Genomic DNA, 57,671 nt, shown 5'->3' on the forward strand with positions numbered 1-57,671 from the left:
AGGCGCAACGCAAGGGCTGGATATTTTATTACTTTGAAGTCCCTTAACAAACTACCATCTTTATGGACTAACAGTTATTTTTATTCCACTGCAGGTCAAGTTAGTGCTGAAGTTATTGATAAATATATTAAAGATCCACATCATGGCTAATATTTACGGCAATTAAAATTGCCCGTGTCCACGTTCCTCCCCTGATTAAAATTCAGTGGCTTGCCTACGGCAGCTCTGCGTTTACCCGTGTCCCGACATTTTCTTGTGAAAATTGAAAAGAAACTTTGCAATTATTTATTTCGGTTGGAAAATAGTTATATAGTAGAAAATTTTAGGGGTCAGGCTGTGAGTATTGAAATTCTGCCAGAACAAACTCAAACAGATTTAGCTTCTACGTTTGATAAAGATAGCTTTGACCAGAATGTAATGTCAACCTATGGGCGCTTTCCCATAGCTTTAGAACGAGGTCATGGCTCTCAAGTTTGGGATACCGAAGGAAAAGAATATCTTGATTTTGTTGCTGGAATTGCGACCTGTACTTTGGGACATGCTCACCCATTTTTAATTGCTGCAGTCACAAAGCATATTCAAAAACTCCATCACGTCTCCAATTTATACTACATCCCAGAACAGGGAGAATTGGCACGCTGGTTAGTTGAAAATTCCTGTGCTGACCGAGCGTTTTTTTGTAATTCTGGGGCTGAAGCAAACGAAGCCGCAATAAAATTGGCTAGAAAGTACGCTCATACAGTATTGGAAATTGAAAAACCCATCATTCTTACTGCTAATGCAAGTTTTCACGGACGTACTTTAGCCACAATTACAGCTACAGGACAACCTAAATATCATAAAAACTTTAATCCCTTAGTACCTGGATTCCACTACGTACCTTATAACGATATTGAGGCTTTGGAAGCAGCAATTGGCGAACTTGATGAGGGAGATTATCGAGTTGGTGCAATTATGTTAGAACCATTACAGGGTGAGGGGGGAGTTAATCCAGGAGATCGAGCTTATTTCCAGAGGGTAAGACAAATTTGTGATGAAATTGGAATTCTGCTGATTTTTGATGAAGTTCAAGTAGGTATGGGACGTACCGGTAAACTTTGGGGTTATGAAAACTTGGGTGTGGAACCAGATGTATTTACCAGCGCTAAAGGTTTAGGTGGAGGGATTCCCATCGGTGCAATGATGAGTAAGAAGTTCTGTGATGTATTTCAACCCGGAGAACATGCTAGTACCTTTGGTGGTAACCCATTTGCTTGTGGGGTTGCTATGGCGGTTTGTCAAACAATTGAACGAGAAAATCTGTTATCAAATGTTACTGCGAGGGGAGAGCAATTACGCAGTGGTTTACAAGCGATCGCAGCCAAACATCCCCAACAAATTATCGATGTACGAGGTTGGGGGTTAATTACTGGAATGGAACTATCTCCAGATATTAGCTTGAGTGCTATTGATGTTGTAAAAGCTGCAATGGAAGAAGGTTTATTATTGGTACCAGCAGGAAGCAAAGTAGTTAGATTTGTACCACCTTTGATTATTACAGAGGCAGATGTAGATCGGGCATTGCAAATATTATCTCAAGTAATGGCATCGGTAATATAGGATTGCTGATAAGTATTGTGCTTGAGTTAGATTAAATAACAAAAATTAATGTTATGCGTAAATGCGTAGAGATGAAATACATTACGTCTCTACGTTATTTTTTACATGCGATCGAGCATTACCAATTACCATTAGACAATTAACAAAATAAATAGTCAATCTAATTGATTCACTTTAAATAGAAATTTTCCTCTTTTAGGAAATAGGTAACAGGAGAATATCGCATCATACAGAGTTGAATTTTCCCATATTTGCGATTCTTATAATTTTTACTTCTCCTGTCTACTACCTCATTAAATTATAAATACTTTCTAAGTATTATCTTTCTTCGTGGTCTACAGTTGTGTGACCGAATAGTAATTTAGTATCTGTAATTTTTCCAATTACATGATTTTTTCTAGTATAAGAAAATATAGCTGTATGACGTTGGCGATCGCCAATAGTTTTAGTCACGCGATGCAAAGATGATTTACCATAGAATATTTGTAAGTCACCTGGTTGTAAATTCACTTTTTTGGTTCCCTGATAAGTTTCACGCAATACTTTACTAACCAACGGAAAATTCTCATCATTAGGTGTTCTAATATTATGTGCGTACTCAAAAATTCCTCCATCTAAAGCCGGTTGTATCATTAAAACTATACTGAAATCATTTTCATCGTAATGCCACGGATGCTGACAACCTGAAGGTAAAATATTGAGTACCATTCCTGCTAATGGATCATCATATTCATAAATTACTTTTGTGTTCAAACAAGCAGCAATAAATTGTTGAAAAATCTTTGCATGGTACAAATTTAAAAATAAAGAATCTGGTGTAAATTTATTCTGAGGAACAAAAGCATTTGTTCGTTCCATGAAAAACCTTACTGGGTGGTCTAATGGTAAAGAAGGGTCGTCATCTGTCTTAAATGCATTGGTGTGCCGTTTTGCATAATAAGCAGCAGGAGCTAAGCTTTTTGATTCTTCTTGAGCATTAAATAACCCTTGAGTTGTCAAAAAGTTACTTAGGATACAACATCCTTTTTCTTGTAACTGCTGGCGACAATTATTGATTAAATCTATAGATTTTTTCTCGGATAAATTTGTAATGGGGTAGTCGGAAAAATTAATGATTTCTTCAATCTTAAGTGGAGGGAACGTGACTTTATTGCTAATCATTAAAGCTCTACTATTTCGACATTTTACTGGATTGCCCACAATGACTATTTGATAGTCCATAAAGCAACGATAATCATAGCAGACACAAATCATAAAATCACCGGATAGTGAAAGATTTTTTAGTAGTAGAAATTATGGAAAAAATATTGCTAATGTTTGAAGGTACTGTTTAACCGTTGATAATGTACGAATTCCAAGATTCCCTTCCCAAACTTCCTTTACCTGTACTAGATGCAACATGTAAACTCTATCTTGAGATAGTTGCGCCGCTTTTAAGTGAGCAAGAATTAGAGCAAACTCGCAAAGCTGTGGAAGAATTTCAACAGGGAAGCGGTCAAAAATTACAAAAACAACTAGAAATCATTGCCGATTCTACCGATACTAGTTACGTTCACGATTACCGAGAAGAAAGTTTTGCGGAATATCGTGGACCTCTGATGATTAACAAGAATTTTGGTAGTGTACTTACACCGGTTTCCAAACCAGAATTACCCCAAGCTCGTTTAGCTGCAACTTGGATTGTTGATACTCTAAAATTTTATTTAAAAATTAAACACCGCGAATTGGAAGTAGATAGGGATTCTCCACGCAGCGGTAATCAGCCAATGTGCATGATTCAGTATGATAATTTGTTTGGTTGGGATCGAATTCCTGGTGTAAAGCGCGATCGCATGCTTCACAGTCCGGAACGGGAAAATGTGGTGGTGATGCGTCACAATGCATTTTATTCCATACAACCTTTGGAAGGAGATAAAATCAAAAGCGTTGGGGAAATTGAAGCTCAACTTAACTGGATTCTCGAAAATACTAAACCTGGAGAACCTGCGATCGGTGGAATGACAGCAATGAACAGGACACCTTGGGCTGTTGTTCGTCAAGGTATTGCAGCTTCTGCAGAAAAAAATACCCAATCTTTGGGATTACTGGATAGTGCTTTATTTGTAATCTGCTTGGACGATACTGCACCAACAGATTGGGAAACTGCTTCGCAAAATATGTTGCATGGGGATGGATGCAATCGTTGGTTTGATAAACCTTTACAGTTAATTTTTACAGGAAATGGTTATTCTGGACTCAATGTTGAGCATGTAGGTATTGATGGTTTCGTTATTCTGCGTTATCTATATGAAGTAAATAAGGAGCGTAAAGAAAGTAAGGGAGAAGCTAGTAATCATAATGACGCTTCTAATTCATTTGAAACACCCACAAAATTACAGTGGGAATTGACTCCAGAACTTCTTGGAGAAATTGACCAAACTACAACAGAGATCAAAGATTTCATTGCTCAACATGAAACCAAAGTATTGGATTTCCAGGATTTTGGGCGTAACTTTATCAAGAATAATCGTCTCAGTCCAGATGGTGTGGTGCAATTAGCCATGCAAATTGCTTATTTTCGTCTGCACAGTAAAATTGCTTGTGTCTATGAATCCGTACATACTCGAAGATTCCATTATGGACGCACCGAAGCAATGCGTTCCGTTACCCCCGAATCTATGGAATTGATCCGTACTTTTATTGAGGGTGATTCTGGAGAAGCAAAATATGCAGCCCTCAAAAATGCTGTAAGCGCCCATGTCTCTCGTCAGAAAGATTGTCAGCAGGGATACGGTGTAGATCGTCATTTCGCCGCACTTTTACGATTAGCACGCGCTCAGGGAATAACACCAAAATTATTCCAAGATAAAGCTTACACGGTATTGGTTGAATCGGTAATTTGTACCAGTAGTTTAGCTGCAGGTATGGGTATAGATTTATTTTGTTTTGGTCAGGTAGTAGATAATGGTTACGGTTTGGGTTACATTATTAAGCCGGAAAGCATTACTGTAAATGTTGTCAGCAAATATCAGCAGACAGGAGAATATATTGAATTATTAAGACAGACTTTCTGCGATCTGAAAGAATTAATGCTTGAGTTTGCAGGATAAATTAAACTCAAAACTAAACTTAAACCTAAATTTGGTTTTCAACATCTATTTTCTCGTCACTTCGTTTATCATCAAAACCATGTAGAGATGTAGCAATGCTACGTCTCTACAAAGGATATAGCACTACGTGATTAGGCTAGGAAATTGATGAATGCTCCAGCCTATGAATAGTAAACTTTTAATTTTGGCTCGCCAAAGGCGCGACCTGTTTTGACTTTGTGATAATCTTCTCTGTTGCCTCTGAACCAGGATATAATATCCAGTCGCTATATGTCTGCTACTACAGTTAAAATCTCAAGCCTACACCACCTTGAACGGAAACAGCAGCACCACTACTGTTGCGATAAGCATCAAAAGCAATAATCGCATTACCAAAAATCACGGTATTGCTATTGGGTACCATGTAATCAACTCCAGGTTGTACAGCAAAACTAACTTTATTCCCAACAGGTGAGGGTGTATCACCACCAGCTAAAGCTAATCCTGCTCCGATATAAGCATCAGTTTGCCAATCTAAAGGAAAATCATAAGAAACTGTTGGGACAATAGCAGTATTCTTACCAATCAAAGCTTGAGCGCGAAAAGAAACTGGCGCTTTTAACAGCTTATAACGACCCGCAATAACTCCCCCAACTTGACCACCATCGGAAAGTCCTACAGTTGGACCAACACCTACATAACTCCCATAAGCAACTTGAGCTTGTGCTGGTCTTCCAAACAATACCCAATTTATTAGAGAGCCAGTTATTACAGCTGATGCTATACACAAAAGATGTTTCATATGAATACCCCATACACCTGTATAAATTGTAAGTTTAAGTGTTGAAATTTGGGGGAATTATAAGTTACAAATTCTTATTTTTGGTGAAGTACAAGGAACAAAGAATTTTTTGTTTTCTCATTCAATTGTTAATTTTGACTTTTTTATTTTGACTTGTCTTACTGCGATTGATCCAGATACCTCGCACCCCTGCTGATTTAGCTCCCTCATAGTCATGATTAACATCATCACCAATATGCCATGCAGCTTGGGGAGAACAGTTATGTTTGGATAAAGCGATCGCAAAAATTTCAGGATCGGGTTTTGCAAAACCAACCTGACTACAAATAGTAACCGAACCAAAAAATTCTCGAAGTTCGAGGGCTTGTAAAACTGAATAAATCCGAGAATCGAAATTAGATAATACCCCCAATTCGATTCCCATACGTCGCCAGTTAATCAAAGCCGGAATCACATCGGGATAAACAAACCAAGCTTCTGCTGTTCCAAAGTGGATATAAAGCTCGCTAAAAAATTCACCAAAATCAGGAAATTGTTCGATTACTCCTGCTTTTGTAAAGGTTTGGGTCGCAATGTCCTTCCACCATTCAAATTCTAGTTGGGGAATATCTTTTTCATCTGCGTTTGGGAATATAGGTGACGTTGCGGATTTAAAACTATCAGTAAAAGCTTTGTCCAATACTTCCGGAGAAACTTCCACTTCAAAATCTTGCGCAATTTCGGAGTAAATTTCTCCCACACCACCTTTAACGCCAAATAGTGTCCCAACTGCGTCTACAAAAATTACTTTCGGTCGTTTCATGCTACGTTCCATATTAATAATCTGCAAATTAAAATAAACCCTAACTGCATCCAGAACTGCAGTTTACCTTTAAGTAAAAGTCAGGCTTTCAAATTGAATGTAGTTTAGATAGCTCATAAAAATTACTACAAAGTAACATTTATGTCTGCGTGGTATATTGCAAATATTCTTATATCCACCATATTGGGACATAAATGCAAGCAATTTTCGCAAAATTCAAAAAAAATTGTTGAATTATCGAGTACAGAAATTCATCACATCACCAGTATTCAGTTTTATTACAACATAATTAAATCTTCAGTTATTGAATCTTCCAAGTTTAATCTTCAAAATTTAACTTTTAAATATTTAAGTCTCGAAATCTAAATTATAAATTATAGATTCAGATTTTAAAATTTAAATCCTAAAATCTGAATTACAACATATTGCTTCCGACATCCAACTTCCAAGATATAAATCTCAGAATTAGAGCGGACTTTGTGTCAAAACTATATTCAAAATCTTGCTTGTATTAGTAGGGTATATCGAAATCCTAAAAACACAAGCTATGTATTTTCAGGAGGATATATATACTCCACTTACTTTCAAGAACCTACAGGTGGTAATTATCGGACGAATAAATCTCAAACCTAAATAAACTCTGTTTTCATTTGCTAATATTTTTTCTAATTCTATTTAGCCTACTATCAAAAATGAATTAAACCAAAGACATAAAATTATGGTCAGACTAAAAAATAAATTACTAAAAATTAACAAGCCAAAAATCAGTCCAATAATACTGCAATAATCCGATAAAAATCCAAAATCAATTACTAAAGTAAATTACTAAAGTATATTAAATTTGAATACTGTATTGATTATTGCTGTATATTTTTCCAGAACACATATTCGCACAAGATATTTATTAAAGAGTGATTCAACCGATAAAATTTTCCATCCGGACAAAAATCAAGAATAACCAAAAAATATAGCGTGATGCGTAAGTCAAAAGTCAAAACTAAACTTTTCAGAACTTACGCAATGCGCTGCACCCCTGCGGGTGAAATCTTATGGTGTTAGTCTTTATGGGAATTTATAGAAAGCTCCTCAAACCAGATATTTTCTTCACCAAGATATTTTACCTGGGAAATATGTCAGCATGACCAAATGCAATTTTTTATACAAAGCAATTTATGATTTAAAAGCTTTACAGACTCATCGTTTTTATGATGATTTTTTACAGCAAATCATGTCACTTTAATTCTGTATACTCTCGATAATTGGAGCGACCAACCAATTAAAGCCCACTTTTAGTTGATGTTCTAAAGTCGGTAAACGGTACAAATAAAGTAAGCGCCGAGCAACATATCCTAAAGTTCCTTCAAGCTTGATCCCCAAACCACTTAGTGTCGCATTATCTACACCTAAGGACATAAGTTCGCCCAACTGTTTGTAACGGAAAGGAAGTAAAGGACGATTAGTCAGAGATCCCCAGATGTTCCAAGCAACGAAATCTGATTGCTGAAAAGCAGCTTGAGCTGTTGCTGGTATTTGCTGACCATCAGCGTCCAGACAATCTGCAAGATCACCCAAAGCAAATATTTCTGGATGGTCGTGAACTTGCAAAGTTGGAAGTGTAGTAATTTGACCGCGCTGATTTTTTTTCAAAGGAAGATCTTGAACTATGGGTATAACCTTAGTACCAACAGTCCAAAGTACTAAATCTACAGGAATCGTATCTATTTGACCTTTGTATTCCAAAGAAATATTATCTTGAGCGATAGACTCAACTTTAGTTTCTAAGTCGATAAATATACCACGACTATCCAAAGCTTTTTTGGCTGCTTCCCGGTTAAACTCAGTAGAAGTTTGTAAAATTTGGTCATTCATTTCAATTAACCGAAATCTTCCCCGTTTTCCAAGTCTATCGGCTAATTTACAAGCTAACTCTACACCACTATAACCACCGCCAACAATTGCTACTCGAATTTTGTCTGCATCAGATTCCTCTAATATGCGCAGGCGTTCTTCTAAGCGGTAAGTATCGGCAATACTACGGAATGGATACGCATAAGATGTTGCTCCAGGAACGATATCTAAAGGTGTTTCTCCCCCCAAAGCTAAAACTAGGCGGTCGTAAGATATTTCTGGGCCATTTTGTAAATGTACTCGCTTTTGTTCCACATCAATCCCTGACACCTCGCTTTGATAAAAGCGTATGCCAGTACTTTGCAAAAGTTCTTCAAAGGGAGGAGCTATTTCCCAAGTTTGTAACTCTCCAGTCAAAAGTTCATAAAGAAGTGGTAAGAACAGGAAGCGATCGCTTTTATCCACCAACACAATTTCTGGCTTTTGCCCATCATCCCAAGTAAATTTACTCAGCCTTAAGGCAGTATAAAGACCACCAAAGCCACCACCAAGAATACAAATTTTAGCAGGTTGTTCGCTCATTAATCTAATTTATTTTTCCCATAGCATTGGTAAGTTACTTTAAGTCTAATGATTTGTGACTATTTTTTGCCATTACCCAGGTTTTAAACCCAGGAATATTAGCTTGACTTTTAGTACTTATTTAATGTTTTGGATTTATCTACGATGTAAAAGTAACAAAAATATAGAGAATTATATTATACCTGCAACCGTAAAATCTTAACTGGATTTTGCAACCAAAAACAGAACTCTTACTTCAGCGATAAATTCTACTTAAACTCAGTATTTTGCTTAATTTTCTACGAAAATGTCTTCTAAAATATGAAATTTAAAGAAATTTGATTATAAAAATTGATATCGTGTTGGGAATAATAAATAGTATTAACAATACATAAAATTATATATGCTTAACAGTTCGGAAAATACTGAGTTAAATGGTATCTTTAGTAGAATAAAATTTCGTAAAAAATCGAATAAATCCCAGTCATCACAAAATAGTTTTCATAAGTTCTTAAACCACCTGAATGTCAGTCAAAAAATTGGCTTTGGATACGGTGTAGCGATCGGTATAGCCATATGCGGTACTATGTCAGGGATTGTCACCTCCAATTATTACAAAAGTAAAGCCCGTCAAAAAGAACAGCATGCTCACGAACAAGTAGAAATAGTTCGGAGATTGCAAGCTTCAATTTTGCAGTCACGAACCCATCAACAACAGTTTATTCCATTGGTAAATCAGCCAAAAGACTTAAAAGATGAATATTCCCATTTTCTTGAGCATGCAGCAACGGTGAGAAAAACTTGGTCTGAGATCAAATCTTTTGTCTCTCATACCAATACAAAAGGTGAAGACCATGGAGTACATGCTGATGGAATCCCTAAGTTGCTCCAAACTTATCGAGGTATCCCAGAAGCTTACTTCCAAGAAATACAACATATCCTACAAAAGATAGATTCGTCGTCTAATTTAGATTCACCAGAAAAAATCGCAAATGCTCAAAAGCTATTATTAGATTTTACTAATAGTCCTTTAGCATTAAAGTTTGACGGAATTTCAGATGATTTAACCGAGTTGGTAAAAATTTCCGACCATCACTATTTTGAAGCAGAGGAGTTCATAAAAAATACTGAGCGAATTCAGTTTTGGGTAGCGTTTGTTAGCATCTCTTTATCGACAACATTGGCAATCTTATTTGCATACTACATCAGTATAAGTATTTCTCGACCTCTGAAAGATTTAACTCATATAGCTAAAGAAGTTACACAAAAATCAAATTTTGAATTACAAGCTTCTACAACCACCACAGATGAAGTTGGTGTTTTAGCTACTTCCTTCAACCAAATGATTTTTAAGGTTAAAGAACTCTTAGCAGAACAAATCAACACCAATCAAAAATTAGAATCCTACAACGATAATTTGGAAGAAAAAGTAGAGAAGCGAACTCAGGAATTAATTGAGAAAAACTTCATTTTGGAAAAAACTCTCAAGGAACTCAAAAAAACTCAAGGTCAACTGATTCAAAATGAGAAAATGTCCAGTTTGGGACAATTAGTTGCAGGCATTGCCCATGAAATTAATAACCCTGTAAACTTTATTCACGGTAATCTCTCACATGCTGACGAATATATTCAAGATCTCCTGGGATTAGTAGAAATTTACCAAGAAGAATATCCTGAACCTACAACTAAAGTTCAAGAAGAAATAGAGTCAATAGATTTAGATTTTCTCAATGAAGATCTCCCCAAACTTTTAGCTTCAATGAAGGTTGGTTCTCTACGTATTCGTGAAATAATTAAATCCCTACGTAACTTCTCTCGTCTTGACGAATCCGAATATAAGCAAGCAGATATCCATGAGGGTATTGACAGTACCCTAATGATTCTTCAAAATCGTTTGAAGGTAAAAGCAGAATCCTCTGGAATTGAGATTGTCAAAAACTATGGGGAATTACCCTTAGTTGAATGTTATCCCGGTCAACTCAATCAAGTATTTATGAACTTAATCAGTAATGCAATTGATGCTTTAGATGAATACAAGCAGCAGAGTAAGCAGGAAAAAAATACGGGTTTATCAACCGAAGATGTTCGAGCAACAAAAAGTCAGATTCGGATTTCTACTCAGACTTTAGACTCTAAATCCGTAGCTATTTGCATAGCAGATAATGGACCTGGAATACCAGGAAACACTATCTCCAGATTATTTGATCCTTTCTTTACGACCAAAGAAGTAGGAAAAGGAACCGGGTTAGGATTAGCAATTAGCCATCAAATAATTGTAGAAAAGCATAATGGCAAATTAGAGTGTCTATCTCGACTTGGTGAAGGAACTGAATTTATAATTAAAATCCCAATTACACAAATCACAACATCATAGAAATCAATGATTTGTTTGATCACATAATTTCAGGGTTTCTACCACTTTGACAATAAATAGGGATCCAATTTATTTAATTCATAGCTTATTTAATTTATTTTATGCGATCGATTAGACGCACCTGCGGTGTTTATTGACGCCGCATAGCCGTTTGTTGGCGCGCTGAACGCCGGAAGAAGTGCGTCCAAATGGGCTTATCGCGATTGTGTTTTATTGCTATATCTATATCAAGAAATACATTTAATATCATGTCCGCTTAATTACTTATGAAAAAATATGTTTGTTTGTAGTAGCGCTTTAGCGCCATAGCAAAGATATTGGCGCTCAAGCGCTACTACGAACCTTATCGCAAGTGTTTTACTGGACATGATATAACTTGGTTGGTAGTTTATTTATTTGTACATTTTCTTTTTTGTTGTTCCATAGTTTTGTATATTTTTTTTGGAATATCAAATATCGCATTAGTGTAAAGTCGCTCAAACTCTCGAACATAATGAGCAGCAACTTGCGGGTTATCTACAATTAAAACAGTTTCATCATTTTTATGATTAGCTGCTTCCGACCAATTGTGAGAACCTGTAATAACTAATTTTTTGTCTATGACTGCAAACTTATGATGCAGTAGATCGCCTTTTGGTAATAAAGGGACTCCAACTGTATTAATTGGATTTTCCCAGGGATTATTGTCTGGTTCATATTTACATTTTCTTTTAATTGCAATACCCAACATATCTAAGGCTTCGCTGTAGGAACGATAAGCAAAATCTTTTTCAATTAAAGCTCTAATTTTTATGTTATTTTTACTTCGCCATTTCAAAGTATTTGCCAGTTGTTGAGCAGAAAATACAAATAATGCCATGTCGATGGATTCTCTAGCAGACTTTAGGCTTAGATCGATTAAACCATTACTAGTCTCAATCCAATCATTGGTGCGAGAAATCGGTGAGAATTTAACCGTAATTTTATTGTTACCTAAGATAATTTTTCTAGCTTTTCTTAAAGGTTTTTGAATCCCAAATTTACTATCATTTTTTCCTCCTACACCATCGCCCCACATAATATTAAATTCTTCGGTGAATAAAGTTGCTAATTTAGGGCTATCTATTTTCAACAAATTATTAACGTTACCTAAACTATTAGGATTGCTATAGTCACCGTGGATTCCACTTAAAGTTAAATTACTAGAGGTTAAAATCACAAATCTATTATCTATAATCGCAAATTTATGATGCATTAAACCACTACCCTTAGAACCATCTTCAGTATCATCAATGATAGGAATATTTGCTTTTTTTAAAATTAATAAAGCGTCTCTTTGAGCAATTTCATCCTGACTAAGTTTGCCATCGTTGTTAATATCTGCAAAATTTTTAAAATCTTGATAGCGTTGGCGCTCTCTTTGTGGTAGTGACGTAATTTCTGTAGATGTAAAACTACTCCAAGGACGACTATATTTATTTTCGAGAATAATTCTTATTTTTACCCCTACCCTGTACCTATCAACTAATGCTTGAGCAACTTTTGGCAAACGTAATTCTTGGACTGCAACATCTATACTACTTTTCGCTTCGGCGATAGCATTTATAATTTGTTTTTCTAAATTATCTCCAAGTCGGGTTTTCATGCGATATTGTTCTCGATACTTAGAAGCAGTCGAATGATTAAAGTAAACTTGAACAAATTTATCTTGAGGTAGTTGTTGTTGCAGTTTCTTGGGAGAATAGATTTGTTGACAGCCAGTGAGAAGAAAGAATAATAAAAAGATTTGGGAATAATATTTGTGGTTATAAAACAGACGCACAGTATTCTGCTAAAAATTAGTTAGTAGTGAACTACTCTTATAGTTCCCAATTTAGAGACTTTACTGAGTACCCACTCACAAATAAACTCAGCTATGTCGATTAAGACTCCAGGCTAATACCCTGATGGGTTATCAAAATATAAACTTTCCAGCTAAATTGAAAAAATATTTCTCATACTAAGAAAAACGTCCTTTTATCCACTAATAATCATGAACTATAAAAAAAAATGTCAGAATTTGCTCGATTAACTATGTAAGCTAAAAATAGAGACAGCCTGTTGCCAGCATATGTTTTCACTCATACTTTTATGCAAGTTTATTTAGACTACAGCGCCACCACCCCTACCCGTCCAGAAGCTATAACCACAATGCAAGCAGTAATGACCAATCAATGGGGAAACCCATCTAGCTTGCATGAGTGGGGACAACGTGCAGCAACGGTGATAGAACAAGCAAGAATGCAGGTTGCTGCTTTAATTAATGCACCCGCTGAATCGATAATCTTCACAAGTGGAGGTACCGAAGCTGATAACCTCGCCATTATGGGCGTTGCTCGTTGGTATACCGAACCCCAGCATATAATTATTTCCAGTGTCGAGCATTCTGCGGTTTCCGAACCAGTAAAATTACTTGAAGAATGGGGTTGGGAAGTAACGCGTTTGGCGGTTGATGCTAAAGGTAGAGTTAATCCCCTTGATTTGAAAGCAGCTTTGCAGGATAACACTGTTCTGATTTCGGTAATCTACGGACAAAGTGAAATTGGAACAGTACAACCAATTGAAGAATTAGGCAAAATTGCTCGCAGTGCAAATATTTTATTTCATACTGATGCCGTACAAGCTGCAGGACGTTTACCTATTGACGTCCAAAAAACATCAGTAGACTTACTGAGTATTTCCAGTCATAAAATTTATGGACCACAGGGAGCAGGTGCATTGTACGTGCGTCCGGGGGTAGAGTTAATTCCCTTGGTTTTGGGGGGCGGTCAAGAAGCGCGTTTGCGTTCTGGAACCCAAGCAACTCCTATAATTGCTGGATTTGGAACTGCTGCGGAATTAGCAGCCCAAGAATTATCGCTGGAAACGCCAAGGCTGATTGAGTTGAGAAATAGGTTGTTTGCCCAACTTGCTGATATCCCTGGGTTAATACCTACCGGCGATCTAATTCAACGCTTACCCCATCACGTTAGCTTTTGTTTAGAACAAACTGATGGAGGAAGAATTAGCGGAAAAACTCTGGTTAGACAAATGAATTTAGCTGGAATTGGTATTAGTGCTGGTGCTGCTTGTAGTAGTGGTAAACTCAACCCGAGTTCTATTTTGTTAGCAATGGGTTTTGACGAACAAGTAGCATTAGGTGCGATTCGCATGACGTTGGGACGTTACACTACCGAAGCCGATGTAGATTGGGTCGCAATGGTATTTCAGCAGGTTTTAGAGCGACTACAACCAGAGTTATCTTTAGCCAAGAGTTAAATAGGAAAGTTATTGATTAATTAATTTAAGTATCACAATCGTGTGTTTTACCAATAACACGCGATTTTATTTTGTAATAATAAAAAAAATAGTAAATCATTATTTTGCTGAAAACTGAAAAAGAAAAAAAGCAGGAGATAAAAAATAAATATTATATTTTGTTTGGGGGAATCTATCGAATACATTCCCCTATTTTTTAATCCCAACCACGCACAATTTTATGAACCCGAGCTAAATACCACATATAATCATCAATTCGGTAAGATTCAGCCTTATTAATATAAGACCGAGCATCTTCTGGGCGATCGCCAGCTTCAAAATATAATCCTACATATAGGTGACTATAAAATTTGGAACGCTTGTCGAAAGGATTTCCTATTTTTAATACATCTTCTATGGAGCAATTCCCCCCATAAAGTTGGTAAACTTTACGCATGACTAAACGGGGATCGTTTTTTACAGAGAGTAAAGATTTACGCGCTTCATCTGACCCTTGAAGACGAGCTATGCAAAGATAACGCCAAACAGTTTCTTCTACATCTTGGGAATTAACAGTTAAGTCTATTTCAAACTGAGAAGCACCTTCAGCAAATCTTTGGGCGTAGTAATAGGATAATCCTCGCTGCCATAAATAGGGAGTTATACTCGGTTTTAATTTTTCTGCGGTGTCAAAATCAGTAATAGATTCGCTAATTTGAGCCAGTTTAAATTTGACCATCCCCCTCTGTACGTAAGCTCCAGGGTTGTCGGGGTGAGTTGAAACCAGGTTATTGTAGTGTTCTAATTCCTTGTGGAGTGAATTATTGAGTGAGTTATTTAAATTCATCTGAAAAAGTTGTTCCTACGGAGGTATTTAAAAGTATTTATAAATATTAAATACTTATTTCGTCGTAACTCACCTTACTTGAGAATTGATTTTTTAAAGACCTAATATCCTGCTAATCTACTTTTAGATGATGGGTAAATACAGTGGGTAAATTAAGTAATGTTGAAGGTATTTGCTGACAGGGGTGGTACATTTACAGATATTGTTGCTGTTACTGACGACCAAGGGATAGTAAATCGACTGGTAGCACCTCAAAGTAGTTTACCCCAACGTTTTTTAATCGTTCCTCTTACTGAAGGAAAGTGGGTGATTGTTTATAAATTACTTTCAGAAAATCCCGAGCAATATCAAGATGCAGTAATTCAAGGTATCCTCGATATTATCGGAGTTACAAATGATGAACCCATACCCCCTACAGCAATAGAAGTTGTAAAAATGGGAACTACAGTTGCGACCAATGCACTATTAGAAAGAAAAGGCGACCGGGTTGCACTTTTAATTACCAAAGGTTTCAAAGATGCTTTGCGAATTGGTTACCAAAACCGCCCTGATATCTTTGCTCGTCAGATAATTTTACCTACCATGCTTTACGAGCAGGTAATAGAGGTCGAACAAAGGTATGATGCTCGAGGTAATGAATTAATTCCACTGAATATCACAGCAGTGACCAAAGATTTACAAGCTGTTTACCGGACAGGTATTCGTAGTTGTGCCATAGTTTTTATGCATAGCGATCGCTATCCTCACCACGAACAACAGGTCGCTCAAATCGCCCAAGAAATTGGATTTACGCAGATATCTATATCCCATCAAGTGAGTCCTTTGATGAAATTGGTTAGCCGTGGGGATACAACCGTTGTGGATGCATATTTAACTCCAATACTGAGTCGCTATATTAACCAAGTTGCCAGTCAGTTACCCAGAGTCAAACTCATGTTTATGAAATCTGACGGGGGTTTGATTGCAGCGGAAAAATTCCAAGGGAAAGATAGTATTTTAAGTGGTCCTGCTGGGGGTATTGTCGGTGCTGTACAAACTGGTAAAAGAGCGGGTTTTGAAAAAATAATTACCTTTGACATGGGTGGAACCAGTACGGATGTCGCCCACTTCAAAGGAGAATACGAACGTCAACTAGAATCAGAAATCGCCGGAGCGCGGATGCGAGTTCCCGTCTTAGCAATTAATACCATTGCTGCTGGTGGGGGTTCCATTCTTTTTTTTGATGGTTCTAGTTATCGCGTAGGACCAGAATCAGCAGGTGCAAATCCTGGACCTGCTTCTTACAGACGTGGGGGACCATTAGCTGTAACCGACGCCAATGTGATGTTAGGCAAAATTCACCCCCAATATTTCCCGGCTGTTTTTGGAATAGATGGGAATTTACCTTTAGATAAAAATATCGTCGCTGAAAAATTTGCACAACTAGCCCAAGATATCGCAACAGTGACCGGAAATACTTCTACACCAGAACAAGTAGCAGCTGGGTTTATTGCGATCGCAGTGGAGAATATGGCAAATGCAATTAAAAAAATCAGTCTGCAAAGGGGTTACGATGTTACCCAATATGTGCTTTGCTGTTTCGGTGGTGCTGGAGCACAGGTAGCTTGTTTAATTGCTGATACTTTGGGGATGAAACAAATATTTTTGCATCCTTATGCTGGGGTTCTTTCAGCTTATGGAATGGGTTTAGCAGATATGAGAGCAATCAGGGAAAGAGGTGTGGAAAAGATTTTAAATGGAGAATTAATTTCCCAACTGCAGCAATTAATGAGAATTTTGGAAGAAGCAGGAAAAAGCGAACTGAGTGGGGAAGTCAGCGCAGAGATGCATCGACAGGAAGTATTAAAAAAGGTGAATTTAAAATATGAGGGGACGAGTTCAACTTTGAGCATTGATTTTATTCCCGATGTAGAAATGATGCGCGCTGACTTCGAGCAAGAACATAAATTGAGATATGGTTTTGTGCAATCGGAGAAAGCATTAATAGTAGAATCAGGATCAGTGGAAGTTATTCAAAAAATGGATACTCCCACAGAAGCTGTAATTACTCGCATTCGCGGATTAGATGAAACTCCTGATGCTGTTGAAATAGTAAAAATTTTTGCTGCAGAGCAATGGTATGATACCCCTGTTTATCGACGGGAAGATTTGCAACCAGGAGATATCATTAATGGTTCTGCAATTATTGTGGAGAAAATTAGCACAATTGTAGTTGAGCCTAAATGGACAGCAAAATTAACTCAATACAATCATTTAATTTTAGAGCGCAGCACAGAACTTTAAAGTTAGCACACTAAAACGAACCAAAATAAACCTATGACGGAACGCCAAATTATATCCAGTGGAACAACCTGGGAACCAATTGTCGGATATTCCCGTGCGCTTCGGGTTGGTAATATCATTCATATTTCGGGGACAACGGCTATAGATAATGATGGAAATATTGTCGGTGTGGGTGACTCATATCTCCAAACAGTACAGATTATTCATAATATTGAGTCAGCGTTGAAAAGACTGGATAGTTCTTTAGCAGATGTTGTCCGCACTCGAATTTATGTAGTTAATATTGATGACTGGGAGCAAATCGGTCGCGCACATGGAGAATTTTTTCAATATATTAGACCTGCTTGCAGTATGGTTGAAGTTAGTCGCTTGATTTTACCCGAAGTTTTGGTGGAAATTGAAGCGGAAGCAATAGTTGGTTTCCAATGGATGGGTTAACTGGTGGGGTGATGATGGGAAAAACGCATGTCTATCTATTTTAAGTACTTGGGCAAAATTAATTAGACATTTTTTTGAGGTAGGAAACAGGGAACGGGGAACGGAGAACAGGTAATATAACTCGATAGTAAATATATAAATAATTTTGCTTACCTACTTATTGCTTAAGTAAGTAGAAAAAATAATCGCTTTTTGCCACAATCAAGATGAATCATGAATCTATATTGAATCTCGAAGTCAGTAAACCTGTTAGACGTTACGACTTTGATTCACTCAAAGTAATAGGAACATTTGCAGTGTTTATTTTCCACTGTCTGCGATTTTTCGATCTTGGAGTTTGGCACGTTAAAAATAATGAGCTTAATGCGATCGCAAGCATTTCTGCCATAATTTTACTGCAATGGATAATGCCTTTGTTTTTTGTCTTGTCCGGAGCTATATGGGGGGATTTAGGGGGCTAGACATAAATTTTTTAAATTCATCCCTCATTTATGCAACGCCTTTTATTTATGTATTACTGCGAATTAAAATGTAATAAATGTATCGAATAACTTGATACTTTAACAATAAATTAGTTACCATGGTTAATAAAGAATCAACAAAATGTAAAGTAAACTTTTGACTGTTACTGGATTCTGATAACTTATTGAAACAGAGTAACTTTGCAATTCTTTAAAGAATTGTTTATTTGCTGATGGCGTTGGGAACGCAGTCACAATTCATTTTCATTTTTCAAAAATTATGGCGCTCATAGTTCAAAAGTACGGTGGCACTTCCGTTGGCTCTGTGGAACGTATTCAGGTTGTAGCACAGCGCGTTCGCGAAAGAGTTAAGACTGGAAACTCTTTGATTGTCGTAGTTTCGGCAATGGGTAAAACCACTGATGGACTGGTAAAATTAGCGCGAGAAATTACCGAAAATCCCAGCCATCGGGAAATGGATATGTTGCTTTCAACTGGAGAGCAAGTATCTATTGCTTTGGTAACTATGGCGTTGCAAGAGTTAGGGCAGCCAGCAATTTCATTGACTGGTGCTCAAGTTGGAATTATGACGGAAGCTGCGCATACGCGTGCCCGGATCTTGAATATTGCTACAGAACGAATCGAACAACATATAAATGAAGGTAAAGTTGTAGTTGTTGCAGGTTTTCAGGGAATTTCTAACAGTGAAAATTTGGAAATCACAACTTTGGGACGAGGTGGTTCTGACACATCCGCAGTAGCATTAGCAGCCGCACTACAAGCAAATCGATGTGAGATTTATACTGATGTTCCGGGAATTTTAACTACCGATCCTCGTTTGGTACCCCAAGCCCAACTAATGGATGAAATTACCTGTAACGAAATGTTAGAACTTGCCAGTTTGGGGGCAAAGGTGTTACATCCAAGGGCTGTAGAAATTGCTCGTAATTACGGCGTTCCTTTAGTGGTCAGGTCGAGTTGGACAAACGATCCCGGTACTTATATCTCTGCACCAAAGCAGGAAGATCGTTCTCTAGTTAATCTAGAAATTGCCCGTCCAGTTGATACTGTAGAATTCGATACCAATCAAGCTAAGGTTTCCCTACTACGAGTACCTGATAAGCCAGGAGTTGCAGCCCGTTTATTTGGAGAAATCGCTCGTCAGGATGTTGATGTCGATTTAATTATTCAATCAATTCATGAAGGTAATTCAAATGATATTGCCTTCACTGTGATGACGCCAATCCTTAAGAAAGCAGAAGCCGTTGCAGAAGCGATCGCACCTGTATTGCGTTCGACCCAACCCGATAGTCAGGGAACTGACGAAAACTCGGGAATGGGAGAAGCAGAGGTGATGGTAAAACAAAACATTGCTAAAGTCAGCATTGTTGGGGCTGGGATGATTGGACGTCCGGGAGTCGCAGCAAAAATGTTTGCAACCCTTGCAGAAGCTGGGGTAAATGTTCAGATGATATCTACCTCTGAGATTAAGGTTAGTTGCGTTGTAGATGAAGAAGACTGTGACAAGGCTGTTAGTGCACTTTGCAATACCTTTGAAATATCCACTTCTCCACGTTCCCAGAGTATTCCCACAACTCCAAATTCCTATCCTCCCGTACGAGGTGTAGCTTTAGATGCAAAACAAGCGCAGTTGGCGATTCGTCACGTACCGGATCGTCCGGGAATGGCTAAAAAGATTTTTGGCTTGTTAGCAGAAAATAATATCAGCGTAGATATGATTATTCAGTCCCAACGCTGTCATGTGATTGATGGTGTTCCCAAACGCGACGTAGCTTTTACGGTTTGTCGTACGGATGCTGAAGCTGCACTAAACATGCTCAAAGATGTTGCAGATGAGTATGGTTGGGGTGAAGTAGTTTTAGACCGAGCGATCGCTAAAGTCAGCGTTGTGGGTGCGGGAATGTTGGGACAACCGGGTATTGCTGCAAAGATGTTTGAATCATTAGCGCGGAACAATATTAATATTCAAATGATTTCAACTTCAGAGATCAAGATTAGTTGTGTAGTTGCAGAAGATGAAGGTGTGCAAGCTTTACAGGTTATCCATGAAGCCTTTGGGCTTTCTGGTAGTGAAGAGTTTGTGGTTCCTGCATAAGTAGTAGATATTTTCCTTGCGAACTTTTTTAATACCTAAATATTGTAGAGACGTAGCATTACTACGTCTCTACAGTCATTTGGAAGTGGTTAAATTTTTGGTGCGATCATATTTCCAATTTATTTTATAGCGTCGCAATAAATGAGTTCTCAGATGATGGGTTTGGATTGCAACATTAGCTATTAATCGATTAAATTGCGATATCCCCACAGGGGATGCGCGAAGCGATCGCGTAAATATTCAATAACTTTCCTAGCTGCAGCAGTACATTTTTTGAGATCTTTATAATTCAACCACGCAATCTCTTCAATTTCAGAACTAGGAACAATCTCACCAACATAGTCAGCTTGAGAACATTTCATCCTCACTTGCATAGGTTCTGAATAACCATGAGCTAATTCTTGGACAACTGTAACTTCAGCCAAAGTTTGTCGAATTAGAGCTACATTCAATTCTTCTTGAATTTCTCGAAATAATCCATCCCAGTCAGACTCACCATCTTCTCGTTTTCCTCCTGGCATATAAAAGACATCTTTACCGCGCGTTTTCGTACATAAAACCTGTCTATCTTTGATACAGATCCAGACCAGGGCATAAATCATAATAATAAAAATCTTATCTTGACATTTATCGTTTTATTTAGCATGTATGAGTATGTGAGCTGAAATAATAAGAGTAACAACAAATACATTTATTACAAACAACGGTATACAAACCATGTTTATTTTGATTTGATTGATTTGAATCCACTCCAATTAAATAGAGGACTACGCAGGCGATTCTGTTCGAGAACTGTAACTTTATAGGATGGAAACTATGTCACAAGAATTTAACAAAATGGAAGTTTTGTCAGTAGAAAGCGCACAAGTAGAAATGCTAGTTGGTAATGCGATCGCATACTGTCATCGTCCAACAAATGAAATTTTTGTTGATTTAGATCATTTTGTAGAAATGATGGGAGTTGGTTTCTCACCAACATTTGAGAAAGTCAAAGTTTATTTGGTTAAACCTGAAAATGGAGAATTTAAAGGTCAAACCAGAAGAGTAATAAAAGCACAAGAAGTTACGCGAATACTGAAAATTGCCGAAAAGCAAGGGGATGATGTCGCAAAAAAATTTCGTAATAATCTGCTTTCACAAGGAATGAAAAGAATTGGAATTGAGGATGCAATTTTAATTGATGGGTATCTCATCCCCAGGGATAAAAATGGGAATTTAATGTCAGAGTTCGCGATTGAAATTCCTCCAGAAGTACTTGAAAATTTTGATTTCAACAATTGAAGGTGTTGATTAGATACATTTCTACTAGCGATAAATTAGAAAATTTGAGCATAACTGAGTTCTGCAACACCAACAATGTTATTGCTCAGATCTCATTTAATTCACACAGCTTCTGTGATTAATGTGAAGGTTTACTACTATTCGCTATGGGATTGTTATTTTACAACAACTTATCTTATCCGTAGCTTAAAAAATGTTACTGAAATAGTATATAAAATAACAGCAAAATATAAAGATCAAAAACTTAAAGATATTCCTCTTTTGAGGGCTTTAGTAGGTGCGAGAACTATAACCATTCTTACTCTCTGAGCAGCTAAAGTACATCTTTTTATATCTGCATAATTCAAGTAAAGAATCTCAAATATTTTGAGTTTTGCAAAATCTACCAATCATCTCCAGCACCAGCACCACCACTATCACCACCGCCAAAGTCACTACTGTCTGAGCTACTACTGTAATCGCTACTGCTGGAACTACTGTAATCGCTACTACTAGAACTACTGTAACTGCTACTGCTGGAACTACTGTAACTGCTACCGCTGTAATTATTACTATAATTTCGTAATTTTTTTAACATAAAAGAATTAAGATTTGTTTTGATGATTCCCCTCCATTCAAGAAGCATTATTATGATTATTATGAATATGCTTATAGGCAAAAGCACAGGTAATAATGACAATAAAAAGGCAATTATCATTAATAAAAACATAGGCAATAATACTAAAAAAATCACAAAGTCTGGATGTTCTGTTTCCGAACTAACAGCAGTTTGTGTTTGTGTAGCCTTTGTCTCCAACTCTTTAATCAATGACTTTGTACCAGCTAGTATTCCCGCTTCAAATTTCCCTTTTTTAAACTTTGGTGTTACCTGTTTGCGAATAATACTACCAACCAAAGCATCTGGCAAAATTTCTTCTACTCCATAACCAGTCTCAATTTCTGTGCGGCGATCGCCTTTTGAAACTAAAAATAAAATCCCGTTATCTTTACCTTTTTTACCAATACCCCAAGTGTTAAATAACTCGGTCGTAAATGCTTTGGGTGTGGAGGAAGGTTTAGTTGTTGGTACTGTGACAACTGTAATTTCTGTACCGTTTTCTTGTTCTAAGTTAGAAATCATTTGATTGATTTGGGCTTCTGCTTCTGGGGAGAGCATATCAACCATATCTGTTACCCAACCACTATTTTTTTGGCGAGGGTTTGGAACTTCCTGTACTGTTAGAGCATGGGTGGGGATATTGCTAAGTATTAAAGAAATAGACAGACTGGACGCAAATATAATTATTTGAGAATGGCGAGAAAGTTGTTTTTTCATTCTTTTTTATATATTTTCAATTGATTTATTTATTTCGGTATATCTGTTATTCAATTTTTACTATTGTTTGTTTGAAAAAAAGACTTTGGTTGAAAGCCTAGAATTTTAGCTGCTAAAACATTTGGAAAACTGTTTAATGATTGGTTATATGCACTAACTGCTTCGTTGTAACGCTTTCTCTCAGTCGTAATACGATTTTCTGTACCAGCAATTTCATATTGAAGATTAATAAATATTTCGCTAGATTGCAGTTTGGAATTTGCTGTTGTACCAGCAATAAATTGCTCAATCGCTTTTAACATTGATGAATTGGCTGCGATTTTTTCTTTCGTAGAACTTGCTTGGAGGTATGTCTGTCTGGCTTCAACAAGGGAACGAATTATACCCTCTTCGTGTTTAGTGTAGGTTTTAGCAATATTCGTTAAATTAGGAATCAAGTCAGCACGACGCTGCATTTGATTTTCTACTTGTGCCCATTTAGCATCAACTCTAGTTGCAGTATTACTGAGAAAGTTATATGTATTACCCAACCAGGCTATAAATACAGCAGCAGTAATTGATAGCATCACCAATCGCTGTTTATTTTTTTGTTTTTGCTGTATTTGTTTTTGTTGTTCTTGTTTTTGTTTTACTTGTATATCTTTTACGGCTTGCTTGATTACTTCAGAAGGAATTTTGACTTCTGTTCCGGCTTGAATAAGTTCCTCTAAGGAATAGCTTTGAGATTTTTCATGTACAAGCTGTGATGCTCTCTCAAATACTTCTTTAGCTATATCCTCGGAAATTTTATTATCCTCATTCATCTTAGATTTGACCGTAACCTCAGCCTCTAATTTAACTTCAGCTTCAGAAAATCAACAAAGCATATATACGTAAATAAAATATGAATCAAAGAAAAAAATGGTATGATTATGCAATTTAAAAAAGAATATGCAATCCAAAAAAGAACCCTCTAACCTATATCTCCTTGCTTTAAAAAGTGGTGCGTAAAATTTGATGATTTATTTCAAGTCAAAGGGCAAAAAAACATCGATACTGATGTAAGGAGTTCGCAATCGCTAATTGAGTAAATGACTGATATTGCAATCATTGGTGCAGGAATAGCCGGTTTAGTATGCGCTCAACAATTAACTCAAGCCGGATATTCTGTTGTAGTGGTAGAAAAATCTCGTGGTTTGGGGGGAAGAGTTGCAACTCGTCGTCTACATGATACCCGTGCAGACCACGGAGCTTGTTACCTCAAACCCAAAGGAGAATTACTCCAAGGTTTTGTGAAATTACTATCTCAACATAATGTTGTTGAAGTTTGGACTGATACTTATTACGAACTTTCAGTCAATTCCCATTTACCAATCAAAAAATCCGGCTCTCCTTGTTACACTGCACCTACAGGAATGAGCGCGATCGCAAAATTTCTGGCACAAGATTTAGATATTTTGCTCAATCAACGGGTCACTAAAATCGATCTAACACCTGAAAATATATGGCGTCTTAGTTGCGTTTCCAGTAATACTTCATCATCTAATAATGATTCTGAGAATAAGGAAATAACTGCAAAAGCTTTAGTTATTGCAATTCCTGCACCTCAAGCCACAATGCTTTTGGAACCTTTAGAAAACAGCATAATTAAGTCTGCTTTCCTCAATCAACTACGTTCGGTTGATTTTCACCCTTGTATAAGTGTGATGGTTGGTTATTCTTCAGTGTTTGATACTAAAATACCGGAGTGGAAAGCTCTTAACTTTAGCGAAAATAATATCCTGGCTTGGATCGGCTTTGATAGTAGCAAACGTCATCAATCTCATCAACCTGTATTTGTAGTTCAAAGTAGCTCTGAATTTGCTCAAATCCACCTAGAAACAGAGGAATTACAAGCAGTTGGGGAAGAAATGTTGCAAAGTGCAAGCGAATCGTTAATGCTGGAAACACTCAAAACCCCGGAATGGATGCAAGTACATCGTTGGCGTTATGCTTTTCCACGTCATCCTTTATCAGAAAAGTGTCTATCAGCACAAACTATTTTACCTTTGGTCTGTTGTGGTGATTGGTGTGGTGGTAATTTAATTGGAGGTGCTATGGATTCGGGATTAGCAGCTGCAAAGGATATTAATACTCGACTAGAACAAAAAGTACTTTTGGATAGTTTTTTGGAAAATCCTAAATTTTGGTAATTGGTAGTGAGTAATGAGTAATGAGTAATGAATAACTGATAACTTTAGCCTGCAAGGGCGTGCGTGGCGTTAGCCATAAACTGGTAACTAGTAACAAATGTTGCACACTTGTATTGGCTCGATCTGCACTGGGATATATATTTATAAAAAATCCAATATTTATTTGTGAAACATCTGTTTTGCAAAATACACCTTAATAAACCAGATAAAACTTTGAATAACCCGACCGAAATTGCCAATCAATTTAAACACCAAGGTAAAGTTATCGATGTCCGAGAGTTTGGACATGGTAACATCAACGGTACTTACCTTGTCACTTTGGATTCTTTAGAAGATAAGCATTTGATTTTGCAACGGGTTAATACCAATGTGTTTCGTCAACCACAATTGGTAATGCAGAACATGAGTATTTTTAGTAATCATGTTCGCCAACGTTTGCAAAGTGATTCAAAGAACCTCAATCGTCGTTGGGAAGTACCGCAGGTATTTTTAACAAAGGATAATCGAGATTACTTCATTGATACTGATGGATCGTTTTGGCGAGCAATTAGTTTTATAGAAGCAGGTACAACCTTTGACATCATCAAAGACGATCAACACGCTTACGAAGTTGGTTATGCTTTGGGAATGTTTCACAATCTTATTAATGACTTACCCACTGAAAAATTAGCCGATACTCTTCCAGGTTTTCATGTTACTCCCAGTTATCTGCAACAGTATCATCTTGTCGTAAACCAAAACCCTGCACCAAAATCCCCTGAAGTTGAATATTGTTTGGAATTTGTGCGGGATCGCCAAAGTTGGGCGCATGTCTTAGAAAATGCTTTAGAACAAGGACATCTGTTTTTGCGTCCGATTCACGGCGATCCTAAGGTTAATAATGTCATGATAGATACTACAACAGGGCAAGCGATCAGTGTCATTGATCTCGATACCGTCAAACCCGGACTAGTTCATTATGATATTGGTGACTGTCTCCGCTCTGGATGCAATCCCTTGGGAGAAGAAACGACAGAGTGGCAATCAGTAGTATTTGATACTGTTATTTGTAAATCGATTTTGCAGGGATACCTTTCAGTTGCGAAGGTTTTTCTCACCAAAAAAGATTACGAATACATATACGATGGAATTCGCCTCATTGCATTCGAGTTAGGACTACGATTTTTCACAGATTATTTAGTAGGTAATGTTTACTTCAAAGTCAAATATCCAGAACATAACCTTGCTAGAGCCTTAGTGCAGTTTAAGTTAACTGAGAGTATTGAATCTCAGGAAGCAGATATTCGTGCAATTATCGGAGAAATGGGATGATTAAAAATCAAGAAGAAATAAAAGAACAAAATTTTTCTTTACGAGCATTCCCAAACAGTTTAACCCCAGATTTACAAATTACAGGTAGTGTAGCCCGCAGTAATAATATACTGACTATTAGTTTCGTGCTCCAAGGGGACTTAAACAATATCCACATTCCCAAAGCTGCAGATATCCCCAACCGTAAAAACGAACTCTGGGAAGAAACATGTTTTGAATTTTTCTTGGGAGTTAATGGTTCTCCCCGTTACTGGGAATTTAATCTTTCTCCATCAGGACACTGGAATGTCTACAAATTTGACAACTACCGTCAAGGGATGCAGGAAGAAACCGCGATACAATTACTTCCTTTTGATATCCAACATCAACCTAATTCTTTGCAATTAATGCTGGAATTATATTTAGGTCAAATCATTACAGCAGAACAAGATTTAGATCTTGCGATTACAACGGTTATCAAAGACAAAGATGGAAAAATAACTTATTGGGCTTTGAAGCATTGTGGGGAGCAAGCAGATTTTCATTTACGAGACAGTTTTGTGATTGGACGATAGCCCAATAAAATATTTATTTATTACCAAGATTGAGCAAGTAAGTTTGTAGTTCTCCTTGGTCGTTACCATTAACGTTAACAGTCAAAATATCAATAGAACCATTAAAACTCACTTTGAAACTATCGCTATTACTTCCCAAAACAACATCTTTGACTGTGCGATCGCTAGTATTAATAATTTCATCCCGATCTAAGACAAAGTCAACTATAAAATCGCGATCAAAGTCACCGGAAAGTACAAATTTATCCTTCCCCGTACCACCTATTAGGATATCGTCACCATTTTGACCATCGAGGATATCGTTACCAGCACCACCATCGAGAATATCGTCATCATTTTCGGTGGGATGACCCTGAGTTTCACCAAGAAGTAAGTCATTACCACCTTGGCCGCGAATTATATCATTACCAGTACCACCTTCGATGGTGTCATCACCTTTTTTACCTCGTAGATTATCCCCATCCGCACCACCAAAAATCTGATCTGCATTTTGAGAACCGATAATTAGATCGGAACCATTACCACCATCAATATATGCAATATTTTTGAGTTCAATTTTAGAGAAATTCCATCTATCATTGCTACCGTCAGAACCATCCCGCAATACAGCAGTACCACCAGGAAAATCAGAACCACCGTTCCCACCAGTACCATCAATGGCGATAATGGATGGAAACTTATTGGAATTAAATTTTTGGGGTAATTCAATATCTCCTGCTCCATCAGGGACTATGGTTACCCGCTCTGGTAGTCCAGGAACATTATCAAAATCCCCTGGGTTACCGTCGGAAACACCGAACGTAATATTACTTTGAATTAAAACTGTACCTTCGATAGTACCGTCACTTTTCCACAATTCACTTCTATTATTGAGACGATCCACAGTGAAGACTAAATGACCGTTATCTTCCATCAGATTAGAGAGATTTGTACCCGTTCTCGGATCGTATCCGAAAATACTGAAAGTTCCTTCTGCTGTACCATCAGTTTTATACAGATTGATACTTATATTGCCCGATGCTAGTTTGAAAAAGATATCACCACCGACAATAATAATTTCAGTCGGTGGAAAACTCATGCTGCCGAAATCTTCTAATAGAAATGTACCAGCTTCTGTACCGTCAGTTCTCCATAGTTTTGTATTGTTCCCGTTAGGATCAAAGGTAGTAAAAATCTGGCGACCGTCAATCTCACCCAGTAAATTAGGGTTAGGGAAATCACCCCCAGCAATAATATCTTCAAATAGTAATGGATTCATCTACTGATTCCTCACTTGAAATCTTGTGAAATGTGCAATTAATCTTTGACCTTATTGCTTATCTGGTTTTTCCCAGAAATCGGGATTTGGGTTGTTAAGTATCAGCCTAAGTCCCGACATAAAATAGTTTTGGACTTATCTACTCACCCTGTTTGACATTGTGATGATCGCTTCAAGTTGTCACCAATGGGTTCAGCCTGGGAACCAAGATTTGGAAGCTCCGCCTTGACGAGTATAATTAAGATGCAGAGCCTACACTACACCGCACAAAAGGTAAAAGGTCTTGCAAAATCACCTCTTGGTGATGTTCCTGGGAGTAATGTCCGACATCATTAAGTTTGATAATTTCCCCATCGGGTAGGGAATCAGCAAACTTTTCTCCCATTTCCAGACTTAACCAGGGGTCATTTTTTCCCCATTGCAATAAAACTGGATTTTGCCATTCTTTAAAACCAGACTCAATTTCTGCTGTGACTTTTGGTAATTGTAAGTTACGAATAGTTGCCAGTAAACTACGACCTGAAGCTGAAGCAGTTAAGAATGGTTTGCGGTAAATCCCCAAATGTTCCTCAGCAATCACATAGCGACTACCTCCTTCCAAGGTTCGGTCTACTAGCAACGGATCCTGGGTCATCATTTCCCCTGCTAAAGGTAAACCCATCTGTTGAATTTTCCAAGGAACTTTAGCTGCGGTGGAAACTGGAGTATTAAGAATTGAGATATTAGCGATTTTTTCCGGATGACGCAGGGCATATTGTAATCCTACAGAACCTAAAAAACCCTGGACGACTAGAGAAAAACGTTCTAATTCTAAGGCTTGGATAAATTCTTCAAAAGCTTTAATAAAAGCATCTGGGGTATATGCAAAATCTCGTTTTTCTGGTTTCGCAGAAAAACCACATCCAATCCAATCCGGTGCGATCGCTCTTGTTCCTTGTTTTGCGAGTTCTGGTAAGATATAACGCCAGCTATAGCTTTGAGAAACTAAACCATGAAGTAAAACAACTGGAAGTAAATCGCTTCTACCAACCGGTTCGGCTTGACGATAAAACCATTCTAGTGAGTTGACGGTAATTTTATGTTCTTTTGTTGACACTGTTTTTTAAAGGTTTTTAATTAGTTTAAATTTAGTTTCAATTCAAAGAAGTTAATTAAAAGGAATTAATCAAAAATAATTAATCAAAAAAATGAATTAAAAACTTGCTGTAGAGAGGTCATATGTCATACTAGATGATTCTGAATAACCGTCATTGCGACCAAAGGTAAGCAATCGCAAACTTTTGGGATTACTATCTCCTAAACGGAGACGCAATACCTAGAGCTGCGCTACCTGCGGATCCCGTACGTTGCGCTAGCTCGCTAAGCTTACACTACGTTCCACATGCGCTTTGCGCACGTTGTGCCAACGCAATGACATAATTATGAATGATTTGACGGACTTCATATAATATACTACTTCTCTACACGCACATATCTATAATCATCTCACGAATTGGCTTAGCAATTGGCTTGTAGATACAAGCTTGTAGATATAATTTACTGACGTTGTGTCCACCAAGCAAAAGCTCCACCAGTTCCAAACATAAGTAAACTGTATATTGCTGCGGGAATCGCCATCGTAGGATTATTTAAAAATGTTGCTCCACTGGCGATCGCGATCGCTAAGGTACCATGTTGAATTCCCACCTCAAAGGTAATCGCCCTTGCACTGAATTTATCCAGCTTTGTAATAGTTGCGACTGCATAACCTAGAATCATTGTTGATACGTTCAAAGCTAATGTTACCCAACCAACTTGTAGGAAAAAGGTCAAAACATTAGCTCGTTCCTTCGCTAGCAAACCAAGAACCTATCCCACTATTCTAAAAATGCTTATTTGTTTGAGTAAAATTTGCCTGAAAAGCTTGATTTTTCGTTTTTAGTTCTTAAACTTAAGCTTTTTCGCAAAAATCATATTAGTGGGATAGGTTCTCCTAAATCCCCCGCTGTATTGGGGGACTTTTGCCCCTTTTTAAGGGGGTTGGGGTATCTCAATAGTGAATGCTGATAATAAACTATACTTGTAAAACATCTTCTAAGGGAAGTAGACACTAGGATTATTACTATATCGGACTAAGAATCATCTCGCGAATTACGCCCGCTGTTGCAGGTGCAAGTAAAATACCATTACGATAATGCCCAGTAGCTAAAATCACATTATCAAAACCCGGTAAACGCTCAATAATTGGTGCGGGACGACCTTCCGGACGGGGACGCGAACCCGACCAAGTTTTAATGATCGCAGCTTTGGTTAACTCGGGACAAAATGTAATAGCTTGTTGTAAAATATCCTCAAGTAATTGTTTGTTGGGGGCTATTTCCTTTGCAGACTTAACAAATTCTACAGTTGCACCCACCCAGTATTCGGTAATTTCTGACAAAACACCCGCCCCAACAGGGACAATATGCACATCATTTCCTGTAATTGTTGGTTGGAATTGAGGATTTCCCAAACAGTGACCCAAACGCAATTGTAAAGCTTGTCCCAATACCGGGCGAATATCAACTGTTTGATTTAATTGCGTTGTAATTCCTGTGGAACCAAGTCCAGCGGAAATAATAAACCAATCAGCAGTAATTTTACCGTTTGTAGTTGCTATTTCTTTTTGTAAACCCGAAGCTGATGGAGATAACTCTCCGGAAACAGTAACGTCAAATTTAAAATCTGCACCCCTTATTCGAGCAGCATCAATTAAAGCTAAAGTTAACGCAGTGGGGTCAATTTGTAGATCTTGGGGAGAATAAATTGCACCCATAACCCGATCTAAATTAACTTGAGGACAATATTTTTGTAATGTAGTGGTATCCCAAATTTCTAATTTCCAACCTTGAGATTGACGAATCTCTTGCAGTTTTTGCCATCTTTGCAAATTATTATCTTTTGCTTTATCTTCTTTTAACTCCTCATCTTCCAAGCAAATACTGACAATTCCTTGACGGTTACAGGGAATTTTACGTTGGATAATTTCCTCTAGTTCTGGAATTAAACTTCCATAGCGCTGAACGCTTTGTTGTCGTAACCGCCAAGCTCTACTCTTAACTTTGTGACTAATAATCCCCATTAAAACACCCAAAGCCACACCAGTAGAGCCTTGAACTGGTGGTTGTTTGTCCACAACCGTAATTTTCAATCCTTTCACTTGGCTAAGTTCGTAGGCGATCGCCGCACCAATTACACCACAACCAACAATCACAACATGACTCATGATTTTAATTTCTAATTTTGAACTTCAAAAGCAAGATAAGAGTGAATTACCCGAACTCAGGTTAGTTACTAGGATTGACAAACCCAAGGATGAATCATTGATTATTGGGTTCAGTATACAAGTAGAAGGAATTTGATATTGATTAAGAATACAGCGAACATTCTCTAAATAGAAGGAAAATTTTTAAATGGATGCTCCGAATAGGAAGAACAATTTATCTATTCACTTCCTTATATTATCCATAGCTTTAATCTATTAACTCACTAATTCTTATATTTTATAATTACTATAAGCATTAAAAATAAGCATTAATTAATACCAATCTATAAATGTATAATACTCCTAAAGCCTTGATATAGCATTATTTAGACAACTAATATTACTGAATTAAATTAAATAAGTTTACTTTTTTACCTCATCAATATAAAACCACTACCGTCTACAAATATTAGCGAAGATGTTTATGTGCCAATTATTTATTCACAAGAATCAAGCATTTTTTTTTAAGTTTTTGTAATTTATATCAACCTGATTTAAAGTTAACTGTAATTTTTTCGTAATTAGTAACAAAATATTTCTTTAGATATATAAATATTTAAAAGTTCATGCTTTTATAATGAAATTTATGCTTTTAAAAATAATTTTGTTTTTTTAGCTGTCTTTTCTCTGTAGTTCACTCAAATCTTTATTAGAGATATTGCGGTATAAATTCCCCATACCCAAATTCATTATTTCTTCAACATCAAGGTAAATCCCAATGGGGATATTGCTTTCATGGAAAGAGTTTTCCATGGAAGGCTAATAACAACATCTCTTTTTAGTATGTTTCGAAATTAACAAAACTTATTTATGACTTCCAATTCCCGTCAATTTCTTGCTCAATCTTTTACTCAGTCCCCCACAAACATTAGCAAAGCCGATACACCGACCCAATCTTTCAGTAAAGTTTTGAAGTCGTACTATCAAAGTTCACCTATAGACATATTCAACAACGGACACAATATTGATGGTGAATTTGAAACACAACAGAATTACGTCATATACCAAGGTGAAAGATATAACCTCAAAGGTTTTCATTTTCATACAAACAGCGAACATACATTTAACGGACAAAATACAGCTGGTGAAATACACCTAGTACACGAGAGCGAGAGCGGTAAGAAATTGGTTGTGGGAATCCTTTTGGAAGAAGTGTCTCCTGATAGTCAGTCAATCGATCCTCAACTAAGCTCATTCTTAGGAAAACTTGATGGAAGTACACTAAAAAATCCCAATACCATTATTGATGGGGGAAATTTTGACCCTTCAAAGTTGATATCAGGAGATTCTCAAGTCTATAACTATGGAGGTTCTTTAACAACAGAACCTTTTACTGACGCAACCTGGGTTGTAGCCAAAGACACTCTCAAGGTAAGCGTAAAAGAACTCAAGAATTTTAGTAACTTACAAAGCGAACTCTACGGATTCCCGAATGGATTGAATAACCGCAATATTCAAAATGAATTATACCTAGGTAAGAATGGAGATGATTTCCTCCAAGGTGACCGCAATGGTCCTAATAGTTTTAGCAATGATTTAATATATGTTCGAGATGGGGAAGATACAGTTAACGGTGGTCAAGGTAATGACAAAATTTTTGGCGAACAAGGAAAAGATTATCTCTTTGGCGGGCAAGGTAATGATATTCTCATAGGTGATGGTCGCTTAGGGGATTTAAGTTCCCAATCCTCAGACGAAGATTATCTTATTGGTGGTGGAGGAGAAGATAGTTTTTACATCTCTGGAGATGACTTTGTTGTCGGAGGTGGTCCGAATCGCTACAGCGGTAATTTTATAGATTTCCTTGGAAATGAATCATTTGGTTTTGATGATGGTGGAAATCCACAATATAATTTATTTGACGGACAGCAAGATACTTTTATCTTCATCAATGATGGAAATAGTTCCACCGTTACCATAACAGGGTTCGAGGCAGGAATAGATAGAATCGACTTAAGGGAATATAATCTCGGTTCCGTAGATAGTTATCAGTCTTTCCAAGACATACAAAAAAAAGATGGTGGTCTTTGGTGGGAATATAAAACCTCCAATGTGAATGGTGCTGAGGTCGTTTTAAGGATAGATGCAGATCCAAATACAGTCAATGCAGCTTTGATTTAAAACTTTGATTGAAAGTTTCGATCTCAAAAACTTGTTGATTTGGATAAATTATTGAGTTTAATAATAATATTTCCCACGACTATAAGCCGTGGGATTTTTGAGATAATCATTGTTCTTTGGGGTCGTCCTTAACCATAAGTAGTGAAGAACGACAATTTATGACTCTTAACTCCTGACAACTAGCAAGCAAAGTTTTGGGAAATTAAGGTTCCGAACAATTAAGATTCCAAACAATTAAGATTCCAAACAATTAAAATTCAGAATAATTAAGATTCTGAGACGGGTTCTGGTTGAGTTTCGGGAAGCAGTTTTAAGAATCTGTCGATATCTGCGTAAACAGCCGAATAGCTATTTAAAGCTTCAAAGCGATCATTAGATTCAGCAGCTTTATCAATTTTTACCAAATAACCCAGCATATCCTTAGAAATTTTACGAGCTTCCTTTTGTTCTGGAGGAAGCAAATTAGAAGCAGTATAATTGATAGCCAGTCTGGCTTCTGTCATTGGACCGTGGATAAAATTACCGACCCTTCTCCAATCTTGTTTTTCAATTAAATCTTCCAATTCTGAACCGCGATCGCGAACTGCAATAACCTCAGTAGAATATTCTTGGATTTTTTGCAGTTGACTGGGTGTATATGTTGGTGGCGCTTTTGCGACTGTAGGACCACCACAGCCAAACAAAAATGTTGCCACAAATACTAAAATCAAAGAAAAAATACTACGTTGACGCCCCATAAGTAGATTCTATTGGTTGGATGAATAACATTCATATTCGATTTTCCGCGTAAATGAGCATTCTTGTCCAGAAGTCAGCACAAATGAGTAAGGAGTAAGGAGTAAGAAGTAAGAAGTAGGAAATAATGAATCTCTAGTACCCATACTCAATACCCAGTTCCAAATCCCCAATCCCCAATTCCTAATCCCAAATATCCAATCCCCAACTTAATACATGTCAAAAAAGTATGATTTTGAATTGCGATCGACTGATAGACCTTGATAATCTGAAACAAATTACCACCAACTGAGCCTTCTGGCAATTTTAACTTAGTCTTTTAACTGAGTAACACCTAAGTAGCCCACGCAACTAAGGAGGAGCATTGTCCGTGAATGCAGCACTGATGGCAACAAACCTTGAAATTGCTAGTAAAATTGCAACAGTAGTAAATTTATTCAAATTCGAATTTCCCGATGCAAAATCGGATTTGAAACCCTGGACAAATGACCCAGAAACCATGGAATTAGTAGATCCAGACTCAATTGATATTGGTTTTCATTTCCCTGGTGTTAGTAAATCTTGGCAAAGTCGCAGTCTTTTAATCCAAATCAGATTTTACCAAGATCCAATTAATCACGTACAGCGTGCGATCGGTGTGGAAATTGCTGGTTTCAGTCACAAGGGCGAACAATGGCGACTCTCAACTGTTGATAATTGGAATTGTGTTGGTATATCTCAGCCATCTTCAGAAAAAAGTGAAAAACTAAAAAAGTTTTGCAGACAGATTTTAGAAGTTTTTAATAGTTGAAAATAAGAAGTAAGAAGTAAGGAGTAAGGAGTAAGGAGTAAGGAGTAAGGAGTAAGGAGTAAGGAGTAAGGAGTAAGGAGTAAGGAGTAAGGAGTAAGTCATATTCAGTTAACTGTTGAGTTACAACTGACTAAGTAAACTGAATTTTTACTAATGAATAATAATATTAGCATTCAAGAACGAACTGAATTATTTGCGATTAGAGTAGTTAAAGCTTATGCTGAATTAAATAAAAAATATTTCAATGATGAGAGTAAAATATTATCTAAACAATTTCTTAGAGCCGGAACAAGTATAGGTGCGAATTGTGCTGAAGCTAAATTTGCTCAATCAAATAAAGATTTTATCTCCAAGTACTCTATCGCTCTGAAAGAAGCCTCAGAATGTAAATTTTGGATTAAAATACTGGTCAATTCAGAAGCAGTACCCGAACAAAAATTTGCACCTATGCTTTTAGAATTAAATACAATTATAGGCATTTTAGTCTCAAGCATAAATAAATTAAAACAAAAACAACAACTTAAAGAACAATAAGTATATTTACTTCTTACTCCTTACTTCTTACTTCTTACTCCTTACTTCTTACTCCTTACTCCTTACTCCTTACTCCTTACTCCTTACTTCTTACTCCTTACTCCTTACTCCTTACTCCTTACTCCTTACTTCTTACTCCTTACTCCTTACTACTTTCTCTAGTCCCTCAATAAAACATTAAGAACCATTACCTTTAAGTGCCTGATAATTCCCATGCATGTAGATTAATTCTAAACTCCTAGAATGACCTACACCAAGTCATCGATCCATGAAAGTTCTCCATGGTACCTGGATTCCAAATGCCGAGTCCGGTTTTGTTCAATCGGGTTCCTTCTGTCTGTGGGTAGAAGTCCCTCTAGGTAAGGGACAAAGAAGCAAAGAGAAAATTCACCCCGGACATCTCAGAAGTGATGATTTAGTTACTTTCTTGACCCAAGAATTGGGCTTGAAAGAGAATGCTGTACAACTAAAAGAGCGCATATCTCCCAAATACTTTGCTCTTCCCACAGCAAATGATAAACCTCTCCCTTCACCGGAGCTAACTAAATATTTGGAAGTGGAAATTCCGGACGAATATGAGGATTTTCAATATTGGAAAGTAGATTGTTATCCAACGGTAGTTTCTAGCAAAACAGATTATTCCCGCGTTCCAACTGCTGTGAATGCGATTAAATTTCTTAACGATATTCACTTTTTAGCACTATACAATTTGGGTGAATTTCAACTGGGTTCGGATTTATTGTTTTGGTATCACTACACCCAAGCTTTTAAACCGATAATTTTCAAAGACCAGTATATTCCAGCACTCAAATATCGGCAGTTAGAAACTAAAAAGACTAAGACAAAAGGCACACAAAAGTCTAAAAATAGCAAGAATAATTACAAAAATGTGAGTTTTGAAATCTACCCTACGTGGGAAATTATTTCCGAACAATACGAAGCAAATATACAAAAGTATATTGAATATATGCCAGCAATTTGTGTGGCTGGTTCGTCTATACTCTCCAATCCAATCGAATTTTTTGAGCCAGAAACCTTATTGCGTCACTTTTCCGAATATTTAATATGCAATTTGGTGACTCACACCCAATCAACAGCAGCATTTGATAAAAAGATTGCAGATTCTGTAGTTCATAATTGTTTTCATTCCCGCAAACATACCCCTCTGAAAACAAATGCTGCTTTGGAGGAATATAAACAATGGTTGGAATGGAAAAATAAAATTACCCGTACCCAAACTGATTCTTCCTTTCACCTATGTTTTCAACTGGATTCCGCCGCTCCTGATAATATAGATAATTGGCAAATGCATTTTCTAGTAGCCAGTAAACAAGATCCTTCGCTAAAAATGGCATTAGCTGACTACTGGACAATGGGTAACAAAACTAGAACAGGGGTACATAAGGATTTTGGTAAGGACTTTGAAACCAATTTATTGCTAAATTTAGGTTATGCAGCCCGGATGTATCCCAACTTGTGGAAAGGTTTAGAAACCGATCGCCCCACGGGATTAAAACTAACTTTAGATCAAGCCTTTGATTTCCTCAAGGAAAGTGCTTGGGTATTAGAAGATTCTGGTTTCAAGGTAATTGTACCCGCATGGTATACCCCCGCTGGTCGCCGTCGCGCCAAAATTCGCCTCAAGGCTTCTTCCCGTAAGGATTCTGCGACTAAAAGTAAAACTAAAAGTTATTTCGATTTAGATTCCCTGGTGCAGTATCAGTATGAATTAGCAATTGGAGAACAAGTTGTCACCCCCCAGGAATGGGAACAATTGGTAAATGCAAAGTCTCCCCTAGTAAATTTTCGCGGTCAATGGATGGAACTCGATCGCGATAAAATGCAACAATTACTAGAATTTTGGCAATCTCACGGTGACGAACAACCACAGATGACATTGCTGGAATTCTTACAAAAGAGTGCAGAAGTTGGGGATGAGTGGGAAATCGAACATGATGAAGCTTTGTCAGCTATGATGGCAAAGTTGCAAGATAAAAGTCAATTAGAACCAATTACAGAATTAGTAAATCTGCAAGGAACTTTACGGGAATATCAAAAGCGAGGTGTATCTTGGCTCGATTACTTGGAAAGATTGGGATTAAATGGCTGTTTGGCTGATGATATGGGTTTGGGAAAGTCGGTACAGGTGATTGCGCGACTAATACAGGAACGAGAGAAAAATAATCAGAAAAAACCTTTATTACCGACCCTTTTAATTGCACCTACTTCCGTTGTGGGAAACTGGCAAAAAGAAATAGCTAAATTTGCACCCCACCTGAAAACGATGGTACATCACGGTGGTAATCGCCTACAAGCAACCCCAGAATTTAAAGCTGCTTGTCAGGAATTTGATGTAGTAATTAGTTCTTTTACCCTAGCCCGTAAGGATGAAAAGCTATTTAATAATTTTGAATGGCAACGTATAGTTTTAGATGAAGCGCAAAATATTAAAAATCCCAAAGCTGCACAAACCAAGGCGATTCTTAAACTCAAAGCAAAACACAAATTGGCTTTAACTGGAACTCCTGTAGAAAACCGCTTGTTGGATTTATGGTCAATTTTTAACTTTCTCAATCCCGGTTATTTGGGTAAACAAACCCAATTTCGTAAATCCTTTGAAGTACCCATCCAAAAAAATAACGACAAAATCAAATCAACTACCCTGAAAAAGTTAGTTGAACCCCTGATTCTCCGACGGGTAAAAACTGATAAATCTATTATTAGCGATTTACCCGATAAAGTTGAGCAAAAACTATATACAAATCTGACCAAGGAGCAAGCATCTTTATATGAGGTTGTGGTCAAAGATGTGGAGAAAAAACTCCAAGAAGCAGAAGGAATTGAGCGTAAAGGCTTGATGCTTTCCACCCTAATGAAATTAAAACAGATTTGTAATCATCCCGCCCAATTTCTCCAAGATAATAGCGAATTTTCCCCCGAGCGGTCGCACAAACTCAGTCGTCTTGCAGAAATGGTAGAAGAAGCCGTTTTAGAAGGAGAAAGTTTACTAATATTCAGCCAATTTACCGAAGTATGTCAAAGTGTTGAGAAATATCTCAAATATAATTTACATTGCAATACCTACTATTTACATGGTGGAACTAACCGCAAACGTCGGGAAAATATGATTGCGGAATTTCAAGATCCAGAAACAGAAGCATCAGTTTTTATCCTTTCCCTGAAAGCCGGTGGTGTTGGTATTACCCTCACAAAAGCTAACCATGTTTTCCATTTTGACCGTTGGTGGAATCCCGCAGTAGAAAATCAGGCTACAGACAGAGCTTTTCGGATTGGTCAAAAAAAGAATGTATTTGTGCATAAATTTGTTTCGATTGGAACTTTGGAAGAAAGAATTGACCAAATGATTGAGGATAAGAAAAAGCTTTCTTCTGCTGTGGTTGGTAGTGATGAATCTTGGTTAACAGAGCTAGACAATGATGCGTTTAAACAACTAATCGCATTGAATAAAAGTGCAGTATTGGAGTAGGAATTACAATATTGGAGTGAAAAACATGGCAAAATTTAGTCGAACTTGGTGGGGCGATCGCTTTATCCAAGCATTAGAAGAATTTACCGATGAAAATAGATTAAAAAGGGGACGTTCCTACGCTCGTGGTGGTAAAGTTTTAAATTTTGAAATCGACAAAAACGAAATAGTTGCTCAAGTCCAAGGTTCAATAAATCCTTATTTTGGCGTTTATACAGTTCCACTTTACTGTACTGAAATAAAACTTACACCAATTCCAAAAACCAAATGGAAAGAAGTAATTAGCAAACTATCATCTAAAGCTAGCGTTGTTTCTCGGTTACTATTAAATGAAGTTCCTGAAAATATTGAAGACACATTTGCAGAATTAGGATTAAATTTACTACCCCATAGCAAAAAAGATTTTAAAACCAGTTGTTCCTGTCCGGATTATGCTAATCCATGTAAACATATTGCAGGGGTATATTACCTAGTTGCATCCCAACTGGATCGAGATCCATTTTTATTATTTGAACTGCGCGGATTATCTAAAACAGAACTACAAGAGAAATTAGCAGCATCACCATTAGGTAAAGCCCTATCTTCTCAGTTCAATACAGAAGAAATTCCTATTGAAACTAGCACATCTCTATATCCCAAGCTAGAAAAGAAAATAATTACCCAAAAACCAACATCCAAAGAATTTTGGTTAGGGAAAAAACGATTACCCCAAACTATTGAAGTTGCAAATCAAAGTGGAGTTTCAGCAATTTTAGTCAAAAAACAAGGAGATTACCCAGCTTTTTGGAATAAAGATAATTCCTTTATTGCAGCGATGGAAGAATTATATGACAGAGTGAAGGGGAAGAATCAAAATTTGATGTAAGTTTATAACCCTGATAAGCGACCTTATAGTGCTACATCTTTATAGAACGTCCCTGAAACACTCGATTTTTGAAAAAATTTTTTTTCGCTCCGCTACTCTCAAAAAGTGTAAATGAAGAAAGAGCAAAGAATAATAGAGTAAAAGTATAAAGGGCTACTGAAGAGTGCACCCTGCGGGAAGCGAGCTACGGCGAAACCCCGCAAACTACACGCAACCCAACATCGTAGTCGATGACGTAGTTGCTGCGAGAAGCAGAACGACAGCAATCAGGATCGAGGTACCAAGAACCGCCGCGCAGCAGACGGTAACGATTATCATTGTCATCCACGTCTTTTACCCATGCACTTCCATCTGTTGGCGCTCCTTCATAATTACTATGCCAAGTATCTTCACACCATTCCCACACATTCCCATGCATGTCGTATAATCCAAAGGCGTTTGCTACACCAAAACTGCCTACTTCTGTTGTTTTATTACGGTAAGTGCCCTTTGTACCAGCGCCATAAGTTGATTCTGCATTGTAATTTGCAAGGTCCGATGTGATTGTTTCGCCGAAATGAAATGGGGTAGTTGTACCTGCACGACAAGCATATTCCCATTCTGCTTCGCTGGGTAAACGGTAGTTTCTGTTAGTGTATTGAGAAAGGCGATCGCAAAATTCCACTGCATCTGACCAAGTTACTTGTTCAACTGGTCGGTTATCTCCTTTAAAATCAGATGGGTCGGGTTTGAGTTCGCGGTTTACTTGCTCGAGGGATGCGATAAATTTCCACTGTGCTTGGGTCACCTGGTATTTTCCCATGAAGAAAGTAGGAACTGTGACTTCGTGTTCCGGACGTTCATCATCACTACTACCTTCTTCGGTTTCCGGTGCACCCATTTTAAAAGTACCAGTGGGAATCTGTACCATTTCCAGTTGGACTTGGTTTCCCAAGTTTTCGATGAAGCGTTTCGCTGTTCCTGGGGAACGGTTGATAAGTATTTTTGCCATTTCAGGGATCAGGTATCAGCTGTTAGCACAATTAATATAACTTGCAGTAATCTCATTTAGCCCCACAACCCACCTTGAAATAAATTAATTTATTCGATAAACCCAATCTTCGAAAATTTTTTTCGCTCCGCTGCGCTACGCTCAAAAAGTGTAAAAAAGAAAGAGCAGAGAGTAACAGGGTAAAAGTATAAAGGGCTACTGAAGAGCCCACCCTACGGGAAGCTAGCTACGGCGAAACCCCGCAAACCACACGCAACCCAACAAGGATGTAGTCGATGACGTAGCTGAAGCGAAAAGCACAACGGCAGATTTGAGGATTGTAGTACCACGAACCGCCGCGCAGCAGCCGCCGGGAACGATTATCATTATCACTACTTTCTGCTTCTACCCACGCCCTTCCATCTGTTGGTGCTCCTTCATAATTATTATGCCAAGTATCTTCACACCATTCCCATACATTCCCGTGCATGTCATATAATCCAAAGCCGTTTGCTACACCAAAACTACCTACTTCTGTTGTTTCCTGACGGTAAGTACCCTTTGTACCAGCGCCATAAGTGTATTCAGCGTTGTAATTTGCTAGTTCCGATGTGATTGTTTCGCCAAAGTGAAATGGGGTGGTTGTACCTGCACGACAAGCATATTCCCATTCTGCTTCGCTGGGTAAACGGTAGTTTCTCTTAGTGTATTCAGAAAGGCGATCACAAAATTCCACTGCATCTGACCAATCAACAGATTCAACTGGTCGGTTATCTCCTTTAAAATCAGATGGGTCGGGTTTGAGTTCACGGTTTACTTGAGGGAGAGATGCGACAAATTTCCACTGTACTTGGGTTACCTGGTATTTTCCCATGAAGAAAGTGGGAACTGTGACTTCGTGTTGCGGACGTTCTGAGTCTCTACTACTTTCTTCGGTTTCCGGTGCACCCATTTTAAAAGTACCAGTGGGAATTTCTACCATTTCCAGTACTGTTCCATCCCCGAGATTTTCGCTAAAACCATAAGCTTGCTGACGACGACGTTTGATAATTAATTCCGTATTGCGTCGGAAAAAGCCAGTTTTTTTAAGTTCGATGGTAGCTACTTCAAATTCGAAGGGTTGAATATCTACAGCTAATTCTGGCTTATCTTTAATTTCGTCATCTTCAATAACAATCTTGGCAATTTCAAAGTTAAAATCTTCTAATGGTGGAAATGTCCCAGACTTCTGAGATTTTTCCTTTAAATATTCTGCAAACTCTGCATATTCTCCACCTAAACGTTTTAAAACGTCAGTAGTAATCTTGGCAAAAGATTGAATGCTAGTGTCCTGTTTTATTTTTTCTTTTGTTTCGTCATCCCATTCAGGATCGGGAGATAACAGCGCTGCAAAATTTTTAATGGATATACCGGCTTTTTTGGCAATATACTGGGAAACCTCATGCAGGACTTGATCTACGTCCGGTGTGGGGACAGATTCGGTTAATAAATCCCTAACTCCAACTCCTTCGACTTCGACAAAATCATAATTAGCTGTATTAGTCGCTTTGTCTCGTTTTAAAAGACCGCTCATAAAAACTTCAGCCACATGAACTTGCATTGATTCCTTTAATATTGTTTGCTGAATAAGATGAACTACAGGTAAACTTACGGGAACAGTAGCCATTAAACCAGCTAAACGTCTCGCTGTTGGGGATGCAGTTGCTCGAAAGCGATTTACCAAGTCTGCTGCGGATGGTTCATTGTTAGTATTATTGGATATCTCTGATTTTTCCGGAATTAGATTTTCCTGAAGTAAATTGGGGTCAAATAAAATCCCTGCGGTTTGAGTACTTCCAAATCCCGCGACTACCCGCGACCATTGTTTTACCGAATCCGGGTCTAGTGTAATTATAGGTAGAGTGATGCTTTGGTTTACATCCACATCTTCCCAAACTGGTAACCCCTCAACCGTAAGTTTTTTGTTGGGAACACCAGGTTCAAGGGCGTTTAACAGTACTGGATACCCAAAACCCATCGCAGTTCTCGTCCACAACCATTCTGGGAATAATTGAACAATCGCCAAACATCCAGAGTTAGACCACTTCTTTAAAATGTCGTGAATTTTTAAAGTTTGGTGAATTTTATTCTGATTTTTACCCTGATACCATATTTGAGAAGTACAATCACTAACGAACAATATTAAACGTCTACCTGCGGAGTCTAATAGTTCCTGAGGACTGCGGGGGGATTGCTGATGTGTTGATTGATTCTGCTGTGAAAAGAGTTTAATTTCACCTTTGTCATCGGTTTGTAAACTCCAAGTAAAAACAGATCGAAAAGCACCTGAGAATTCAATCAGTTGTTGAAACTCAGCAATTATTTCTCGCCAAATTATTATCGAAGGAGATTTTTCCACAACCAAAGCCAAGTCTAACCATCGTTCCGGTTCTGGCTTGAATTTTGGGAGCAAAATTCTGTTTTCGGCAAATTGCGTTACAGTTTCTTCTGCATCTAAAATCTTTCTAGTTCGAGAAGATACCTTACGCATCAGCGGACGTAACGCTCGTCCTAAAGCTAGTTTATTACGTAATGCTGGTGCTGCGGGAGCCTTAAATGGAATACTTTCTGAAGCGGATTGTGACTGAGTTTTATCATCTGACCCATTGGAAGCACTGGGAATATTGACAGATGCTGCTGGTTGTTGTAAAGACTCGGGATTCGCAGGTGTTGATGTTGGTGGTAAAGCAGTAGTTTCTTCGATCTCTGTTTTGATAATCTTCGTCTCGGTTTCTTCAGCAGATTCTTCTGGTGTAGAATCTGATGCAGAAATTTTCTCAACCTCACCCATCTGAACTGCTAACCAGAGGAGATCAGCTATTTCTTCTGCATCTAGTTCGAGTTGAGCTTGCTTCAACACAGTCCATAATTTTCCAATTCCCTCAGAGCCAGTTACCTGCTTCATGATCTATCCTATGGGTTAAGGCTTTTGAGCAATTGGTCAATTAATTCTTGCTTCTTTTGAACCTCAGGTGCATATTTACGGGTCATTAGATAAATTGCATTCAGTAATTGGTCAGTCGCCAAATTTTCTTGTTGATTGTCACGTTTTTCGATAAATTTCTTGATTAATTCCTCAGCTTCTTTTAAAAACTCAGTTTCATCTTTCCTATCCGAAAAGTGAGCTTTAACAATCTTCGTTAGCTCTTTTTCGTCGGGTTCTTTGATATCCAAACGCAAACAGCGACGTAAAAACGCAGGAGGAAAATCTCGTTCTCCATTACTGGTGAGAATCACGAAGGGAAAGTTATCGCATTGTATCCGCCCTTGGTTAATGGTAGTTTTGATATCATCTTTAGTAATATCTTCTGTTTTATCTTTATAAGCAGTTCTCACACCCACAGTTTCACATTTTTCTGTAATCCGCACTAACTCAGGGATTTCAAATTGCCCCTCTTCAAAAACATGCAATAAATCATTGGGTAAGTCAATATCGCTTTTATCAATTTCGTCAATCAGTAATGCTCGTGGTCTTTTCGATCCTGATTTCGATGGTAATAAAGCAGTTCCTAGTGGTCCAAGTTGAATATATTTACCAATGTCGTTGAGATTATTGGAATTATTTGTACTTGATTGCGGGGTTTCGCGATCGCTAATTTCGTTGGAGTTATTTGAATGATTAGTACCTGGTAGCGAGGTATCCTGAAGACGAGCGATCGCATCGTAAGAATACAGCCCATCCTTAAGAGTAGTACGAGTTGTAATTGGCCAGTACAAAACTTCACCCAATTTTAACTGATAAGCAACAGCATAAGCTAGGGATGTTTTTCCCGTACCCGGTTTCCCCGTTACTAATAAGGGTCGTCGTAGATATAAAGCTGCATTAACTAAATTAATTTCTTCTTCGCGAGCTTGAAACTTCGCACCGCGTTTTTTCTTTGTGTTTTTGTCATCATTACCATATTCACGCCAACTTGGCGGAGGTGGTAAATTGTCTATATCATCATGGGGTTTGGGATTACCAGGTTGAAAAATTTTCCAGTCAGTCATAAAAATATTCGGTCGAGTAATTCACATAGAATAATTAATATCAGGAGGTAAGCGATAAGGGTTTTCCCATAATAAGGAAATATGATTACCGATGTCAGTTTCTACATTTAGCTTGGCATTCGACCGCTCATCTTTTAGAGTATTAGGTAAGTCATGAACACAGCTACATTTCTTTAGAATTCGCTCTACTTCAGATTGACAGTAGTCAAAGTTACGTGGATTATTCCTCAACCATAAAGCCACGGGAGTTCCAGTTTTTATGATTGCAGCAAAAATACTTCCCCTACCTATCTTTTCAGGTGCTTTCACAACCTTTAGCCCAATTATTTCTTGTCTTGGGTCAACTAAATCATTCACAGTATCCTCAGAACCTAGTGAAAAAGCACTACATGCAGATTTTTCTAGTTGTTTCCACTTTCTCTCCCACGAATATCTGTATTGTTTCTTTTGGTAAAGTTGTCTCCACCGTTCGTAAGAACGCACCACAACTTTGTATTTTTGTCCAATAGCTTGTGTGTCGGGAAATCCTAAATCTAAATCCTCTATTTCCGTTCCATCTTTAAATTCCCAACAATCTACAGGATGATTTAGCAGATTTAATGGAAGAAATATTTCAATAGTTAAATTGCTATAACAATCAAAGTTATATTCAATATTTTTGTTTAAAATATCATTTAAAACATCCCCAATTTTATCAATTGTAAAAGTTTTATTTTCATACTCACTTAAATTAAGGGAATCACAGCCATCACAAATGTAATTTTCATGATTATATTTGTAATAGTTAATATCTGAAATATACGATGCTTGTATACGATAACAATCTGAATTATTGCTTGCCGAATCTTGATTACTTTTTTCAAGTACTAGTAGTAAATATGAATTTTTGTTTTTAGTATTTTCTTGTAATTTTTCTCTTTCCTGATTCAATAAATCCTCAAATTCATCTATATTTTCCTCAGCCCATTTCCTCAATAGAGAAACTAATGATGAATTTTGAATAAGTACAAGTAAATAAGCCACAAAATGCTCAATTCTTGTATACTCAGAGTCTCCTTGGCGCATTTTCAAGACATCTGCCAAAATTTCTTCTGGCTTCTCAGTTGAAATATGATTCCAGCCTTTAGGAGAACAAACTCGATATGCCTGTTGTACAATTAAAAAAGATTCATTTGTGAATTTACTCAGTATTTCTTGCAATTTTTTATTTTTACTTTCCTCCGCTTCATCCTTCAAATCTTTTATTTGTGGATCAATTTCCTCGATTTTTTTGGCAATAGAATCAAGCTGTAATTGCAAATTATTTTGTTCTACAGGATTACTTGTCATCCTTTTTTTATCAGCCACTGCTTGATAGTCTTTGTTTAGTTTTTTCTTATCCTTCTTTAAGCTTTCAAGCCGGATTTTTATGATACTTGGACTCATCTCCATAACCTAACTATTGAAGCTGTTGCTCAATTTCCTCGATTTGTTTGACAATAGAATCAAGCTGTAATTGCAAATTATTTATTTCTTGAGGATTACTTGTCATCCTCTTTTTCTCATCAACTCCTTGATAATCTTTAAGTAGTTTTTCCTTATCCTTCTTTAAGCTTTCAATTTTAATTTGTTGAATAGTACTAGTTTGTTGAATAATACTAGGTTTACTTTTCTCATCAAGACCACTCAAAATTACTCCATTCTTAGCCCGCATATATAGTACTGGTGTAGCGAAATCGCGTTTATCTAATCCGACATCCATAGAAATCCCATTACGGGTTTCTTGAATGGCTGTATCTACGGGATACCCTAGTGCAAGGGTACGGTAAAATTCATCTGCAAAAATCTTAGCAGTGGAATCAGCAATTGTATATTGCATCGCAACAACTGCGGGAATTCCACGACGTACTAGATTGGATACAGTACCTGCAAATGCTTGGTTTGCAGATACCGTTGCACTTCGACAACAGTTAAGAATAATTAAACCTAAATTGCGATTACCTAAAAAGAAGTTGGCGAAATTTTCATCATCTAATGCTTTAGCTTTGTTATATTCATCAATAAGATAGATATAGCCTTTCTCACTTTCGAAATCACCGTGACCAATAAAGTGAAACACGTTGTAAGGCTTTTCACGTAGTTTTTGTCTGATATTGCGGGTGGTAGCTTCTGTTACTACATCTAACTCGATTTGATCTCGATCTATTTGTTGTTTCAAAGCTTCGCGAATTAGTTTTTCTTCCCCGGTTGCGTCTAATGTGGCTAAATTACTAGGACTAGAGATGACTAACAGGACTTTCAAGGGTAAACTAGCGGCTTTGATATCGCGTTTTTGCAGGGGAACATCAATATACCGGGAGAGTACAGTATTGGTGTTATTTCCTAAAAAGGTATTGGTTTGCTCATCGTATAGGAATTCCCAAGGTAAGGAAGCTAATTCGGGAGATTCAAATACTAAACGCAAGCGGACACTTTGTTTCTGAGCTTGTGCACCTGCGATCGTAGCCTGGAATCGCTTATCAATTTCTTTGGGAAATAATGCTTGATAAAGTTCATTACCCAAGTCTTTTTGTAAGTCCTTGTTTGCCTGTCGGAGTTCAATAAGATTTAAAATAGGTTTAATTATTCTCTTATTTAATTGCAACTCACCCGAAACCTCGCCTTGCTCTGAGGACACGCGAATATTGTTATTTTTGTCAACTAGTATTTGAAAATCTTGATATTCCATCATCCCATCCTATTTTTTGGATCAAAACATTTGTTTTTCTCACTTTCTAAGTCTCGTTGTCATGGTTCTCTAGCTTCTGACTGAGATAACCTAGCATCATCAATCTATCTGCGACTACCATTTCCAAGTAAAATCACTTCAAAGTGAAGAACGCACCCCATGCTGATATTAACTAGCATTTAAAAGTCTATGCAATTATTTCCCAGAATTTAATCTAAAATTCAATCCAGAATATAATTACGTGTAAATCATTACGTGCGCAATGAAAAAATATGTTTTTACACATTTGGGATGCTCCCTGCCAATTTTTCTGTTATCTATCTATGAAGTAAATCTATAATTTTCTATGTCTGCAACAGGCTTGATTTAATAACCCTAAATCTATTGAATAGCTAATATCACTTACTGTACAAGTTCCACCTAATATCAGTCGACCACGATTATTTACATCATCAAAATTCAATTGGAATTAGGTAAAGTAAAATAATAAATCAAAAAATAACTTTAAAATTTTCTCTAATGGTAAATATTAAATCCAAATATCATACATCATTTAGAAGTTTTTACCTCAATCGGAATCTGAATGATAAATTTAGTACCTTTGTTAACAGTAGACTGACAGTCTAGTTTACCACCATGTTTTTCAACAATAATATTATAGCTAATAGGCATACCCATTCCAGTCCCTTGACCAACCGGTTTCGTTGTAAAGAATGGTGTGAAAATTTTTCTGCGAGTTTTTTCAGACATTCCTATACCATTATCTTCAATCGTAATTTTTATTAACTCAGCAGAATCAATTACTGATGTATTAATTTTTATTTCTCCGGTATTATCTTCTATCTCCGGATTATCCTGTCTAACTTTAATCGCTTCTTCAATCGCATCAATAGCATTACTCAGGATATTCATAAAAGCCTGATTTAATTGTCCAGCATAGCATTTAACTAATGGTAAATCGCCATATTCTTTAATGATTTGAATGTCGGGGCGTTCGCATTTTGCTTTGACGCGATGTTGTAAGATTAGTAATGTGCTGTCAATACCTTCATGAACATCCACCGCCTTAAAATCAGCTTCATCAGTTCGTGAAAAATTACGTAGTGAAAGTACAATTTGCCTGATGCGATCTGTACCCATATGCATAGAACTTAAGACCTTAGGTAAATCCTCCCTGATAAAATCCAACTCGAGTTCCTCAGCTTCATCCTCAATCTCAGATCCTGGGTCGGGGTAATGTTTTTGGTACAGCTTGATAAAACTCAACAAATTATGTGTATATTCCTCCACATGCTGAAGATTACCATGGATGAAGTTAATTGGATTATTGATTTCATGAGCAATACCAGCAACTAAATGTCCCAAGCTGGACATTTTTTCGTTTTGAATCATTTGTAATTGAGTTTGCTGGAGTTCTTCTAAGGTATTTCCCAAAACTTTTGCTTTGTATCGCAGAGCCATTTCCGAATCTCTTAACTTACTATTGCTCTGTTCTTGCTCGAGTTTAGCCGCTCGCAACTCTCTTTCAATATTCCTTCGGTAATTAATGTATTGATTGACCAAAATCAAAACCATTAACCAAGCTAATATCAAAATCCCCAGACTAATAAAACTGAAAAAAAGATACCTGGATAAGCCCAAATTATAGGAATTCAAACTTGACTGAATTCTTTCTTTCAATGCATCAGTTGTTTGCTTCATTCCTTCAGCATAAACCTGTTTCTGATTTTGGTAAGTTGGGCTAAATAGTAATGATAATGCTTCCTCTGACTTACCCTTGCGAATCAGATCAAAAGCTTGATTCTCTATTTCTACCAGTTTAGTATTAGCAGCATTTGTCTGAAATGTATGACTATCATATGTTTCGGGTGCCAGACTAATTGCTTTCTTAATCCTAGCATCTAATTTGGATTCAAACTGCCGATACCGATCTTCCCATTTCAAATCACCTGTAGTTGCAGCCATGCGTGCGGACATAGTTAGTACTTCGTCAAGATGGATTATTTCACCACTCAAACGTTGCAACTCAAACTCTGTAGTTATTACATAATTAAAATTCTGTTTAATTTCCCAAATATTCCAGCTTCCCAGAGCAACGAACACCAAGCTTAAGATTACAGCTATGGTCAGAACACGCAGAAGGAATTTATTGGCATGATGCTTTAATCTCTTAATGAACAAATTCATAGGAATTGTTTTCTGACTGAGAATAAATTAGCTTAATACTAAGCTCGTTTAATACAGAATTATATGCAGTCGTACACCGCTATTTTAAGAGGAGACAGAGCCAGAAACAGAATACTTTTGACACCACTTTCTTGTTTTTTAGCTCTACCTCATTTACTTGGAATCCGCTATTGTTGAGGATGAAATATCGGAGTTTATCGTCAAAAAGTAAACACAATATATTATGCTTTTGTTGTCGTGATGTTAAGTAAATCTTTTACAAATCAAGCACTAGATTACCAAATATCTTTTATATCCTACTAGCTTATATCCTACTAGCTAAATTTGTTAACTGTTTAAAATTGACTAACCTCAACACTTGATTGACTTCATCTATTGCAATCCAATTTTTCTCAGCCAATTTTTCCATAATTTTAGTTGTTTCTTCCAAACTAATTTCTGTAACATCTGCTAAATCCTGAAAAGGAATATTAAAAATTTCCTTATTATTCTCTTGACCGCAATTCTCACCCAGAGTTATTAAACTATGGGCTAATTTAACAGCTGGTGGTGCAAGGCGCATCTCCAAACGGAGATTTGTTTGTCGTAACCGACGCACCATTAACTGTAACATTCGGTGGTGTAACTGGGAATCTTTAAATAAAATTTGAATAAAGCGATCTCGAGATATACTGAAGAGCTTAACTCTAGAAAGAGCAATAACATCGGTAGAACGGGGAGATTCGTCCAAGATTGCCATTTCTCCAAAAAATTCGCCTTTCCCTAAAATAGCTACAGCACTAGAATTTTCGTTTGCAGTCCGACGAACTTTTACCCAGCCATCGACAATAAAATAAACTGCGTTACCCCAGGAGTCTTCCATCAAAACGGCTCTTCCTGCAGGATATTCGTGTTCTGTCGCTACATTCAACAACCACTCCAGGGTTTGCGGATTGGCTGTACTCATTAAGGGAAATATTTCACTGAAAAATATTGCTTGCATGGAATGTCTGCAACTAGCTAAGTATGCAATTTAAAATTATTTTTATAACTAAAAAACTTATGTAATAGTTCCAGTTAATAGAAAAAAAATTTACAGAACCCAAGCTCTGAAGTGGGATTGTTTGATGATCCCGGTTCCGTTTAGATAAATCCTGAGATTATCATTTTAAAACCAAAAGCATCATAATAAATTTAATTTTTACTTACTTGGCATCGGTAACCTTAATATTACTTAGATTTACTCTTACGTTTTAGTAAAAAACTTGTGATTAACATATCTTAATGATAACGTTTTAGTTATACTTACAAAGTAATTAAACTTTTTCATATTGCTTACTATGAAATTGTATAAAGTACAGACTTAGAACATCAAATTGATTTCAGCCGAAACCTTAAATTCTTTTATATTCTAGGATTACATTACAACATAATAAGTTACTGAACGAAATCAGCGTTTATACTGACATCGCCCCAACTTACTAGACTATTTAAATTTTATTGGTGATTTACATGTATTTGTCCTGGGCAACTCATAAGTAGCAATTTTAACAAGTAATAGATTTAATTTGTCTATCCAAATTTTTTAACAATCTGTTGAGTGATTTGAGAGATTCGATTCTTTCTGGATTCTTACTAGAACTGCGTAATAACTTCCCTTGCAATTCGTGTAATTTATAACTTAGTCTTTGAGATATACTTAATACATCTTCACTAAGACGCGATACCTGTTGATTTTGATAAAACTTTAATGCAGCTCCGCGTAACACCTGTAATGTAGCCTCTTCTCCGTACATTCCCGGCATTATTCGCAGACGTAGTAACACTCGTTGTTTTTGGTAGATGTATTCTTTTTCGATTTGCTGAACTTCTGTTATTGTGGCAATAGACTGGTTGGTAAATCGCTTTAACTCATTCAATACTCCCTGAAAAAGAGATAATTGCAACTCCTCAAGGATGGACTGAATCGCACCATTCTCGCTCCAAAGTATTCGACCATGGTAAGGTCTTCTTTCCAAGTACAATCGACCGATACCACCAGTTACAACTCTTGCTAACAATTCTTCCAATATTCTTCTTGGTGGAAGAACTACAATTTGATCTATAGAAATTGAGGAGTTTCTTTGAGGTAACTGTAAAACTGGTAAGTAATTTACAGATTTAGATTCCGTAAATGATCGGTTCAAGGAAGTTATCTGTATATTTTCTCGCTCCGGAAATGAATTTAGGGAAGAACTAACATTATCAACAGATAATTGCTCGGGTGGACTTGAGGAAATTTCTGCTTCAGAGCTATTTGTTTTAGTATCTCCTATCTCGTCATTCGCTGCTTCATTTAGATCTAAAACTTTTCCTGAATCTATTTCTGTAGATGTATTTTTATGATTTAGGTACGCTGAAAGCATATCTCTATGGATTTCAGGTCTAATTATCTCAGTAGCGATCGCACAATTCATGTAAACTAATATGCTGTTGACATAATCTAGTGCTTCCCGATCTTCTGGATTAACGATACCCAATAGCAAATTATTATTCTCTAATTTTAAAGGTAATATTTGGTGGTATAAGCAAGCTTCAAAGGAAATCACTCTATCAATCAGCGAAAATAGTCGCTTTTGGTTTTCCTTATCCAATAACCCAGCTACATTATTAGATGAATTTTGCTGGTTAGCTTCTGACGTATTTTTCGATATTTCCCCTGAAGACGACATAAGTTCGACTGCTTGTTATTTGGACTTGTACTGAATTGTGTTTCCATCTTAATCGCAGTACAGAAGCATATGTCTTAAATTAAGACAATAGTTAAATAAGTTACTTTTATACCTAGTGATATTCAGCGAAAAGTAAAAATAGGTGGATGAGGGAAAAGTCCCAAATCCAAGGATACTGCACTTTTGGTGCATAATTATTGTTGTGTCCTCAAGGTTTGAGCCGCTAGATAAATTTTAGTCCATTCACCCATTACTTGATGCGTCCTCATTTTTAACTGTTGAGCAATTGCATCCAATGCTACTCCATCTTTAAGCAATACAAGAATTTTGGATTGTTTTTGAGTTAGTTTGTCTTGCAATTCTTCCCATTTGTGGGGTGTCAAACCTAAATTATGCTCTTCGATGGATACACCCAACCAGTTATCTACTAATTGCGGTTTATTTTTTAGAGCAAAGACTCTTACTGCGTGATAGCTAATCTTTTCTCGCAGGCGGTAAACTTCTTTAATAGGTTTGTTTAGACTTTTCGCTATTTCATCTTGTGACTTACCTTGTAAATATAACTTCAACCAAGTAACTGCATTCTCTCCAAGATTTTCATTTTCTCGCAGATACTCTTCAAACTTTTCTTTGACTTCATGACGCAATAATTGCTGCTCTTCGCGATCTTGCTCTTCCTGGTATTCAGCAACTGCTTGTGAGTCTAGTAAGTTAACTCGGTTCTCGTTATCATCCGTAAGCATTTCATCAGATACCATGCGAATCATATCATTGCTTGGAACCTGAGTTAAGCCGCCACGTTGGGAACGACGCAGGTAATTTACGAAACGATAAGCCAACAAAGGTTGATTTCGTACCGGACGCAAGCAATATTCTTCTATACTGGCAAACAAAAGGGCATCATTTAGACGAGCATTGTTTGTTATGTTAGAGATAAAAGCCATTTGCTGGCGCATATAATTGTCGTTTTGGAGTAGTTCCTGTATTACTTCTTGCAATACATCTAGGACTTTGCGCTGGCGATCGCGCGAGAGTGCGATCCAAGTCTGAATTTTACTCCTCAATGTTGCCAAACTTCCCAATCTGACTATGAGATTACGGTACGCACGTTCCCTTCCTACTCCTAAATAACGTTGTTGCAGGATTCGGTATTTATACTCCATCGCTTGTTTCGCAATTTGTAATTCCCTACCATGTAAACCATTGAAACGCTGAGTATCATTACCTAAAAGCCAACAAATAATATGTTCTCTATTTTCTAAGCTTTGCTTTGGACATTCCGCAGCCAACCTTGTTCTCCAAGCTTTTGCAAACTCTTGCTCAATTTTCATTTCAAGATTGCGCTCCTTCAAACCCTGCCTTAAAGTATTCATTACAACCCCCACTTAACATTTTTGATAATATAGTTAGTACCCGGTTCAGATCGCTTATTATTTTGGTTGACATTTAATTGGTCTCACTTTAATTACGTTTCGATTCCCTGGACTTATGCATTTTGCCATATACCTTAACCACAAATTATGATTTTAATCGTGGAGATTACCCTTGACTGTACGTTTTCATAATTTTTCTACCTTTTAACTTTTGTAAATGGTAATATTGGGATATTGTTTAAAAATATCTTCTCAGATCCTATAAGGTATAGGTCAAATCATGAAGAATTTGAGGGAATTTTACGCAACATGAGCAAGTAAATGAAGAAATGATTTCTACTTGTGCGGCATTATCAAAACGCAGCAAGCAGATTGCTTCAAATTAGATGCATACCAAAATACATTTCATCCCAAAATTTTCTCACTTCAAAATGTCCCCAGCCAAAAAAGTATAAAAACACACCAATGCTTTGCAAGTAAAGAAATGCATCAGGGAATGAATCAATTTTGGTTATTCAATTTTAGTTATTGAATTGGATGTTTTATTAGATTTGTTTTTGAGTGTATTAAATTTTATGTTTATTCATCTGCGTATATGAAATTATGTACTAGAGCATTAACCCTTGGCAACTGTTTATTTATAACAATTTTTATTGTTTAATAAAGCTTCAAACTTATGAGTCTATTTTGGTTAATGTAATTTTGACTAATACATAACTTAGGCGCAAATAACGTAATTACATTCATTGCGATTTGAGGTTGACCCATGTAGGATTTCTGTAAGGGAGTAGCAATCCCAAAGCATTGATAATAATTCTGAAGAGACTCGCAATACCTAGATCCTGCGGTGTCAGGGAAGCGATCCCATTTTACGAAGCGCTAAGGTAACGAATATCTCAGTCATATATATAGACTAATTTACAGTCGATTTCATCTAAATGATGTACACTTCATATCTTTAATAATAGAAGAGAGCAGGGACGAGGATAAATATATCTTATCTACTTGCAAAGTGCTGTATAAATTACGATCAACTTTCTAGGGTATTTGGTTTATGTTACAAATAACCAGAATAAGTTACAAAAATGCGATCAGGTATACTTAAAATCAGTTTTATAATTAGAGTTAATTTAAATAGAAAAAATTAAATAGAAAGGTTAGTAAATTTTTTCATGCTCTACTATTTTTGTATTTATAATCATAAATATTGTCCTTAGTTGTATATGGACTAAGGACAGAGAATTAAGAGCAAATACTAATTAATTAAAAATAATTAACGACCATTTGATCTACGAACGATTGGATTCTCTACTGCCAAACGATATTGTTCAACAGCTTCAGTATAAGCAATTGGTAAAACAGCTTCAACATTTTCATGAGGACGGGGAATAATCACCCAAGATTCTAATGTTCCACCATGGCATTTTTCAGAAGCTTCTATTCCAGCATCCATTGCAGCTTTTACTTCTTGTACGTCACCACGAATGTTTATTGTAAAGCGGGCACTACCAACCCTAATATAACCGACAAGAGTTACTCGACCAGCTTTTACCATTGCATCAGCTGCAGCTAATACAGCAGGAAAGCCTTTTGTTTCTAACGATCCAACTGCCTGTAGTGGCATTGGTTATCTCCTAATATTAATGGACAAATGGGGGATAGAAGTTTATTTTACGAATCTTTCTATACAATTGGCATAATAGTTTTTTAATCGTTGCGTTTGAATTGCTTATACGAATGCAATAAAAAATCATTAAAAAAAAAGGAAGCTCTGTGCATTCACTAAAAATTTAAGTTACATTTATATTAAATCATCAATAATATTTTATTTGAAGTTAGATATTTTTTAAAGCAATAGGTACGATCCTAAATTGTACTGACTGGCTAATTCAAAATAAACGAAATGGTTCTGATTCTGGAGTATGGTGAATTGGTAGAATACTTTCTACATTTTCTGGGGGATTAGGAACAATATAATAGGTTATTACTTTACCTCCGTATGCATTATTACCTGCTTCAATTCCAGCTTCAACAGACCTTTCTACCTCAGCAACTTGTCCTCTCACAGCAACAAAGAAACGAGCGCTTTCCGACTTGTCAGATTGAACAATAGTGACCTCAGCGGCTTTAACCATTGCATCTGCTGCTGCAAGTACTGCCGGAAAACCTTGAGTTTCAACAACTCCAACTGCCATTGGCATGGCTTTAATCTCCAGATGTACGTATAAGTATCCTTTATTATACGTTTTTTTTGATCCTTAAATAAACATTACCTGAGTTTGGGTATGACTTTCCAAAAAATGGGATATTTCGACCCAGACTAAGGGGAATTCATCCATACTTTCAACTTCTTCAAAGTTAATTTTGCCAATCTCAGAAAAAGAAAATCATATGAGAAGAGTAGTATTCTTTTCTAGTTGAGTTTTATCCAAAGCAATTAGATCGGTTGAGAATCGTTATGATTTTTCCACCTATCTAATTACTTTTGGGCGTAATTTATATACTGATACAATACCTATCAGAACAAGTTGTTAGTAGTATAAATTGATATATCTTTTATTTTTTTGAGAGCTTTAATCGCATCTGATTTCATAGTTTTGCGGTTAATTTGACAACTCGTGTTGAAATACTTCTGAGCCCCAAAGAAAGAAAACTTATATTCTTCACTACCTCTGAGAAAATCATATATCTGGAAATTATTATCTATAGCTTTTTTAATGCTATAAGCCATCATGACTCTACCAGGCGATAACTTAGAATACTCAGAATTATATCCAGTCATGTAACCATAGGCTCTTTTTTTATTAAGGTCGACAAACATACCTGTTGCTGCAATAGGTTTTTTTTGATCCCAAAGTACGCTCAGCCATAAATTATTATTCTCAGCACAGCGTTGAAATATATCGCGATACATATTCAATAAACTTTTAGGTTGGGAGCCTCTTTGCATCTGCATCAATTTCAATAACGCATCTAGTTGAGTTTTAAAATTATTCCTATGGGTTTCTTCTAAGTGAATGTTGCTCTGTTTTTCTACTTGTCTAAGTGCGTGACGTACATTTTTACGAGCTTTAGGACCCAAGAATTTCTTGAGATACTCTTCCCAACTACTAGGTAAAGGAATATAAGAATATGAATGTTCTTCAATGGACTCTATATGAAACTTATCTTTGCGGAAATATTTAAGGAAACTACTTAGTTGAGAGCCCAATATATTTTGTATTTGAAAGCGATCCCATTCCAAGTTTTCTTGAATGTAGGTAGCAAAATTTTGAATTGCTTCTTCTTCAAATTCCGGCAAACAAACAAATCCTCTATGATCTGCGAGGGGATCCCCTGCTGTATGAAGTGCTCGATATAGTTTTACTCCATTCCACTTCCAAGAATGTATGACTATTGGAAAGAAAGCAATATATCCAGAATCTTGATCGGATTGGAGAGCTAGAATTAACCATTCGTCGGAGTTCACTTCTAGCCAACCACGCAACCATGACCAAGACAAGAATACCTGCGCATGTTTATCGGAATCATAAACTTGATTCCAAGCAGTTTTTAG

General features: G+C 36.9%; 46 protein-coding genes (1 of these 46 running past the window's edge). 19 read left to right on the plus strand and 27 right to left on the minus strand.

The genetic code is table 11. The annotated features are described in order from the left end of the window. A partial coding sequence (locus tag QNJ50_RS12695; RefSeq protein ID WP_300635853.1) for a transposase occupies positions 1–150 on the plus strand: 150 nt, incomplete at its 5' end. Between the two features lie 186 nt (positions 151–336). Beyond that, on the plus strand, positions 337–1,599 hold the full coding sequence (locus tag QNJ50_RS12700) for an aspartate aminotransferase family protein (protein WP_300635802.1): 1,263 nt from the start codon (positions 337–339) through the stop codon (positions 1,597–1,599). Positions 1,600–1,917: 318 nt separating this feature from the next. On the opposite strand, the gene QNJ50_RS12705 is transcribed toward QNJ50_RS12700, so the two are convergent. Then, positions 1,918–2,820 (minus strand): hypothetical protein, encoded by a 903-nt coding sequence (locus QNJ50_RS12705; protein WP_300635803.1) that lies wholly within the window; start codon positions 2,818–2,820, stop codon positions 1,918–1,920. 122 nt (positions 2,821–2,942) lie between these two features. On the opposite strand from QNJ50_RS12705, the gene QNJ50_RS12710 reads away from it, so the two are divergent. Next, positions 2,943–4,688: a choline/carnitine O-acyltransferase gene (locus QNJ50_RS12710; protein WP_300635805.1), complete on the plus strand. Its 1,746-nt coding sequence runs from the start codon at positions 2,943–2,945 to the stop codon at positions 4,686–4,688. Positions 4,689–4,974: 286 nt separating this feature from the next. Here QNJ50_RS12710 and QNJ50_RS12715 read toward each other — a convergent pair whose 3' ends face one another. From QNJ50_RS12715 to QNJ50_RS12725, 3 genes are all read right to left on the minus strand, one after another. Then, positions 4,975–5,469, minus strand: coding sequence for a hypothetical protein (locus QNJ50_RS12715; protein WP_300635807.1), 495 nt, complete (start codon positions 5,467–5,469; stop codon positions 4,975–4,977). A gap of 121 nt (positions 5,470–5,590) precedes the next feature. Continuing rightward, positions 5,591–6,271, minus strand: coding sequence for an HAD family hydrolase (locus QNJ50_RS12720; RefSeq protein ID WP_300635809.1), 681 nt, complete (start codon positions 6,269–6,271; stop codon positions 5,591–5,593). Between the two features lie 1,236 nt (positions 6,272–7,507). Beyond that, a complete protein-coding gene (locus QNJ50_RS12725) occupies positions 7,508–8,701 on the minus strand; it encodes an NAD(P)/FAD-dependent oxidoreductase (protein ID WP_300635811.1) in 1,194 nt (397 codons plus the stop codon). Between the two features lie 382 nt (positions 8,702–9,083). On the opposite strand from QNJ50_RS12725, the gene QNJ50_RS12730 reads away from it, so the two are divergent. Beyond that, positions 9,084–11,054: an ATP-binding protein gene (locus QNJ50_RS12730; protein ID WP_300635813.1), complete on the plus strand. Its 1,971-nt coding sequence runs from the start codon at positions 9,084–9,086 to the stop codon at positions 11,052–11,054. 388 nt (positions 11,055–11,442) lie between these two features. Here the strand turns inward: QNJ50_RS12730 and QNJ50_RS12735 are convergent, their stop codons facing one another. Then, on the minus strand, positions 11,443–12,855 hold the full coding sequence (locus QNJ50_RS12735) for a phospholipase D-like domain-containing protein (RefSeq protein WP_300635815.1): 1,413 nt from the start codon (positions 12,853–12,855) through the stop codon (positions 11,443–11,445). 308 nt (positions 12,856–13,163) lie between these two features. Here QNJ50_RS12735 and QNJ50_RS12740 point away from each other — a divergent pair, with 308 nt between their 5' ends. After that, a complete protein-coding gene (locus QNJ50_RS12740; RefSeq protein ID WP_300635817.1) occupies positions 13,164–14,330 on the plus strand; it encodes a cysteine desulfurase family protein in 1,167 nt (388 codons plus the stop codon). Positions 14,331–14,526: 196 nt separating this feature from the next. Here the strand turns inward: QNJ50_RS12740 and QNJ50_RS12745 are convergent, their stop codons facing one another. Beyond that, positions 14,527–15,156 (minus strand): hypothetical protein, encoded by a 630-nt coding sequence (locus QNJ50_RS12745; RefSeq protein WP_300635818.1) that lies wholly within the window; start codon positions 15,154–15,156, stop codon positions 14,527–14,529. Positions 15,157–15,315: 159 nt separating this feature from the next. Between QNJ50_RS12745 and QNJ50_RS12750 the strand changes: the two genes are divergently transcribed. The 4 genes from QNJ50_RS12750 (at position 15,316) to QNJ50_RS12765 (ending at position 20,454) form a co-directional block, all read left to right on the plus strand. Continuing rightward, on the plus strand, positions 15,316–17,439 hold the full coding sequence (locus QNJ50_RS12750; RefSeq protein WP_300635819.1) for a hydantoinase/oxoprolinase family protein: 2,124 nt from the start codon (positions 15,316–15,318) through the stop codon (positions 17,437–17,439). A 33-nt stretch (positions 17,440–17,472) separates the two neighbouring features. Further along, a complete protein-coding gene (locus QNJ50_RS12755) occupies positions 17,473–17,877 on the plus strand; it encodes a RidA family protein (RefSeq protein WP_300635820.1) in 405 nt (134 codons plus the stop codon). A gap of 206 nt (positions 17,878–18,083) precedes the next feature. Further along, positions 18,084–18,338 (plus strand): hypothetical protein, encoded by a 255-nt coding sequence (locus tag QNJ50_RS12760; RefSeq protein ID WP_300635821.1) that lies wholly within the window; start codon positions 18,084–18,086, stop codon positions 18,336–18,338. Between the two features lie 280 nt (positions 18,339–18,618). Beyond that, positions 18,619–20,454 (plus strand): aspartate kinase, encoded by a 1,836-nt coding sequence (locus tag QNJ50_RS12765; RefSeq protein WP_300635822.1) that lies wholly within the window; start codon positions 18,619–18,621, stop codon positions 20,452–20,454. 182 nt (positions 20,455–20,636) lie between these two features. Here the strand turns inward: QNJ50_RS12765 and QNJ50_RS12770 are convergent, their stop codons facing one another. Next, the gene (locus tag QNJ50_RS12770; RefSeq protein ID WP_300635823.1) at positions 20,637–21,056 is read right to left on the minus strand and encodes an NUDIX domain-containing protein; all 420 of its coding nucleotides are present in this window, start codon (positions 21,054–21,056) and stop codon (positions 20,637–20,639) included. Between the two features lie 214 nt (positions 21,057–21,270). Between QNJ50_RS12770 and QNJ50_RS12775 the strand changes: the two genes are divergently transcribed. Beyond that, entirely contained in the window at positions 21,271–21,735 is a 465-nt protein-coding gene (locus QNJ50_RS12775; protein WP_300635824.1) for a hypothetical protein, read from the plus strand. Positions 21,736–22,117: 382 nt separating this feature from the next. Here the strand turns inward: QNJ50_RS12775 and QNJ50_RS12780 are convergent, their stop codons facing one another. Together QNJ50_RS12780 and QNJ50_RS12785 are read right to left on the minus strand one after the other, a co-directional pair. Beyond that, positions 22,118–23,050, minus strand: coding sequence for a YgcG family protein (locus QNJ50_RS12780; RefSeq protein ID WP_300635825.1), 933 nt, complete (start codon positions 23,048–23,050; stop codon positions 22,118–22,120). Positions 23,051–23,100: 50 nt separating this feature from the next. Next, positions 23,101–23,853: a LemA family protein gene (locus QNJ50_RS12785; protein ID WP_300635826.1), complete on the minus strand. Its 753-nt coding sequence runs from the start codon at positions 23,851–23,853 to the stop codon at positions 23,101–23,103. Between the two features lie 267 nt (positions 23,854–24,120). Here QNJ50_RS12785 and QNJ50_RS12790 point away from each other — a divergent pair, with 267 nt between their 5' ends. The 3 genes from QNJ50_RS12790 to QNJ50_RS12800 all read left to right on the plus strand — a co-directional run bounded on the left by QNJ50_RS12790 (position 24,121) and on the right by QNJ50_RS12800 (position 27,086). Continuing rightward, positions 24,121–25,221 carry an FAD-dependent oxidoreductase gene (locus QNJ50_RS12790; RefSeq protein WP_300635827.1) on the plus strand — a complete coding sequence of 367 codons (1,101 nt, stop codon included), beginning with the start codon at positions 24,121–24,123 and terminating at the stop codon, positions 25,219–25,221. A gap of 213 nt (positions 25,222–25,434) precedes the next feature. Further along, positions 25,435–26,532 (plus strand): aminoglycoside phosphotransferase family protein, encoded by a 1,098-nt coding sequence (locus QNJ50_RS12795; RefSeq protein ID WP_300635828.1) that lies wholly within the window; start codon positions 25,435–25,437, stop codon positions 26,530–26,532. A 17-nt stretch (positions 26,533–26,549) separates the two neighbouring features. Beyond that, positions 26,550–27,086, plus strand: a complete 537-nt coding sequence (locus QNJ50_RS12800; RefSeq protein WP_300635854.1) for a DOMON-like domain-containing protein — start codon at positions 26,550–26,552, stop codon at positions 27,084–27,086. Positions 27,087–27,099: 13 nt separating this feature from the next. On the opposite strand, the gene QNJ50_RS12805 is transcribed toward QNJ50_RS12800, so the two are convergent. The 4 genes from QNJ50_RS12805 to QNJ50_RS12820 all read right to left on the minus strand — a co-directional run bounded on the left by QNJ50_RS12805 (position 27,100) and on the right by QNJ50_RS12820 (position 31,588). Continuing rightward, positions 27,100–28,344: a hypothetical protein gene (locus QNJ50_RS12805; RefSeq protein ID WP_300635829.1), complete on the minus strand. Its 1,245-nt coding sequence runs from the start codon at positions 28,342–28,344 to the stop codon at positions 27,100–27,102. Between the two features lie 238 nt (positions 28,345–28,582). Beyond that, complete coding sequence (locus QNJ50_RS12810; protein WP_300635830.1) at positions 28,583–29,440, minus strand: alpha/beta fold hydrolase; 858 nt, start codon at positions 29,438–29,440, stop codon at positions 28,583–28,585. 440 nt (positions 29,441–29,880) lie between these two features. Further along, the gene (locus tag QNJ50_RS12815) at positions 29,881–30,183 is read right to left on the minus strand and encodes a hypothetical protein (protein ID WP_300635831.1); all 303 of its coding nucleotides are present in this window, start codon (positions 30,181–30,183) and stop codon (positions 29,881–29,883) included. A 262-nt stretch (positions 30,184–30,445) separates the two neighbouring features. After that, a complete protein-coding gene (locus QNJ50_RS12820) occupies positions 30,446–31,588 on the minus strand; it encodes an FAD-dependent oxidoreductase (protein ID WP_300635832.1) in 1,143 nt (380 codons plus the stop codon). Here QNJ50_RS12820 and QNJ50_RS12825 point away from each other — a divergent pair. Both QNJ50_RS12825 and QNJ50_RS12830 read left to right on the plus strand, forming a co-directional pair. Continuing rightward, positions 31,587–31,724 (plus strand): hypothetical protein, encoded by a 138-nt coding sequence (locus QNJ50_RS12825; RefSeq protein WP_300635833.1) that lies wholly within the window; start codon positions 31,587–31,589, stop codon positions 31,722–31,724. The two genes, QNJ50_RS12820 and QNJ50_RS12825, sit on opposite strands and share 2 nt — an antisense overlap. A gap of 713 nt (positions 31,725–32,437) precedes the next feature. Beyond that, entirely contained in the window at positions 32,438–33,748 is a 1,311-nt protein-coding gene (locus tag QNJ50_RS12830) for a carbonic anhydrase family protein (protein ID WP_300635834.1), read from the plus strand. A gap of 266 nt (positions 33,749–34,014) precedes the next feature. Here QNJ50_RS12830 and psbQ read toward each other — a convergent pair whose 3' ends face one another. Next, positions 34,015–34,485, minus strand: coding sequence for a photosystem II protein PsbQ (gene psbQ, locus QNJ50_RS12835; protein ID WP_300635835.1), 471 nt, complete (start codon positions 34,483–34,485; stop codon positions 34,015–34,017). A gap of 146 nt (positions 34,486–34,631) precedes the next feature. Continuing rightward, positions 34,632–34,787, minus strand: a complete 156-nt coding sequence (locus tag QNJ50_RS12840) for a hypothetical protein (RefSeq protein ID WP_300635836.1) — start codon at positions 34,785–34,787, stop codon at positions 34,632–34,634. A gap of 66 nt (positions 34,788–34,853) precedes the next feature. On the opposite strand from QNJ50_RS12840, the gene QNJ50_RS12845 reads away from it, so the two are divergent. From QNJ50_RS12845 to QNJ50_RS12860, 4 genes are all read left to right on the plus strand, one after another. Next, entirely contained in the window at positions 34,854–35,273 is a 420-nt protein-coding gene (locus tag QNJ50_RS12845; protein ID WP_300635837.1) for a hypothetical protein, read from the plus strand. Positions 35,274–35,426: 153 nt separating this feature from the next. Next, complete coding sequence (locus QNJ50_RS12850) at positions 35,427–35,807, plus strand: four helix bundle protein (RefSeq protein ID WP_300635838.1); 381 nt, start codon at positions 35,427–35,429, stop codon at positions 35,805–35,807. Positions 35,808–36,075: 268 nt separating this feature from the next. Continuing rightward, complete coding sequence (locus QNJ50_RS12855; protein WP_300635839.1) at positions 36,076–39,294, plus strand: DEAD/DEAH box helicase; 3,219 nt, start codon at positions 36,076–36,078, stop codon at positions 39,292–39,294. Between the two features lie 25 nt (positions 39,295–39,319). Continuing rightward, positions 39,320–40,159, plus strand: a complete 840-nt coding sequence (locus QNJ50_RS12860; protein WP_300635840.1) for an SWIM zinc finger family protein — start codon at positions 39,320–39,322, stop codon at positions 40,157–40,159. Positions 40,160–40,343: 184 nt separating this feature from the next. Here QNJ50_RS12860 and QNJ50_RS12865 read toward each other — a convergent pair whose 3' ends face one another. The 12 genes from QNJ50_RS12865 to QNJ50_RS12920 all read right to left on the minus strand — a co-directional run. Then, positions 40,344–41,150, minus strand: coding sequence for a formylglycine-generating enzyme family protein (locus QNJ50_RS12865; RefSeq protein WP_300635841.1), 807 nt, complete (start codon positions 41,148–41,150; stop codon positions 40,344–40,346). Between the two features lie 226 nt (positions 41,151–41,376). Beyond that, positions 41,377–44,073 (minus strand): formylglycine-generating enzyme family protein, encoded by a 2,697-nt coding sequence (locus QNJ50_RS12870; RefSeq protein WP_300635842.1) that lies wholly within the window; start codon positions 44,071–44,073, stop codon positions 41,377–41,379. 8 nt (positions 44,074–44,081) lie between these two features. Beyond that, positions 44,082–45,158 (minus strand): MoxR family ATPase, encoded by a 1,077-nt coding sequence (locus tag QNJ50_RS12875; RefSeq protein WP_300635843.1) that lies wholly within the window; start codon positions 45,156–45,158, stop codon positions 44,082–44,084. Positions 45,159–45,179: 21 nt separating this feature from the next. Then, the gene (locus tag QNJ50_RS12880; protein WP_300635844.1) at positions 45,180–46,583 is read right to left on the minus strand and encodes a hypothetical protein; all 1,404 of its coding nucleotides are present in this window, start codon (positions 46,581–46,583) and stop codon (positions 45,180–45,182) included. Between the two features lie 13 nt (positions 46,584–46,596). Continuing rightward, a complete protein-coding gene (locus tag QNJ50_RS12885) occupies positions 46,597–47,868 on the minus strand; it encodes a CHAT domain-containing protein (protein WP_300635845.1) in 1,272 nt (423 codons plus the stop codon). Positions 47,869–48,414: 546 nt separating this feature from the next. After that, positions 48,415–50,052: an ATP-binding protein gene (locus tag QNJ50_RS12890; protein ID WP_300635846.1), complete on the minus strand. Its 1,638-nt coding sequence runs from the start codon at positions 50,050–50,052 to the stop codon at positions 48,415–48,417. A 304-nt stretch (positions 50,053–50,356) separates the two neighbouring features. After that, positions 50,357–51,034, minus strand: coding sequence for a Crp/Fnr family transcriptional regulator (locus QNJ50_RS12895; protein WP_300635847.1), 678 nt, complete (start codon positions 51,032–51,034; stop codon positions 50,357–50,359). Between the two features lie 544 nt (positions 51,035–51,578). Continuing rightward, complete coding sequence (locus tag QNJ50_RS12900) at positions 51,579–52,742, minus strand: pilus assembly protein PilB (protein WP_300635848.1); 1,164 nt, start codon at positions 52,740–52,742, stop codon at positions 51,579–51,581. Positions 52,743–52,936: 194 nt separating this feature from the next. Beyond that, positions 52,937–54,127 (minus strand): HetZ-related protein 2, encoded by a 1,191-nt coding sequence (locus QNJ50_RS12905; RefSeq protein ID WP_300635849.1) that lies wholly within the window; start codon positions 54,125–54,127, stop codon positions 52,937–52,939. A 1,261-nt stretch (positions 54,128–55,388) separates the two neighbouring features. Then, positions 55,389–55,739: a carbon dioxide-concentrating mechanism protein CcmK gene (locus QNJ50_RS12910; protein ID WP_300635850.1), complete on the minus strand. Its 351-nt coding sequence runs from the start codon at positions 55,737–55,739 to the stop codon at positions 55,389–55,391. A gap of 265 nt (positions 55,740–56,004) precedes the next feature. Beyond that, positions 56,005–56,316, minus strand: a complete 312-nt coding sequence (locus QNJ50_RS12915) for a BMC domain-containing protein (RefSeq protein ID WP_027841493.1) — start codon at positions 56,314–56,316, stop codon at positions 56,005–56,007. Positions 56,317–56,633: 317 nt separating this feature from the next. Next, a protein-coding gene (locus QNJ50_RS12920) for a GNAT family N-acetyltransferase (protein WP_300635851.1) crosses the window boundary here: on the minus strand, positions 56,634–57,671 show its 3' portion. The gene runs 42 nt beyond the window's last position; the window shows 1,038 of its 1,080 coding nt (coding positions 43–1,080); the start codon falls outside the window, past its right edge — the gene reads right to left on this strand; the stop codon is at positions 56,634–56,636.

The organism is Mastigocoleus sp. MO_188.B34, from assembly GCF_030065675.1.
Lineage (GTDB): Bacteria > Cyanobacteriota > Cyanobacteriia > Cyanobacteriales > Nostocaceae > Mastigocoleus.

Excerpts from the sequence above, each read along its gene's own strand:
- QNJ50_RS12705 (WP_300635803.1), bottom strand. The coding sequence starts at position 2,820 with ATGGACTATCAAATAGTCATTGTGGGCAATCCAGTAAAATGTCGAAAT.
- QNJ50_RS12710 (WP_300635805.1), top strand. The coding sequence starts at position 2,943 with ATGTACGAATTCCAAGATTCCCTTCCCAAACTTCCTTTACCTGTACTA.
- QNJ50_RS12715 (WP_300635807.1), bottom strand. The coding sequence starts at position 5,469 with ATGAAACATCTTTTGTGTATAGCATCAGCTGTAATAACTGGCTCTCTA.
- QNJ50_RS12720 (WP_300635809.1), bottom strand. The coding sequence starts at position 6,271 with ATGAAACGACCGAAAGTAATTTTTGTAGACGCAGTTGGGACACTATTT.
- QNJ50_RS12725 (WP_300635811.1), bottom strand. The coding sequence starts at position 8,701 with ATGAGCGAACAACCTGCTAAAATTTGTATTCTTGGTGGTGGCTTTGGT.
- QNJ50_RS12730 (WP_300635813.1), top strand. The coding sequence starts at position 9,084 with ATGCTTAACAGTTCGGAAAATACTGAGTTAAATGGTATCTTTAGTAGA.
- QNJ50_RS12740 (WP_300635817.1), top strand. The coding sequence starts at position 13,164 with ATGCAAGTTTATTTAGACTACAGCGCCACCACCCCTACCCGTCCAGAA.
- QNJ50_RS12745 (WP_300635818.1), bottom strand. The coding sequence starts at position 15,156 with ATGAATTTAAATAACTCACTCAATAATTCACTCCACAAGGAATTAGAA.
- QNJ50_RS12750 (WP_300635819.1), top strand. The coding sequence starts at position 15,316 with ATGTTGAAGGTATTTGCTGACAGGGGTGGTACATTTACAGATATTGTT.
- QNJ50_RS12755 (WP_300635820.1), top strand. The coding sequence starts at position 17,473 with ATGACGGAACGCCAAATTATATCCAGTGGAACAACCTGGGAACCAATT.
- QNJ50_RS12760 (WP_300635821.1), top strand. The coding sequence starts at position 18,084 with ATGAATCATGAATCTATATTGAATCTCGAAGTCAGTAAACCTGTTAGA.
- QNJ50_RS12765 (WP_300635822.1), top strand. The coding sequence starts at position 18,619 with ATGGCGCTCATAGTTCAAAAGTACGGTGGCACTTCCGTTGGCTCTGTG.
- QNJ50_RS12770 (WP_300635823.1), bottom strand. The coding sequence starts at position 21,056 with ATGATTTATGCCCTGGTCTGGATCTGTATCAAAGATAGACAGGTTTTA.
- QNJ50_RS12775 (WP_300635824.1), top strand. The coding sequence starts at position 21,271 with ATGTCACAAGAATTTAACAAAATGGAAGTTTTGTCAGTAGAAAGCGCA.
- QNJ50_RS12780 (WP_300635825.1), bottom strand. The coding sequence starts at position 23,050 with ATGAAAAAACAACTTTCTCGCCATTCTCAAATAATTATATTTGCGTCC.
- QNJ50_RS12785 (WP_300635826.1), bottom strand. The coding sequence starts at position 23,853 with ATGAATGAGGATAATAAAATTTCCGAGGATATAGCTAAAGAAGTATTT.
- QNJ50_RS12790 (WP_300635827.1), top strand. The coding sequence starts at position 24,121 with ATGACTGATATTGCAATCATTGGTGCAGGAATAGCCGGTTTAGTATGC.
- QNJ50_RS12805 (WP_300635829.1), bottom strand. The coding sequence starts at position 28,344 with ATGAATCCATTACTATTTGAAGATATTATTGCTGGGGGTGATTTCCCT.
- QNJ50_RS12825 (WP_300635833.1), top strand. The coding sequence starts at position 31,587 with ATGATTTTAATTTCTAATTTTGAACTTCAAAAGCAAGATAAGAGTGAA.
- QNJ50_RS12820 (WP_300635832.1), bottom strand. The coding sequence starts at position 31,588 with ATGAGTCATGTTGTGATTGTTGGTTGTGGTGTAATTGGTGCGGCGATC.
- QNJ50_RS12830 (WP_300635834.1), top strand. The coding sequence starts at position 32,438 with ATGACTTCCAATTCCCGTCAATTTCTTGCTCAATCTTTTACTCAGTCC.
- psbQ (WP_300635835.1), bottom strand. The coding sequence starts at position 34,485 with ATGGGGCGTCAACGTAGTATTTTTTCTTTGATTTTAGTATTTGTGGCA.
- QNJ50_RS12850 (WP_300635838.1), top strand. The coding sequence starts at position 35,427 with ATGAATAATAATATTAGCATTCAAGAACGAACTGAATTATTTGCGATT.
- QNJ50_RS12855 (WP_300635839.1), top strand. The coding sequence starts at position 36,076 with ATGAAAGTTCTCCATGGTACCTGGATTCCAAATGCCGAGTCCGGTTTT.
- QNJ50_RS12860 (WP_300635840.1), top strand. The coding sequence starts at position 39,320 with ATGGCAAAATTTAGTCGAACTTGGTGGGGCGATCGCTTTATCCAAGCA.
- QNJ50_RS12865 (WP_300635841.1), bottom strand. The coding sequence starts at position 41,150 with ATGGCAAAAATACTTATCAACCGTTCCCCAGGAACAGCGAAACGCTTC.
- QNJ50_RS12870 (WP_300635842.1), bottom strand. The coding sequence starts at position 44,073 with ATGAAGCAGGTAACTGGCTCTGAGGGAATTGGAAAATTATGGACTGTG.
- QNJ50_RS12875 (WP_300635843.1), bottom strand. The coding sequence starts at position 45,158 with ATGACTGACTGGAAAATTTTTCAACCTGGTAATCCCAAACCCCATGAT.
- QNJ50_RS12880 (WP_300635844.1), bottom strand. The coding sequence starts at position 46,583 with ATGAGTCCAAGTATCATAAAAATCCGGCTTGAAAGCTTAAAGAAGGAT.
- QNJ50_RS12885 (WP_300635845.1), bottom strand. The coding sequence starts at position 47,868 with ATGATGGAATATCAAGATTTTCAAATACTAGTTGACAAAAATAACAAT.
- QNJ50_RS12890 (WP_300635846.1), bottom strand. The coding sequence starts at position 50,052 with ATGAATTTGTTCATTAAGAGATTAAAGCATCATGCCAATAAATTCCTT.
- QNJ50_RS12895 (WP_300635847.1), bottom strand. The coding sequence starts at position 51,034 with ATGCAAGCAATATTTTTCAGTGAAATATTTCCCTTAATGAGTACAGCC.
- QNJ50_RS12900 (WP_300635848.1), bottom strand. The coding sequence starts at position 52,742 with ATGTCGTCTTCAGGGGAAATATCGAAAAATACGTCAGAAGCTAACCAG.
- QNJ50_RS12910 (WP_300635850.1), bottom strand. The coding sequence starts at position 55,739 with ATGCCACTACAGGCAGTTGGATCGTTAGAAACAAAAGGCTTTCCTGCT.
- QNJ50_RS12915 (WP_027841493.1), bottom strand. The coding sequence starts at position 56,316 with ATGCCAATGGCAGTTGGAGTTGTTGAAACTCAAGGTTTTCCGGCAGTA.